This window comes from Bacteroides sp. AM16-13, assembly GCF_003602705.1.
Classification (GTDB): domain Bacteria; phylum Bacteroidota; class Bacteroidia; order Bacteroidales; family Bacteroidaceae; genus Bacteroides; species Bacteroides xylanisolvens.
In genome coordinates, this window is record NZ_QTLK01000012.1 from 109788 (window position 1) to 167458 (window position 57671).

Sequence of the window (57671 nt, forward strand, 5' to 3'; positions counted from 1 at the left end):
GACAACGTTCCAACAACCACATTCCACAGATATTCTTCAACAGACGGATGGTTCCTTCCACCCCACCTTCATTGGTAAAGTTCAACGCTTCCGTTTCAGCATTAATCACCGGAGCATCTGTTTCAACTCCCATCAACGACCAAGTCCCACTGCTCAAATAAGCAAAGTTGCGATCCAATGCCGGAACGGCAGCAACAGCAGAACCGGTATCATGGCCGGCTACTGCAATCACAGGAATTGCCCCCAGTCCGGTTATCTTTTGCACTTCTTCCGTCAATACTCCCACCTTTTCACCCGGAAATACAAAACGTCCGAAATTCTTTTCACTCAAACCTACTGCTTTCAGCAACTCCGGTTCCAAACGACGTGTTTGAGCATTTACCAGCTGCGCTGTCGAAGCAATTGTATATTCCGTCACCATCTCTCCGGTCAGCATATAACTTAATGCATCCGGCATAAACAGAATTTTATCTGCCGCCTCCAATGCGCTGTCGTGATTGCGACGTAAAGTATCTAATTGAAAAAGTGAATTAAAATTCATAATCTGAATACCCGTTTTGCCATAGACTTCACTACGCGAAATACGGGAGAAAAGAGCTTCCGGTGCTCCTACCGTATGAGGATCACGGTACGCGTATGGCTGACGAAGCAGGTTACCGTCTTTTCCGACGCATACAAAATCCACTCCCCAGGTATCAATACCAATAGAAGCAATGGATTCGCCACGATGAGCCACCAACTTCAGCCCGTCAATAATATGACGATATAATGCATAAATATCCCAATAGAAATGTCCACCCACTTCAATCAGGTGGTTAGGAAAACGATTAATCTCTTCCAGATTTAATCCGCCTTCGATGAAAGTTCCTAAGATTGTACGGCCGCTCGTTGCGCCCAGGTCGACTGCAAAAAAGTTTTGTTTCATGGTATTCTGTCTATATATTTAAGGTATCCATTTACCTACATGGCAAAGATAGGCGATTCCCTCCTCCCTTTCCTTATGTATTTTGATTGAAAGGGTATACATTTTGACACAAAACAAAAAAGCAGGCTCTCACCGTTTAGCATATTTTTCACTTTTATGCAAAAAAACTTTGGTTTTATGCATATTTTCTCCGAAATAATGCATACTTTTGCGCCATTCTTAGAATAATTATACAATGAAGAAGAAAGCAAATCGGTTAGACGCCATCAAAATGATTATCTCAAGCAAGGAGGTCGGTTCGCAGGAAGAACTGTTGCAAGAGCTGAACCGCGAAGGCTTCGAACTGACACAGGCCACCCTCTCCCGCGACTTGAAACAATTGAAAGTAGCCAAGGCTGCCAGTATGAACGGGAAGTACGTATATGTACTGCCGAACAACATTATGTATAAACGTTCTACCGACCAGAGTGCCGGTGAAATGTTACGTAACAACGGATTTATCTCTTTACAGTTTTCCGGTAACATTGCCGTTATCCGCACCCGTCCCGGTTATGCGAGCAGCATGGCGTATGACATCGACAACAATGAATTCAGTGAAATTCTGGGAACCATTGCCGGTGACGATACAATCATGTTGGTGTTGCGTGAAGGAGTTGCCATCAGCAAAATACGTCAGCTTTTGTCACTCATCATTCCCAATATCGAATAATTATACCTATTATTATATAATAAAGAAATGGACACTCAACAAATAGATGTTATGGTAGCCGACGCCTCACATGAGGTTTACGTTGACACTATTTTGGAAACTATCAGAAATGCTGCCGCCGTACGAGGAACAGGAATTGCGGAACGCACACACGAATACGTAGCGACAAAGATGAAAGAAGGTAAGGCGATTATTGCTCTTTGTGGCGATACTTTTGCCGGATTCACCTACATCGAATCATGGGGAAACAAGCAATATGTGGCTACTTCCGGTCTGATCGTTCATCCCGATTTCCGTGGGTTAGGACTGGCAAAACGCATCAAACAGGCTTCTTTCCAACTGGCACGTCTCCGATGGCCGAAAGCAAAAATATTCAGTCTGACCTCCGGAGCAGCTGTCATGAAGATGAACACCGAACTGGGTTATGTGCCTGTCACCTTCAACGAACTGACAGACGACGAAGCTTTCTGGAAAGGATGCGAAGGATGTATCAACCATGATATCCTGGTAGCGAAAAACCGCAAGTTCTGCATCTGTACAGCCATGCTATACGATCCGACAGAGCCGCGGAACATCAAAAAAGAACAAGAAAGAAATAACATTTAAAAGATACAGCACTATGGAAGAAAAGAAGAAAAAAGTAGTGGTGGCATTCAGCGGCGGACTGGACACATCGTTCACCGTCATGTACCTCGCCAAAGAAAAAGGTTACGAAGTATATGCAGCTTGTGCCAATACGGGTGGTTTCAGCGAAGAACAACTGAAAACAAACGAAGAAAACGCTTATAAACTGGGAGCAGTGAAATACGTGACGCTGGACGTTACCCAGGAATACTACGAAAAGAGCCTGAAATACATGGTTTTCGGAAATGTGCTGCGTAACGGTACTTATCCTATTTCTGTTAGTTCCGAACGTATTTTCCAGGCATTGGCCATCGCACGTTATGCCAATGAAATCGGTGCGGATGCCATCGCACACGGTTCTACCGGAGCAGGTAACGACCAGATCCGTTTCGACATGACTTTCCTCGTACTGGCTCCCAATGTGGAAATCATCACATTGACCCGTGACATGGCATTGAGCCGTCAGGAAGAAATTGATTATCTGAACAAACATGGTTTCAGCGCGGACTTCACCAAACTGAAATACTCTTATAATGTAGGTTTGTGGGGTACTTCTATCTGTGGTGGCGAAATCCTCGACTCTGCGCAAGGACTCCCGGAAACAGCCTACCTCAAACATGTTGAAAAAGAAGGCAGCGAACAGCTCCGCCTGACTTTCGAAAAAGGGGAATTGAAAGCTGTCAACGACGAGAAGTTTGACGACCCGATCAAAGCCATCCAGAAAGTGGAAGAGATTGGTGCAGCATACGGTATCGGCCGTGATATGCACGTGGGTGATACAATTATCGGTATTAAAGGCCGTGTAGGATTCGAAGCAGCAGCCCCGATGTTGATTATCGGCGCCCATCGCTTCCTTGAGAAATATACATTGAGCAAATGGCAGCAATACTGGAAAGACCAGGTTGCCAACTGGTACGGTATGTTCCTCCACGAAAGCCAATACCTCGAACCGGTGATGCGTGACATCGAAGCGATGTTGCAGGAAAGCCAGCGTAACGTAAACGGTACGGCTATCCTCGAGCTTCGCCCTCTCTCCTTCTCTACCGTAGGTGTAGAATCAGAAGATGATCTGGTGAAGACTAAATTCGGAGAATACGGTGAAATGCAGAAAGGCTGGACAGCCGAAGACGCCAAAGGCTTTATCAAAGTAACCTCTACTCCGCTACGTGTTTACTATAATAACCACAAAGACGAAGAGATATGATTAAAGCAGGAATCATTGGTGGCGCAGGATATACAGCAGGCGAATTAATCCGTCTGCTGCTCAACCATCCGGAAACTGAGATCGTATTTATCAACAGCAGCAGTAATGCCGGAAACAGAATTACCGACGTACACGAAGGCTTGTATGGAGAAACAGATCTAAGATTCACCGACCAGTTACCTTTGGACGAAATCGACGTTCTCTTTTTCTGCACTGCCCACGGCGATACAAAGAAATTCATGGAAAGTCACAACATACCGGAAGACCTGAAGATTATCGACCTCTCGATGGACTACCGCATTATGAGCGACGACCACGACTTTATCTATGGCCTGCCGGAACTGAACCGCCGTGCCACTTGTACGGCAAAGCACGTAGCCAATCCCGGCTGTTTTGCAACCTGCATCCAGCTCGGTTTACTTCCGCTTGCCAAGAATCTGATGCTGACGGATGATGTAATGGTAAATGCCATTACAGGAAGTACGGGAGCCGGAGTGAAACCGGGTGCTACCAGTCATTTCAGTTGGAGAAACAACAATATGAGTGTGTACAAAGCATTCGAGCACCAGCATGTTCCGGAAATCAAGCAATCACTGAAACAGCTGCAAAACAGTTTCGATGCGGAGATCGACTTCATTCCATACCGTGGAGATTTCGCCCGTGGTATCTTTGCAACGATGGTAGTCAAAACCAAAGTAGCACTGGAAGAAATCGTTCGTATGTACGAGGAATATTATGCAAAAGACTCCTTTGTACACATCGTAGACAAGAATATTGACTTGAAACAAGTCGTTAATACTAATAAGTGCCTGATACATCTGGAGAAACACGGTGACAAACTATTGATTATCTCTTGTATCGACAATTTGCTGAAAGGCGCCAGCGGACAAGCGGTTCATAACATGAACCTGATGTTCAATCTGGAAGAAACCGTAGGACTACGTTTGAAGCCTTCAGCGTTTTAATGAAGAATGAAGAACGAAGAATGAAGAATTGCCACAATAGAACAAATTCATTATTGAATACAAAAAGCTATTCATTTGCACTTCGAATTGTACAAATGACTAAATATCTTCGAGAAATGAAACAAGAGTTCATCCTCAGCAAACAAATTCTTCGTTCCGGCACTTCTATTGGAGCTTCAATTCGAGAATCCGAATTTGCCCAAAGCAATGCTGACTTCATTAATAAACTAAGTATATCATTAAAGGAAGCTAATGAAACCGACTATTGGTTGAATCTTTTAAAAGATTCAGATTATATCGATTCTAATGCTTTTAATAGTATGGAGATTGATTGTGGAGAACTCATAGCTCTGCTTGTTTCTTCAATCAAAACTGCCAAAAATAATCAAATGAACCATGAAGTAACCTAATTCTTCATTCTTCATTCTTAATTCTTCATTTAATTATTATGAAATTATTCGACGTATATCCTTTATATAACATCAACATTGTCAAGGGCGACGGTTGCAAGGTATGGGATGAGAACGGAACGAAATATCTGGATCTCTACGGAGGTCATGCCGTTATCTCTATCGGACATGCACACCCTCACTATACAGCAATGATCAGTAACCAGGTGGCTAAACTTGGTTTCTACTCAAACTCCGTCATCAACAAGCTCCAACAAGAGGTAGCCGAACGACTGGGCAAGATTTCCGGTTACGAAGACTACAGCCTGTTCCTGATTAACAGTGGGGCCGAAGCGAACGAGAATGCTCTAAAACTGGCTTCCTTCCACAATGGACGTACCAAAATCGTATCTTTCAGCAAAGCGTTTCACGGACGGACGTCTCTGGCGGTAGAAGCGACTCAAAATCCTTCCATCATCGCTCCTATCAACAATAACGGTCATGTCACCTATCTCCCGCTCAACGACATTGAAGCGATGAAACAGGAATTGTCTAAAGGAGACACATGTGCTGTTATCATTGAAGGAATACAAGGGGTAGGCGGTATCAAGATACCGACCACCGAATTTATGCAGGAACTCCGCAAAGCTTGCAGCGAAACAGGAACGATCCTGATTCTCGATGAAATTCAGAGCGGATACGGACGTAGCGGTAAATTCTTCGCCCACCAATATAATGACATCAAGCCGGACATCATCACTGTAGCCAAAGGTATCGGCAACGGTTTCCCGATGGCAGGTGTCCTGATCAGCCCGATGTTTAAACCGGTATATGGTCAATTGGGAACTACCTTCGGTGGAAACCATCTGGCATGTTCGGCAGCACTCGCTGTGATGGACGTCATTGAGCAAGAAAATCTGATAGAAAACGCAAAGGTAGTAGGCAACTACTTACTAGAAGAGTTGAAGAAATTCCCGCAAATAAAAGAGGTACGCGGACGCGGACTCATGATCGGACTCGAATTCGAAGAACCCATCAAAGAACTACGCAGCCGCCTCATCTATGACGAGCATGTATTTACCGGAGCAAGCGGTACGAATGTACTTCGCCTGTTACCTCCTCTCTGTCTTACTATGGAGGAAGCAGAAGACTTCCTTGCCCGGTTCAAGAAAGTACTCTAATCGCTCATTTGATTAATAAACAGCCAACGATAAAAGCAGCCTTTATTAGAAATTTATTTCTTATTCCGGCTGCTTTTTGTTTTTTCGTAATTAACTGTTACCTTTGCCTTTAACAACTCATTAAAAATAAGCGTATATGAAAATAGCCATTATCGGTGCAGGAAATATGGGCGGTTCAATAGCCCGTGGCCTGGCAAAAGGAAGTCTGATAGACGATTCGGACATCATTGTGTCCAATCCGAGTGCCGGAAAACTAGAGAAACTGAAAAAGGAATTTCCGGGTATCTCTATCACCAACAGCAATGTGGAAGCTGCCACAGGCGCAGATATTGTCATCCTTGCTGTCAAACCGTGGTTTATGGAACCGGTGATGCGCGAATTGAAACTGAAAAGCAAACAGATACTCATCTCCGTAGCTGCCGGCATCAGTTTTGAAGAACTGGCTCATTATGTCGTAGCACCGGAAATGGCCATGTTCCGCCTGATTCCGAACACCGCTATCAGCGAACTGGAAAGTATGACGCTTGTTGCCGCCCGCAATACGAACGATGAACAAGACAAATTCATCCTCCGGTTGTTCAGCGAGATGGGAACCGTGATGCTTATTCCCGAAGATAAAATAGCGGCAGCCACCGCATTGACCTCCTGCGGCATCGCTTACGTATTGAAATACGTTCAGGCAGCCATGCAAGCCGGAATCGAAATGGGACTTCGTCCCAAAGATGCCATGCAGATGATAGCACAATCCTTAAAAGGAGCAGCCGCACTGATTCAGAACAATGACACCCACCCCAGCGTAGAAATCGACAAGGTCACCACTCCGGGCGGAATCACAATCAAGGGGATCAATGAACTGGAACACAACGGATTCACCTCCGCTATCATCAAAGCCATGAAAGCCTCCAAATAATACCATAGAATTATTAATCATAAAAATACGAACCACTTGTATGAATGAACAAATTAAACAGATCGCAGAACGCCTCCGCGGATTACGTGATGTACTGGAACTGACCGCAGAGGATATCGCCCGCGACAGCGACATCTCTGCCGAAGAATACCGACTTGCAGAAACCGGAGACTACGATATCTCTGTCAGCATGTTACAAAAAATAGCCCGCACGTATAATATAGCTCTCGACGCCCTGATGTTTGGCGAAGAGCCTAAAATGAGCAGCTACTTCGTGACCCGTGCCGGCAAAGGAGTCAGCATCGAACGTACCAAAGCTTATAAATACCAATCACTGGCTTCAGGATTCATGAACCGTACCGCCGATCCGTTCATCGTCACTGTTGAACCGAAAGCAAACGACGAACCAATCCATTATAACCAACATAACGGACAAGAATTCAACCTTGTCATCGAAGGACGTATGCTTATCAACATCGAAGGCAAAGAAATCATCCTCAACCAAGGCGATAGTATCTATTTTAACTCTAAACTTCCACATGGCATGAAAGCGCTCGATGGCAAAACAGTACGTTTTCTGGCAGTAATTATGTAATAATAAAAAAATGAAGAATGAAAAATGAAGAATGAAGAATTATGTTGCACTGTATAAATAATACGCATGGAAAAATTCTTCATTTTTCATTCTTCATTCTTCATTCACATAATCCATAACATCATGGTAGAAAGATTTTTATCACAGACCTCTTTCAGTTCACAAGAGGATTTTATCAAAAACTTGAAAATAAACGTCCCGGAGAACTTCAACTTCGGCTATGACGTAGTAGACGCCTGGGCTGCCGAACAACCTGACAAGAACGCTTTACTTTGGACAAATGACAAAGGCGAAAGTCGCCAATTCTCATTTGCCGACATGAAACGATCTACGGACATGACCGCTTCTTACTTCCAGAGCCTGGGTATCGGCCGTGGCGACATGGTGATGCTGATTCTGAAACGCCGTTATGAGTTCTGGTATAGCACCATCGCTCTTCACAAACTAGGAGCAACTGTCATTCCGGCTACTCACTTGCTGACCAAGAAGGATATTATCTATCGCTGCAACGCTGCCGACATCAAAATGATCGTAGCTGCCGGCGAAGGAATCATCCTGCAACATATCAAAGATGCTCTTCCCGAATGTCCCACGGTTGAAAAGTTAGTCAGTGTCGGTCCGGAAATCCCGGAAGGCTTCGAAGATTTCCATCAGGGTATCGAAAATGCTGCTCCGTTTGTACGTCCGCGCCATGCGAACACTAACGACGACATCTCTCTGATGTATTTTACTTCCGGCACTACCGGTGAACCTAAGATGGTGGCACATGACTTTACTTATCCGTTAGGTCATATCGTTACCGGTAGTTTTTGGCACAACCTGGACGAGAACAGTCTTCACCTCACCATTGCCGATACCGGCTGGGGAAAAGCGGTATGGGGCAAACTCTACGGACAGTGGATTGCCGGAGCCAATATCTTCGTCTACGACCACGAGAAGTTTACCCCGGCAGCTATTCTGGAAAAAATCCAGGAATATCATGTCACCTCTCTCTGTGCACCTCCTACCATCTTCCGGTTCTTGATTCACGAAGACCTGACAAAGTTCGACTTGTCTTCACTAAAATACTGCACCATTGCCGGAGAAGCATTGAACCCCGCTGTATTTGAAACTTTCAAGAAACTGACGGGTATCAAACTGATGGAAGGTTTCGGACAAACAGAAACAACCCTTACCATCGCCACCATGCCTTGGATGGAACCGAAACCGGGAAGCATGGGGCTTCCGAATCCTCAATATGATGTAGACTTGATCGACCATGAAGGCCGCTCTGTTGAAGCGGGTGAGCAAGGACAAATTGTAATCCGCACCAGCAAAGGTAAACCTCTTGGACTTTTCAAAGAATACTACCGGGATGCGGAACGCACTCACGAAGCTTGGCACGATGGTATTTATTACACCGGCGATGTTGCCTGGAAAGACGAGGACGGCTACCTTTGGTTTGTCGGTCGTGCAGACGACGTAATCAAGAGCTCCGGTTACCGCATCGGCCCATTCGAAGTGGAAAGTGCGTTGATGACTCATCCGGCTGTTGTGGAATGTGCTATTACCGGAGTACCCGACGAGATTCGCGGTCAGGTGGTAAAAGCTACGATTGTTCTATCCAAAGACTATAAAGCACGTGCCGGAGAAGAACTGATTAAGGAATTACAGAATCACGTGAAGAAAGTGACTGCTCCTTATAAATATCCGCGTGTCATCGAGTTCGTAGAAGAGCTTCCGAAGACAATCAGCGGTAAAATCCGCCGGGTGGAGATTCGCGAAAACGATAAGAAGTAAATCATAAACAACTCTAATCAATAGAAGAACGATATTACAGATGATGTAATATCGTTCTTCTCATATCTACCCAACAATAAAATTCAACAGAAACAATATGACAGTTCCTGTTTATTTGAAACTCTCTTTTTTCCAATAATTATGTCCTTCAATAATATGACTGTTATTAGCTTTATAAAAATCCTTCACAGGAGTCATCTGAAAACAATCATTAATAATAGCATTATCGACATCTTCAAATGTAACAATCGTTTGTTCGATAACAGGATACTTAGATCTAATATTATTCAAAACAATCTGCTTACATTTACTGAATTGCCACGGTGAACCAGTCTGCGATGAGAAATCCACATTATCAAAACGAATATCTTCAGCAATATCAACTATAAATCCAACCTCTGCCTTCATATTAATATTTGAAAAGGACAAGCCTTGTACGGGCATTTCTTCAATCCCTTTAATATAACCAATTTGCTTGATATCAGAACCTGTAATATTGCTTAAATGAATGTTCCGGAAAACAGGAGTCCGCTCACTGACAGGCTCTATTTTTGACTCTTTATCATAGAACAAATCAAAAATGAAGGCATTCCGCTGAATATTCTTCATGACGATATTATCTACCCGAAGCTCTTCAACGACCCCTCCTCTCCCGCGCGAGGACTTTAGACGAATACCAGAATCCGTACCATCGAAAACACAATTAGAAATTGTCACTCTCCTTACACCGCCTGACATTTCACTACCAATAACTACCCCTCCATGACCGGAAAGCATAACACAATTAGTTATCGTTATATTTTCACATGCCTTTCCATATTTCCGTCCATCAGCATCACGCCCCGATTTAATTGTGATACAATCATCTCCCACACTAATAAAACAATCAGAAATACGTACATTCCGGCAAGAAGAAGGGTTTATTCCATCCGTATTGGGACCTTTTGGATCTTTTGAGGGGTTATATATCGTCACTCCATGCACTGTTACATTATCACAAAAAGCCGGATTTATGGTCCAAAAAGGAGAATTGACAATTCTCACATTCTCTATCAACACATTGTTACATTCATAAAACTGAATAAAAGGAGGACGAAACATACGACGCTCTAAAGAAGGTTTATAATAATCCGAGATTTCCAGTTCTTCATTAGCCTCTTCCCACATTCGTTGTAGTTTATTCAAAGCAGGCAATTTTCCTCCGTTTTTTTTAATCAGTTCCCGTGTTTCTTTCTCCCAGCTCCACCATTTAAATCCATTACCGTCCAGTGTTCCACGCCCGGTTATAGTCAAATTCTCCGCATCATGCGCATAAATCAGGGGAGACAAAGTATTCATCACTGTACCTTCCCAACGAATCTTCACAAAAGGAAGATAATCTTCAAAACGATCTGAAAAACGAAGAACAGCTCCGGACTCCACATACAAAGTTATATTACTTTTCATGTAGATAGTGGCTGTCAAATAAACACCTGCCGGGAAATAAATAGTTCCTCCACCTTCAGAAGATGCTTTTTCAATCGTTTGGTTTATTAACTCCGTACAAGATTCAATACCTCGGGGATCAGCTCCAAGCTCCTTCATATTAAAGGTACGAGCCCATGCGGTTACGGCTATAACAAGTCCCACTACACAAATAAATAGACGTTTCATTTATAGTTCTCATTTAAAATTTTACTAGTTCTAATTGTCAAAACAAAAGTACGAGGTATCTTCTCTCTTTATAGGGTAATAATTGTGCTTGATAGAGGATAGACAGGTGGATTAAATATGCAAAAGCGTGCATTTTATGTTCAATCACTATTTTAAATTTCCTTTTTAATCCAGTTTTATTTATTTTTGCTCTACACATAATTTATAATATCATGAAGACACTCTATGTTTTCCTTTTATGCTTATACACCAGTCTGACTATAGCAGCTCAACCTCTTTGCCAGATTAAACACTTCTCTGTCAATAATGGTCTTTCGCAAGGAGTAGTAGTGAATATAATGCAAGACAAAAAAGGATTTCTTTGGTTCGCCACCTGGAATGGACTAAACAAATTCGACGGATACACATTTAAAAATTACAAAGCATTTCCGGGAGACGGCTGTACTTTAACGACTAACCGTTTCTCTTATATTACAGAAAGCAAAGACGGAGATATATGGTGCAAATCTTATGATAACCGTGCATATCTATTTGATATTCAGACAGAGAAGTTTATTGACATACTCCTTCCTATTGAATCATCCCTGCAACAAACCAACATAGTCAGCAATATCTATACCTTAAATAAAGGAATTACGTGGATCACCTGTGAACAAGGTTATGCTTTCAGAATCAATGAGCAAACCTGCAAAGAAGGAAAAGATATCATATTATACAGCAGCTTTAACCAAAATTTAAAAGGAAACAAGATATTCGACATTTACGAAGATTCCGACGGGGACGAATGGATCATGACAGATAAGGGAGTAACCATCATCGGAAAAAAACGAATCAACAGCGATTATCCGTTTAAAATGGTAAAAGAATATAATAAGAAAATATATCTTATCTCAACTTCCGGAAAAATCGCAATATATGATCCCAAGAACGGAAATATAAAATTCCAGGAACTACCATGTTCTGTCACAGATATCTATTCCATATCTTCCATTTCCCCTTCTAATGACAGGATCGGCTTAGGAACTGACAACGGATTTATAACATACGATACAGAAAAGAAAAAATTCCAGCATTTTAATATACAGACAGCCACCCAGCCATCCAATGAAGCTCATTTTTTTTATCAGGACAAAACCGGAGAAGTCTGGATCTTTGCCAATACCTCCGGTGTGATAAAGCTAAATCTGCAAACAGGAGATAAACAGCACTTCACAGCTCCTATACAAAACCTGATCCAATATGAACGCGACAACCGATACATGATCTTTGAAGACCATGAAGGTACACTATGGATGAGTCCTCAAAAAGGGCATTTGTGCTATTATGATCGCGACAGTAATCAACTGAAACTATACTTTGCAGATGAAAACAATCCCGCTTCCCTATTTGCCCCCTCTATTCGTTATTATTATACCGACCGGCAACAGAATGTATGGATTACCAATGACCGGGGCGTAGACAAAATATCTTTCTATCCCAATAAATACAAAATACGCCCCATAGACAATGGATTGGAAATACGTGCTTTTCTTGCCGACAAACAGAAACGTCTCTGGGTTGCTTCCAAAAAGGGAAACGTCAGAATTTACCGTCCGGATGGGACATTAGAAGGCTACCTTTCTCCACAGGGTATAATCACCCCTCAAGAGGTTACTTTCGGAAAAAGTGTGTACTGTTTTATGGAAGATAAACAAGGAAATATATGGATGGGAACCAAAAAAGACGGCCTCATCCTTCTAAAGAAGAAAAACGAACACTCTTATCTTTTACAACAATTCGTCCATCAGCCACAAGATACATACAGTTTAAGTAACAATAGTGTCTATAGTATTATTCAGGATAGCCATGACAATATATGGATCGCATGTTATGGAGGTGGTCTCAACCTATTATCACACGTACCTGATGGTTCTACCAACTTTATTCATAGCGGCAACCGGCTGAAAAACTATCCTGTTTCTACTTCACTCAAAATAAGACATATCGCAGAAGCCCCCAACGGAGTGTTATTGATTGGCACAACCAATGGTTTACTTACATTCTCCAATAAGTTCGATCAGCCAGAAGAAATTAAGTTCTATCATAGCAACCGTATCCCTAACGTAGATTCCAGCCTTAGCAGTAATGATGTCATGCAAATATTTACTGACAGTCGAAAAAACACTTATGTAATAACATTCACCGGAGGAATCAGCCAGGTTATCTCTAAAAATCTGCTCACGGAAGATATACAATTCAAAAGTTATACAATCAAAGACGGATTAGCTTCCGATTTGGTACTTTCAATGCTCGAAGATACTCAAAAACAATTATGGGTAATCTCCGAAAACTCCATATCCAAATTCAATCCACAACAAGGAACATTTGAGAATTATGGAAGTAATTACTTTCAGAGAGAACTGAACCTCACTGAAGCAGTTCCCACACTAACCAGTCAAAAGAAAATCGTTCTCGGAACCAATCAAGGGATACTTGAAATCAACACAGAACAAATGAAAAAAAGTTCTTATGTACCTCCTATTGTATTTACCGGACTCAAAATACAAGGAAGTCAACTTCATGTAGCGCTTGATGACATAAAAGAACTGGAACTAAATCCTTCGGAACGTAATGTCACCTTTCAATTTGCAGCCATTGATTATGTAAATCCCGATGCCATCGAATACGCCTATCGTCTGCAAGGCCTGGAAGAAGAATGGAACGAAGCCGGTAATAACCGCTCTGCAACATACATAAATTTACCTGCCGGAGAATATCAACTGCAAATCCGTTCCAGCAATAGCGACGGAGTATGGACCGATAATATACGCACTCTCCCCATTCATGTTTTACCCACTTTTTGGGAAACATACTGGGCATGGTTATTCTATATTGTCATGTTCGTGTTATTCACTACTATCATTGTATACATTCTGTTCTATATCTACCGTTTGCGGCATCAGGTTGACTTGGAACAACATTTATCCAATATCAAATTACGCTTCTTCACTGATATTTCACATGAATTACGCACTCCTTTAACTTTAATATCCAGCCCTGTATCAGAAATTCTAGCGCATGAAGCAATCTCTCCGACAGTTCGGGAACATCTAAATTTGGTACATAAAAACACAGAACGTATGCTTCGTCTGGTTAATCAACTACTGGATTTCCGCAAAATCCAAAATAAGAAGATGAAAGTGTTGGTAGAAAAGACAGAACTCGTTTCCCAATTACAGAAGATAATGGAAAGCTTCCACCTTATAGCAAAAGAAAAGAGAATTGATTTCCAACTTCAAACTAATACAGACAAAATATACGCATGGGTAGACCGTGACAAATTTGAAAAGATATTCTTCAATCTACTTTCAAATGCCTTCAAATATACACCGAACGGGAAGAAAGTAACGGTAAATATGATAACAGGTTCGGAGCAAGTCACCATCTCCGTATCCGATGAAGGCATTGGCATTGCTCCCGAAAAGCAACAATCCCTATTTTATCGATTTGAAACACTGGCACAATACAATATCTTGCAGCCCTCATCCGGCATTGGGCTTTCACTGGTACGCGAATTAATAGAATTACATCACGGAAATATCCAAGTGAAAAGCGAGCCGGGAAGTGGAAGTGAATTCATTGTCACACTTCCTAAGGAAGAAAAAGCATTTGCAGACGATCAACAAGCCGAATTTATTTTATCCGACAGTGACAATAATTCACCGACGATACAAGCTACTGAAGAAGATTCGGATAATACATCCTTCAAGGCAGCATACGCAGAGAATGAAAATAAAACCGACACAGAGGATGAAAAAACTTCCATTCTTATTGTCGAAGACAACAATGAATTACGTCATTTCCTATGGAATATCCTGTCAGAGACTTACACTGTTCTCGAAGCAGCAAATGGAAAAGAAGGATTAAAATATGCACAGCAGTACATTCCGGATCTGATAATCAGTGATGTCATGATGCCGGTCATGGATGGATTAGACATGGTGAAAGCAATCAAAGCCGATCATAACACCTGCCATATTCCTATTATATTACTATCAGCAAAATCTTCTTTAGATGATCGGATAGCAGGACTGGAACAAGGTATCGATGACTACATTACCAAACCATTCAGCTCTACGTACTTAAAAACCAGAATTTTGTCGCTGCTCCGTCAACGTAAACAGTTACAAGAGCTATATTTATCGAAACTGTCAGAGCATACTCAAGAAGAGGATCATATAAATGGGTGGGAGCCTTCACAACCTCAAGTGACTCCATACGATGAACAATTCATGCAACAAGTAATGGCGTTTATGGAGGAACAAATGGACAATACAGATATCACCATCGACGACTTCGCCAACAAACTAATGTTAAGCCGTACGGTATTCTACCGAAAATTAAAATCCATTGTTGGGCTGACTCCGGTAGATTTCGTATGTGAAATGCGCATCAAACGAGCCGCCCAGCTAATTGAAAAAAGTGAATACAGTTTCTCCCAAATTGCTTATATGACCGGTTTCAATGACCCGAAGTACTTTAGCAGGCGCTTCAAAAAAATCATGGGAGTCACTCCTACAGAATATAAAGAAAGAAAGGGAGATGCCTCATAAGCACCTCCCCTTTCCTTACCAGTTTTCTATATTCAATTACAATACACCTTTTTTACCTTGCGTTCCATATTGATTCACGGCAGATACCTTCAAAGCATAATTCACTTTCGACACCGGAAAAGAGGTATCAGTAGTCGTCCCGAGAATCTGTTCTCCATCATATACAATATATCCGATCGCATTCTTCACAGGATTCCATTTAAGAGTGCCTTGCTGATAAACCAGACTGCGCGGACTTCCTAATTTCTCCATCATAATACGCGGATTCCAGCCATCATTACCCGGAATCATATTTTCGTACGTATATTTGTCCGCCTCCTCTTTCGTTATAGTTGCCTGACAGGTACCCGATACTTCCTTACCGGTTTGGCGGTCTTTATATTGATATTCCGTTTTGCGTTTACTTAAATCCAACACATTACCCTGTGCATCACGACTATTGTATTCGGCAAAAATTCCGGGAACCGTTCCCATATTCGTCCATCCTTCATCAGCGACAGGGATAAGCATAATGGTATTGATATACACCGTCTTCGAATTATTATGCCATGGACGCCCCAACTTCAAACGTCCGTCAGCCGCTTCACTGTTTCCATCTATAATGCAATTACGAAAAGCATAACCATATTTGGCATCTTTATGGGAAGGAGCCACTATTACTGCTCCACTCCGTACATTATAAAGCGTACAGTTTTCCAGCAACACATCACCACCACCATAAAAATAGTCTACCGCGCCTTCTATCCAGCAATCTTTCACATAGTGCCGACTGACATCATTATTGGCAGTCATCCAAGTATCTTGAAAAGAACGGAACTTACAATTATAAAAGGAAGCACAATCTGCCTGACTATTCATAGCCAAAGCCTGCGGACCATTATCTGATAAAACTCCCCAGTCATTCACATACGAAATGTTTTCCGTATAAAAGTGGTCTCCTTTTACCACCACTACCGATCCCTCGTATTTATAAACTGGAGAGGAAGGATTATGAACCGAGTGTTCCCAATAAGCTGTTTTTCCACCTATTTCTTTACCGGTCAGTTTACTACCAACATTCAAGTTTAAATGAATAATGGTCTTATCCTTATCCTGGCCTATTAAATGTACGTATGGCTTATTCTTAGGGATAATCACCTGCTCATTATACAAGCCATTCTTTATCAGAATCAACCAAGGTTTCGTCTGTCCGTCAGGTACAGCATTGATTGCTTCCTGAACCGTTTTATAATCTCCACTACCATCAACAGCTACAATAGCCTGATAAGGCGATGAGTCCGCCTGTGCATAAATCATTGCACAGGCACTCATCAATAAAATTGATAATACAATATTCTTCATGATATTCTTTATACCTAACAATTATAGGATCAATTAATACCAACGTGGATCACCAGCATTACCCGTTCCGGCGAACCCGGCTCCCGGTTTAATATGGAAATCACCGTTTAATGGATCAACGAACAAGTCATCCGAGCTTTGTTTTATTCTCGTTATTTCTTCAAACCTGTTATTGCCTTCCTGCAGGTCGGAGGTGATATAACAATTATCAGAGAAGTTCAAAATGTCATAAGCACCATTTCCACTATTCATTTTCTTTCCTTTGTTCGGACCGGAGAAAATCAAATTCCGCATTGTCGCAGATTTCGGAGAAGGCGGAGTACTTGCCGCATTATCGAAACGGAAAACTTTAGGCAATTCCTTCTTAGCATCCATAGAATTATAGAAAGTACAATTTTCCAATATCACATCACCGATTCCCCCTTTCACGTCCATCAACTGGTCACCAATATTAATCAATGTACTATTCGTTATAGAAACCCTTTCCAACTGATCGATATTTTTTCCGAAATTAATCATTCCATATCCGTCCGTACCAACTTCGGATATGACACAGTTATCGATCGTAATATCCGTCATGAACACACCACTTCCATCGCTAATACGTACAAGCGTACGTTTTATGTTCTGTATAGCACAGCCTGTGAATGAAATAGACTGGGCATAAGAACTATTTTTCCAATCCGTCATATAACTGGCCTCGCCATTTCCATTCAGGCAAACAAACTCGAATGACAGAGACTGTATCGGAGAAGCCAATGATATTTTATTAGTCACAATAAGCTGTGGACGATTATTTTCATTAGCTTCCGTACTGGTAAACAAAATATTATCCAATCCCGGAATCTTTAGTTCACTTACCTTATACACCGCCCCCGGAGTAAGTTGGACAGTTACATTGCTACATTCTTTCTCTTTCACAAAATTAGATAACAATGTACTTAAATCAATGACTCCGGTTTCCGTAGCCTCCACAAAAAGGATTTCGCTACCACCCAATCCCAGTGTCTTGAATACATACGAACCACGTAATGCATCATTATTATAAATCCGAACACGATAGGTCGCTCCATTCTCCAATTCGGAGAGTGTTTTTGAACAAGCCGCTATATCTTCCGAAGTCAAATCAATCTGTTTTTCCTCACCATATTTCGTATCCACCATTTGAGCCAACGTCAGATGAGTTACCCTGTTCGTTTCTTCCCATGTCAAGGTTGCGGAATTAGCTGTAACTTCCACTCCGGTAAATAATTGCTCATCCGGAGTTTTAAATGCTACACTGACATAAGTGCTTGCCTTTCCCTGCGCATCTTCTCCTTTCATACGAACAGAATATTGCGTAGAACCGTTGAACTCCTGAAACAAAGTACGATATTCCACCCTCATAGGCGTATTACTCTCTGAAAATACAGTCAATGTATCTTTCAGAATCGTATCTGTCCTTACATAATTTTCCGCATTAAACTCCAAGCTGTCCGTATAAAACTCAAAAATATAGACTTTTGCATTCACAATCTGCGAATATCTTAATGTAACCGAAGTCGCATCGGTAGCCGACTTATCGAACGTCAACGGACGGAACAAAGCATCATAGTTCTTATTAACTGTCCAGTCATTGGCATCGTCCTCACAGGAAGACATACCCACTATCAAAGCCAATAGTACATACAGGCATGCTCCGGATAATCTATTAACTAGTCTTTTCATCTTTTCCTACCATTAATTATTTATAACCATACGAATTAGAAACATACCCTTGCGTCTTATTGACATCCTCATAATAAATAGCGAATACATGGCGATAATTACACACTCCATTACCAACAGAATATTTACGGAACTCCGCTTCGGCTTCACCGCCCCAGTTCAGCCTGCCAAACAAATTCGAATAGTCGTAAGACGCATTCAGCCCTGTACCGCAAACCAATATTCTAGCCATTGTTTTCACATAATTAGTATTCAGGGTTGCATTTATATCACCATCCTTATTCAATGTCACCTGCATACTGATCCAGTTGCACTCATACTGTCCTTTTGATGTAGAAGCAGTACCGGTTCCCATATCCTCATTGAAGTTAACAGACGACATATCAATGTATTCCGGATTATCAGAGTCTTCATATTTATAATAGATTTTTCTCGGTATTTCATCCACTTGATAAGTCTTCCCGAAAATAGTCACCGGCTTGTAGTCATACAACATACAAAGACCTATTTTCATCTCTTCTATTTTCTCCGCCAACAATCCCCAACGTGTCAAATCCTGACGACGAATAGATTCACAACCAAACTCCCATGCCCGTTCATTGACAATAGCCGTGAAGAAATCCGCGTCATACTGCGTGATTTCGGGAGCACCAGTACCAAATGCTCTTTCACGAACCTTTTCCAAAGCCTGTCGGGGAGACATACCGGCAATCGGACTAACTGCATCCGGCCCTGTCAATACATTTTGAGCCTCCGCAAACATCAGGTAAATATCTGAATACCGCATCAAAATCCAGTTGATACCAGTAGCAATACGTGAATTAGCTTTCGGGAAACGGACTTTCATATAATTATCAGTCATCCAATACCAACGCCATTTACCACAAGCCACTCCTAATGGATTACAGCGAATAACTTCCTTATTTTTTCCATTCTCATTGATATATTCCTGGAAAACACAAGTAACATCCCGACGGGTGTCTGCCGGATCAAATGAATAAAAATAGTAAGCAGTAGTAGCCGCATATCCTGCCCCTCCCATACCTTGGGTGGTATTAAAAACCCCTCTGTTCAGGTTGTATCCCATCGTGGCCCCCACATCTCCATTCTGTCCTTCACCAAAAGCAACTTCAAACAGGTTTTCATTATACTTGTTGTATTCCAGATGATTGACAGTAGACCAAATATTCTCATAACTGGGATCAAGCTCATGAGGATTATCAGTCGCTCCCAAAATCTCCGCACACTGTTTGGCAGCCAGTTCATAATAATCTTTCCAATTCTTAGGGCGACCGACGAAATATCCGTTCATTTCCGGAATGGTCGGATGATGTTCCACATCCAAGTCCGGAAACTGATTTCCATCCCGTACAGACCATCCTCCGGCAAATAGCGCTACTTTTGCCAGCAGTCCTTTGGCAAAACCTTTATTCATGCGTTCTACCGTATATGATTCTTCTCCCATCCAAGGCAGATATTCAATTGCCTCTTTCAAATCCTCTATGATATAATTATAAACAATATCACGATCCACTTTTCCTATATAGACATTTCCCAATCCGCTTTCAGACGCATGCTCTTTATATGGCACATCTCCCCAATAACGAATCAATTCAAAATAGCCTAACGCTTTTAGTGCTAATGCCTCTCCTAAATATCTACGCATGGCAGCCTTGTCCGAAGTAGATTGCATCAACGGTGACCGACGTATACCATCTACGATAGTAGTGGCGGATTCTGCCAGATAATAAAGTTTGTCCCATCTGGTATTCCGGTTATAATTATCGTCATAAAAATTGCCAGCACCTTCATCACGAAGTGTCGAATTATAGTTTTCCGTAGAAAACGCACCCGAGCCAACCTCCACGTCAGAAGCTCCCTGCCAGTTGACACACAGTTTCTGACCATATATATAGGTGTCCGTCATTGTCGCATATACACCCATCAGGGCTGCTTCCGTCAGAGCAGTCGATTTAAACAGATTCTCATCACTTGGAATAGAAGGACTTTCGGTATCCAAAAAATTATCCATACACGAAGTGCATAACACAGAGGAGGATAAAACCGCTAAAAATAGTTTCTGTATTTTCATTTTTCAAGTATTAAAAAGTAACATTAAGACCGAATACATAAGAATGTGCTTTCGGATATGCAGAATAATCCACACCCGGAGTCAAAGGGGTAGAACGTTGTGTGCTCACTTCAGGATCCTGTCCGGAATAAGCTGTCCAGCAAAACAGGTTATTGGCCGTAGCATACACGCGCAGGTTCTTGACTCCTAGCTTACGAGTCACAGTAACCGGAAGCGTATACCCTAACGTCAGGTTACTACAACGCAAAAAAGAACCATCTTCAATCGCCCAGTCCGTCACAAGCGTACGCCCCATCATAGGCATCCAGATAGAGGCTTTGGAATTGATTTCAACAAAGCGTTCCGGATTGGCGTCATTACCATACATTACATTGGCACCCGTTTCCGGATCAATAATCGACCAACGGTTTTCCAAACTCATAAAATCTCTGATATTATTATATTTACGATTCGTATGAGTGGATGCCATAATCTTATTGGCATTATATACTTTATTGCCATATGACCAGTTGAACATTGCCGCCAAGTCAAACCCTCTCCATGCAGCATTCAGCCCGAATCCGCCAATATGCTTTGGCTGTACACTACCGATCACTTTACGGTCATTATCCGCATCGATCACACCGTCATTATTCTGATCCTTCAGTTTGATAAAGCCCGGACCAAAGTTAGGCAGGTCATTAGAGAACAAAGCCCTGTCGTCTACTACCCCTTCATTCAGTATCCATTTTTTCGTATTCTCATCAAACGTAAAGTCGTCTACAGAATAAAAGCCCTCTACTTCGAATCCATAAATCTGTCCTACCGCCTGACCTACAATAGCACGAAAATCATCAGAGCCGATATCCGGTCGCCAGTTGGATTGCGCACTCAATACGGTTGCCGTTCCATCCAGTTTATTCACTATATTTTTATTGAATGATATATTGAAGTTAGCGCCCAGATAGAAATCTTTACTATTGATAATCGTTCCGCTAAGCGTAAGTTCAACTCCCCTGTTCGTACTGCGGCCTACATTCTGATACTGATATTCATATCCCGAATTTGAAGGAAGATCCATGCGTAAGATTAAATCTTTCGTTATATCATTATAGAAGTCAACCGTCACATTCAAACGGCTATTAAAGAGGCTGGCATCTATTCCCACATTAGAGGATAACTTCGTTTCCCAAGTCAGATTCTCGTTCCGCAAGGTGTTCTGCAATTTCAGGGCACTCTGTACTGTTTCATTTAGATAATATTGCCTATTGGCAGAAGATTCCATTTTATAATCCTGTCTCCAGTATGAATTGACACGCGCATTACCAACTGACCCGTAACTCACACGAAGTTTCAGATTATCCAGCCAGTCTTCCGTCTGCTTCATAAATTTTTCCTGGGAAATGCGCCATGCCAATGCCATACCCGGGAAAAATCCCCAACGGTTTTCAGGAGCGAACACATTCGTTCCGTCGGCACGGGCTGTAAAAGTGAACATGTACCGGTCTTTGAAAGCATAGTTTAAACGACCGAAGTAAGATGCCGTACGAGAAGGTTCACCAAGAGTGGTATACGTTGGTTGGGATTCTCCATAGTTCCACATAGCCAACACTTCGCTCGCCGTAAAATCCATAGGATAATATTTGGATGAGGCAATCATCTGATTTCTGTAATTACTCACCATTTCATGTCCGGCCATCAGATCAAGACGGTGATTCTTTTTCAGAGAGAACCGGTAACTCAATATGTTCTGCAAGTTCCATCGTGCACCTTTCTCATCCGTACGTTTGGCTACGGGCTGACCGGCATTGGAGCTCGACTCTCCGGTTTTCTTTAACCAGACATTATCGGTATAATTATAAGTGTATGCGTAACTACCTTTCAGCTGATAAGTCAATCCTTTAACAATTTCCCAGTTAAAGCCGGCATTATAAGTCATAGAAAACTGGTTTTGCTTCTTATACTCATTCACCGTATTATATACAGGATCATTCAATGATGATAACAATGCATCATCCGAGTAATCAATTTCACCCCCCAAAGCATCTCCCGCATCTATACTTGCAAGGCTGTTGATTGGCGAGAAAAGAACGGCATCTCTCAATTTACCTCCATTGGTACCCGCACCGTCAATCACCATTCTAGTCAAACGGCTGGAAAACTCAAACTTCAATTTGTTACTCAACTTTTTATCCATCTTCACACTCAAGTTATCCCTCACATAATTGGAGTTGAGCATAATGTACTTCTCATCATCCCGCGTATAACTCAAATTATAACGCAATGTGGCATCCGTTCCTCCTGTTATACCAACGTTATAGCTTTGTTTGAATCCGGTGTTTCCATATACTTTATCCTGCCAGTTCGTGCCTTCTACCGAACGATAAATATTGCGGTCGTCCCAACGTCCATACATCGAATTAATGCTACTGGTCAGAGAGGTGCCCGGATCAAGTTCTTTCTGATAACAGTAGTATTCGTAAGGTGAAAGTACCCCCGTCAGATTATACACATTACTGACACCCCAGTGAGCATTGAATGAGATTTCTGTTTTTCCCGCCTTACCGCTTTTTGTAGTAACAAGAATAACGCCGTTCGCACCTTTAGCTCCATAGATGGCGGTAGAAGAAGCATCTTTCAAAACATCAATGCTTTGAATATCACCGGGAGGAATATCATTGATATTACTCACCTGAAAACCGTCAACAATATATAACGGTGAATTGTCCTGGGTAATAGAACCACCACCACGTACTGTAATCTGGATTGTTGCATCGGGCGATCCATCAGTAGCCACGACATTCACACCTGCCAGTTTTCCTGTAATAGCCGCAGCCGCAGAAGTTATCGGAATATCCTTCAAAACCTTCTCACTCACTGAAGAAATCGCACCGGTCAAATCTCCGCGGCGTGAGGTTCCGTACCCTACCACTACCACTTCGTCCAAAGTCTGATTGTCTTCTTCCAACACAACTTTCAGATGTTTGCCCGGTTTCACAGTCGCAACAACTGATTTCATTCCTACAAAACTAATTTCCAACTTTGTTGCATCTTCGGGAACAGACAAAGTGAAATTTCCATCCAAGTCGGTAATTGTACCGACGGAGGACTTTTTCAACACCTTCACACTAGCACCAATAATAGCATCGCCGTTGGTATCCACCACTGTTCCTTTCACAGATACCTTCTGTGCATATACTGTTGTCGCCGTTATAAAGCACAAGAGCAAGCAACATATATACGCGAAGCATCTTCGCAAAAATAAATGTCTTTGTACATCCATAGTATTATCTTGATTAATTTGTTTCATTTTTGATGTTACAAAAGTCACACTTTTACAGCTGTTTTCCACTCATTATTTATGCAAAAGCGTGGACTTTTTATATAGAATGCCTTATTTTACTGTAATAATTATCACTTCTCCTTCGCGTGTATCCACATCATACAAATAAGTATCACGTAATGCCACTCCTTTTAAAGGCGCTTTCTCACTAATCATCGGACGTGAGATTTGCTGTACTTTAAATAATGCGTTCGGATTCGCTTCTTCTTCCTTCTTCTGTTTCAACGATGCTCCTTCAGCAGCCAATTTCCAGTAAGAGCGCAGACGCAGATTGCCTCCAATTTCCGAACGTAACACAGCTTTTACCAGCTTACCGTCCTTCCAGGTCAATTCATCAATCAAAAAACCTCCTCGGGCACGCAACCCTTTCACTGTCCCGCTCTTCCATTCCGAAGGCAACGAAGGCAACAGATGAATCGCACCGTCATGACTTTGCACCAACATTTCGGCAATACCAGCCGTGCAACCAAAGTTCCCATCTATTTGGAAAGGTGGATGCGCGTCGAACAAATTAGGATACGTTCCGCCTCCCTGTCCTTTCTGTATTTCAGGACTGACATAAGTCAACTGATTCTTTATCAACTGATAAGCATGATCCCCGTCAAGCATACGAGACCAAAAACAAACTTTCCATCCCATTGACCAACCGGTAGAAGGATCCCCCCGTTGTATCAATGTATTTTTTGCAGCTTCAAAGAGTACCGGAGAGCGATAAGGAGAAATCTGATAACCGGGATATAGCCCCCAAAGATGAGAGATGTGCCGGTGACGATCATTAGGATGATCCCAGTCTTCAAACCATTCCTGCAATTGTCCGTACTGCCCTACCTGCATCGGAGGCAACTGCCGGCGCATATTCTTCAATGTATCACAAAAATCGGTATCTGCGTTCAGCACTTTGGCAGCTTCGCATGTATTTGAAAATAAATCAAAAACCAACTGATTATCCATCGTAATTCCTGCAAAAAGATTACTTTTTTTCTTTATCCAGCGCGGAGAATTTTCGGGTGAATTGGAAGGAGTAACAACCAAATAACCTGTATTCGGGTCGCGTACCAAAAAGTCGACAAAGAACTCCGAAGCGCTTTTCATCATCGGATATGCTTCCTCCAAATATTTCTTATCACCGGAAAACAAATAACGGTCCCATAAATGCTGGCAAAGCCATGCGTTAGCCACAGGCCACGTTCCACAATAAGGACGGTCCACCGCACCCGTCATACGCCACAAATCCGTATTATGATGCAATACCCAGCCACGACAACCATACATCCGGCTCGCAGCTTCACGCCCATTCTCGCTTAATTCACGTACCATCTGGATGAATGGTTTATGAAGTTCGGCCAAGTTGGTGATTTCCGCCGGCCAGTAATTCATTTCAGCATTAATATTCGTTGTATAATTGCAGCTCCAGGGAGGTCCCGGGTTATGATTCCATTTGCCCTGCAAGTTGGCGGGCTGGCATCCGGGCTGTGAAGATGCAATTAATAAGTAACGTCCATACTGGAAATACAACGCTATCAATGCCGGATCATAGGATGAAGAAAACTCCTTGATACGTACATCCATCGGTTTATTAACCTGGGAAGTTTCACCCAAATCCAAAGTCACACGGTTGAATTGCTCCTGATAAGCAGCTATATGGGCAGCTTTCGCCTTATCATACTCCTTCTCCGCATTTTTCAGATAGGTTTTATTCCGCTGATACGGATCACCCGATATATCTTTATAATTGACGAAGTTTGTTGCCATCGAGATGTACAATGTAAGTTCGCTGGCGCCCTGAACACTAAGCAGCGTATCATTAGCCATTGTCACTTCTCCGCCTTTGTTTTTCACATCCAAGTCAGCGCAATAGTGCACCTTTCCCGGAAAATAACGACTTCCATGCGTAATACCTTCCAAACGCAACCCCTTCTTTCCATAGATACTACGCTTCGGATCTCTCATCGGTGTATTAAAAAACAGTTCGCAATTGATTGCTCCCGGTTTAGATGATTTGATATGCCTGATAACCAGCTGATCGGTAAATGATGCAAATGTTTCTTCAGTAAATTCCACTCCGTCTACTTTGTAGCGGGTCACAGTCATTGCATTGCTTATATCCAGGTCACGGTAGTAATTACTTACCTTTTTGTGGTCTTGATAACGGATATTCAGACGACCTACCGTCTGATAAGGCATTTCATTCCCCACTTGTGAAAGAATCTTCGTTGCCGCCATGTTCTGCGCTTCTTCGTATTTTCCTTCAAAAATCAACCGCCGCATTTCCGGCAAAGCCGCTTTCGCTTCTTCATTATAGTTTTGGTAGGGAGAGCCTGCCGACACTGTTTCTTCGTTCAACTGTATTTGTTCCAGTTGGGGATCACCGAACACCATTGCTGCAATCCGTCCATTACCAATCGGAAGCGCTTCTTCCCAATAAGAAGCGGGTTTATCATACCATATTTTATACCTGTTTTGCCCTTCCACACTCCCCAACAGAGAAGAAAAAGCCAATATACAACTGAATACTTTGCTTATCGTTTTCATATTTTAAAGTTTTTAATTGTCATCATTCCTGCGAAGGTTCACTCAAAGACCCGTACTCGCTGACAGCCTTCACCTGATACGTCTTTCCTGTCTCAATATTACAAGACGTTTCTTTGGTTATTTGTACTGTTTCATCATTTGCAATCACCAAATAACAAATCGCATATTTCGAAGCATCCCAACTTAATACTCCGTTTTCTCTTTTCAGATTTTCCGGTGCGGAAACTTGTTCCATATATTTCTTCGGGTCCCAATTATCGCCCTCGCGAACAACGTTTTCGTATGTATACCGCGCCGCCTCACCTGCCGAAAGAACAGCCTGACAAATGCCTGTCACCGGATTCTCTTGTTCATCCTGGTAAGTATATTGCGTTTTACGCTGGCTTAAATCGACTGTATTCCCTTCTTTATCTTTACTGTTATATTCAGCAAACATTTGAGGAATAGCTCCCATATCCGTCCATCCTTCCGGAGCTATTTTTATATTAAAGATGGTATTGAGATATACAGCTATCGGAGAATTATGCCAGGGACGTCCCAACTTGACTCTTTCTGTATCAGCCAATTCATTTCCATCCACTACGCAATTATTCATCACATATCCCCAGCGTGTTCCTACTTTATGAGAAGGAGCAACAATAATTGCGCCATCCCTCATATTATAAAAGGTGCAATGTTCGAGGAAGCAATTCCCGTTTCCATAGAAGTAATCAACGGCTCCTTCAATCCAGCAATTCTGTGCATACAGTCTGCCGTTATCCGATTTAGGTCCGGTCTGCCAGGTATCTTGGTACGAGAGGAATTTGCAATTATTGAATGAGTTGCGGTCATTCTGGGTATACATTGCCAATGCCATAGGACCTTTCTGCAATTCTTTGCCATATCCGTTTACAAAAGATATATTCTCTGCGTAAAAATCCGTAGCTTTCACTGATACCATAGCGGCTTCCGTTTTTCCTAAGTTCTTATAAGAGTACTTCCACACATCCGGATCAGTCGCACTGGCTTCGGTTGAGCTGTTAATCCGTAACTTGACAATTGTCTTATCCACATCCTGTCCGATGAGATGAATATACGGTTTGTCTTCAGGAATGATAATTTGTTCTTCATACGTTCCGTTCATCACGAAAATGAGCCAGGGTTCCGTTCTTTTCGAGGGGACATTATCTACTGCTTTCTGTATACTGGTATAATTTCCCTTTCCGTCAGGACTGACCACCGCATCAAATATGCGTGCTTCCGGTTGAGGACGTTCTCTGATTGTAAACTGAATACTGACACCTTCGAATACATTTCCCTGAAAGTCTATGACTGCACCTTTGGGGAGGCTGAACTGACAGGCCTGATTATAGTCCAAAGCAGTATAAGCGTAAGACGCTGTTTTACCTTTGAAAGTCAACTCCACTTCCTCGCCATTAAAATTCGCTTTCCCTTCTCCCGCTTTCACATACTCGTTAAAAGTAAGCAGAATCGTATTGTTTTCTTCTGCCGTTTCACCATTTGCAGGAGTAACAGACACCAAAGAAGGGGCTTCATGGTCGGGAACAAAAAAGTTATTGCTACTTTCCTTGCAACTTGTTGCCAGCAAAGCTGATAACAACAATAGTCCTTGGGACATCTTCGAGAATAAATGTGCTTTCATAAATTATTTGTTATATTCTTAATGATAGATTCTTATTCCATTATTATTTGGTCGTCCTGCCTTGAGCAGTTACTATTTCACGTTACAAAAGTATACGGAACAACATGAATACTTTCTCACTATTTGTTTGTTTGCGTGGACTTTTTTAATATCATTCAAAAGTTGCGGACTTTTTGTGCAATCTGGTGCACTATCTATGCAACCAGTTGTCTATCAAATTCTATCCGCTTACATTTGTATCAGTATCACTATCATCACACTTTATAAAAAATCAGGTAAGATATGAAAAACAACAAGGTAAAATTCATTTTCGTGGCACTACTGTTTGCCACACAAGTAGAAGCGTTCTCCTCCTGTTCCACATCTTCAGTCAATGAAGATAATAAAGAACAGGAGACTCCACCGGATTCTCCCTCCGTATCTCCACCAGTGGAAGAAACAGCATATGCCTTTCCCGGAGCTGAAGGAGGAGGAATGAACACTACAGGAGGAAGAGGCGGAAAGGTATATATTGTCAGATCCCTGGAAGACTCCAAAGCACCGGGTACCCTCCGGTATGCCATCGAACAAAAGGAGCCTCGTATAATTGTCTTCTGTATATCCGGCACCATTTATCTAAAATCGACACTGGACATTCGGAACGGTGATGTCACGATAGCCGGACAGACAGCTCCCGGAGACGGTATCTGCCTGGCTCACTTTCCAGTAAATGTATCGGCCGATAATGTAATTCTACGATACCTGCGTTTCCGGATGGGAGATACGGATTTGCTGGGCTCTTCGGCTTCCGACGGTGCAGATGCTCTGGGAGGACGCCAGAAAAACAATATCATGATTGACCATTGTTCCATCAGTTGGAGCACTGACGAATGTGCTTCATTCTATGATAATACTAACTTTACTATGCAATGGTGTATTATTTCAGAAAGTCTCCGCTTATCGGGACATACCAAAGGCCCTCATGGATATGGCGGTATTTGGGGAGGAGTCAACGCTTCTTATCATCATAATCTGATGGCACACCATGACAGTCGCACACCACGTTTCGGTTCCGGAGTAAAATATCAAGGTCAGGAACGTACTGATATGCGTAATAATGTTATTTATAACTGGAGCGGTAACGGATGTTATGGCGGAGCAGCAATGGGTATTAACATTGTGGACAACTACTACAAACCCGGACCCGCTACGGATGCCAAAGTGGCCAACCGTGTGATGGCTATCGACATCAGCTCTTCTGATGGAGATTTTGCACCGATCAAAGGGGTATTGGGACAGTATCATATCAGCCGGAATTACTTCGAGGCAGGAAACCAACTGACAGAAGCAGCAGCCGCAAAAGTGAACAAAGACAACTGGACTGGTATCCGTAACAACACCGGTCACTCTCTTGATGAACTGAAACGGGATACTCCGGTAGAAGTAGATGCGGTAACTCCCCACACGGCACAAAAAGCTTACGAACTGGTGTTGAAATATGCGGGTTGCAGTCTCAAACGAGATGATATAGATACTCGTATCGTTGAAGAGACACGCACAGGAACGGCACAATTCATCGGAAAGAACGAACACAACGGATTAGGAGATGAACCCTGTCCGAACGGTCCTTGTGAACATTGCGACAAAGGTATCATCCATTGGAAAAGTCAGAATTATCCTAAGGGCGGACTTATCGATAGTCAGAAAGACCTAAAGCCTTCCGGAGCTGGTAGCGACTGGAGTGCATGGCCAACATTAAAATCATTGCCACAAGTTACCGATTCTGACAATGACGGCATGCCTGACGAATGGGAAACCGCCAACGGATTGAACCCAAACAAATATGATGCAAACGGAAGAAATCTAAGTACTGCCTATGATAATATAGAGGTTTATATCAATAGCCTTGTAGAAACAATAACAAATACGCAAAATAAGAAATGAATGATGTGAGGGAAAACAACTCTTATTAACGCAAAAAACTGGTCAATTAATACAAATCCTGATTCAATGAATCATTTGTATACTATATATGAAACAATATTGCACCTCTATGTTGCTTTTCTCTCTTATCTTTGTCGCAGTAAAAACAAAAACACACTATAAAGATCATGATTACAAGTAGAAAGATTTCTCAAGTCAAAGTTTTTGCTGGTAGTCCTTGGGAGGTAGCCAGCGTAAAAAGTCTATTGAATGCAGCCTATATTCAGGTTTCAATGAAAGACAATGGTTTAAACAGTATTTTGATTTCTGTTCCTTGCAAATACTATACTGCGGCCATGCGTGTAATTAATAACAGAAAAGTTTCATAGGTTTTAGGTTTACATATAAATTGGAGGGTTCTTATTGTCAGCAGGAGTTTTAGCTGGATAATACAGTGACTAGCAACTCATTGCACCCTGACAATAAGCCATGACAATAGGCTGACAATAAAAAGATCGTACTTTTATTGTCAGCCTATTATTTAATAGATTAAATTCACAGCAGAATTATAGAATTCGTTTCAATCTCCTGCATATCTTTCTGATCCAGCAGTTGCTACAAATAGCGTTGTCCGACATGGAATTCTTCTCGAAGGAGCGCAGTCTTTCGTATTGTTCCTCCACCATTTTCCATAAACCGTCCAGTCGCGAACTTTGTCCTCTAATTGCCATTAATTCCTGATCCCGCATATTCAAGAGTGAAGCATACAATCTGCTGGTTTTGTTTTTTTCCATGCAAAGTTGCTCTAACTCATCGATATATTCAGACGTAATTCCCAGCTTAGTCCGCTTTATGAATTGCTGAATACTATCATCATCTATGGAAACTGTATCGTTCTCATAAGACACTGTGATTTTTTTCATTTCCACCCAGAGCCAGATATACTCTTTTTCGAGTCGGTATTTCTCGGCTGCCGCTTCTATGCTAATCCATTGTGACATAGTGTTTGTTTTTAATTTGTTATACAACAAGGAATAAATAGTGCTCTGTTGATGTTGATTCAACAAACATTCGCGCTTTTTGTATTCCGGGCGGACAGGAGATTGGGGTTGGGGATTTATAAGGATCATGAAACCAACCGGGTACAATAAAAGCGTGAATGCTGTTGAATCATTATCCACCTCTGAGGCCTAGCAAAACCTTTCCAAAAGATAATGATAACAACAGACATCCACGCTAATCGTTTATATATAACACATCTTTCATCGATATGTTGACATACGACCGTTCACGTGGAATATCTGTTGAATCACCCCTCTTTGGAAAAGAAACTTGCTAGATTTCAGAGGAGGGGGATAATGCAATAATATTCCTATTTCAAAATAAATAACGCTTCTTACCTGTTTTACCACGCTGGTGAACAGAAAGCGTATGACAAAGATATGCTTTTTTTTCGAAACAAAGTGGAAATACGGAAATAAATACAGGAAGTTTTGTATTGAAAGAGAGGAAGTTCAATATTAGCAAAGAGCGTATAAGAAATATAAACTCGCTACGAAGCGAATGTCGCCCCCGTTAAATGAATACTGCGCATCTGGTATCTTTCACTAAAGAAGCAGGTATTGTTCAGCTAAAGCTACGGTATCTTTACCTTCCCACGGCCGTGGTGACTTCTTTCCACAGCCGTGACGAATTCCTACCACGGCCGTGGGAAGATCTCGTCACAGCCGTGGCGAACTACCAATACCGGTAAGTTAACGTAAGAATAACGGTGTCTTTAGGCAACAATACACAGTGGCGAGCATATCTTTACTTACTTGTTAATATTTCAAGTCCGCCTTCTTGAATAGAGTATAACAAGAAAGCACATTCTTTATCGCGATAAAGCGCAAATAGTTTGTTTTACAAGTACCTTATCCGTACCTTTGAAACCAATAACAAACACTTACTCTCATTAAATATCAAGAGAAGAAAAATGAAGATTACACAAATCAGGGAAAACGGAGATACGGAGGCACTAAGCGTGACAGACATCGACCTGCTGATAGAAAAAATGAAAAAAGAAACCAAGCTCCGCCCGGTAACCGGATTACGTCAGGCCCTGCATTTTGTTCTACCCGACGAGCCTTGTTCCCTCGCCAACAAACTACCACGAGTGATTCCCGCAGCAGCCTTCGGACGAGTGAACGGAGTGAAGCGAATGAAAACCTACAATGGCATTGTAGAACTGACCATCGGTCCGCTAGCCGGAAAGACAGAGGTGGAAATCGTGAAGCAAAAGGCAGCCGAACTTCCCCAAACAATGCTGGCTTTTATGGGAGCAAGTGGTAAAAGCGTCAAGATATGGACTTGCTTCACCCGTCCGGACGGTACTTTACCGCAAACAACGGAAGAAGCCGAAGTGTTTCAGGCACATGCTTACCGGCTTGCCATTAAATGTTATCAGCCTCAACTTCCCTTCAACATTCTATTGAAAGAACCGAAACTGGAACAATTCTCACGTCTTAGTTATGATCCGGACTTGATTTACCGCCCCACTCCTGTACCTTTCTATCTTTCACAACCCATCGGTATGCCCGGCGAGATGACTTATCATGAGAAATCGAGCACTGAAGCATCTCCACTGAATCGAGCACTGCCGGGGTATGACACGGAAGATACAGTAGCATTGCTTTATGAAGCGGCATTGCGGAAGACATTCGAAGAAATGGAAACAGACTGGCATCGGAACGATCATGATTTGCAAACGTTAGTAGTCCCGCTTGCCGAAAATTGTTACTACTCCGGCATCCCGGAAGAGGAGGTAACCCGACGGACCATCATGCGTTATTACAAAAGAAAAAATCCGATGCTGATACGCGAAATGATAAGAAACGTATACAAAGAATGTAAGGGAGTGCCCAAAAGCAACGGTCTGACTAAAGAGCAACGTCTTAGCCTGCAAATGGACGAATTTATGAACCGCCGCTATGAGTTCCGTTATAATACGCAGATCGGGGAAGTGGAATACCGGGAGCGTTTCTCGTTTCAGTTTTATTTTCATTCCATCGACAAACGGGCACAAAACAGTATCATGCTTGATGCCCAATCCGAAGGTATTGGCGTATGGGACAGGGACATAGACCGATACTTACATTCCAACCGTGTGCCGATCTACAATCCGTTGGAAGAATTCCTGTTTCATTTGCCTCATTGGGACGGCAAAGACCGTATTCATGCTTTGGCAAACAGGGTTCCTTGCAAAAATCCGCATTGGGAATTGCTTTTCCACCGTTGGTTCCTGAATATGGTTTCACATTGGAGAGGGATAGATAAAATGCACGCAAACAATACGTCACCCATATTAGTGGGCCGACAGGGAACTCATAAATCAACTTTCTGCCGTGAAATGATTCCGCCTGCGCTTCGCGCTTACTATACAGACAGCATTGATTTCAGCCATAAACGGGATGCAGAACTGTATCTGAATCGGTTTGCGCTCATCAATATCGATGAGTTTGACCAGATAACGCTGCCACAACAAGGATTTCTGAAACATATTCTTCAAAAGCCTGTGGTCAATCTACGGAAACCGCACGGTCGCTCGGTACTTGAATTGCAGCGGTATGCTTCATTTATCGGCACAAGCAATCAGAAGGATTTGCTGACTGATCCTTCGGGAAGCCGCCGTTTCATTTGTATTGAAGTGACGGGAAACATCGACACTACACAGCCGATAGATTATGAACAGCTTTATGCACAAGCCATGCACGAGATTCATCATGGCGAACGCTACTGGTTTGACAGTGAGGATGAGCAGATTATGACGGAAAACAACCGTGAGTTTGAGCAGACACCGGCTATGTTGCAATTGTTTTACCAGTATTTCAAGACTGCACAAACGAAAGAGGAAGGGGAATTTCTTACTCCGGTTGAAATATTGAATTATCTGAAGAAGAAAAGCGGTATGTCATTGTCTGATAACAAAGTATACCACTTCGGGAGATTGCTGCAAAAATGCGGTATTCCTTCGAAGCATACTTATAAAGGTACTGTTTATCAGGTAATAAAGCTATCATAAGAGATAAAAGCAAGGCTGACAATAAAAGTCTGGATATTTTATTGTCAGCCTATTATCAATGGTTATTGTCAGGTGATAGAACGTTGATATTCATTCACTTGAATGTATTCCTGACAGTATGACAATAAAACAGGTACAAATCATTATGAGATTCAAATTTCCAGGATACTTGTCTTCCACCTTTCTGTTGAGCTATTAAGTTTTTCTAAATAGTTGTATTTGCATCCAACTCTCCATGTAACCAATAGAGCAACCAACGAATAGCCAACGGAACAACCGGACCGCCTATTTACTCTTTCTTCTTGGGAGTAACGAAGCCGATAGGATTACGCGGCTTATCTGCTAAAGCCTTTTGCGCCTGCAATTCGGCTAACGTCTGATTTATTAATTCTAACTGCGTCCGAGTGTCGTCATTGATGTCGTTATAGTCTGCAAATACTTCCTCTATGTACTCCTTTAGTTCCTTGACTTCGTTTTGAAGTTCATATACTGGATCGGTCGGCGGGTTTAACAGTAACTGACGAACCGCAACGAAAGCACGCATTATACCCCTGTTTATTCCAATAGCAGTATCAGAGTTTAGAACACTACTAAGCATTGCTACGCCTAGTTCCGTAAAAGCAAAAGGCATATATTTAAAATTGCTGCCTCTTCCTTTGTTCAAGGTCACAATTTGTGATCTTGAAAGTTCGTCCCTCGTGAGTTCAAACATAAAGTCCTCACCTTCGAACCTTTTTAAATTACGTCTAACAGCTTGTTTTAGCACCCTGTTTTCTATTCCGTACATTTCCGCCAAATCAAAGTCTAACATCACCTTTTACCCGCGTATGTCGTAAATCTTACTTTGTATTACTTCGAGTTGTATTCAACTTGTCGAAATCAGACTGAAACACACGGTCCTGAAAGATACGGTATTTCTCAAATTCGGTTTCTGCATAATCTTTCGCTTGTTCGGCAGACATCTTTCCTGAATCATTTAATATGGGGCGGTCATCGCTATCCAAGAATTTATCTATACGTTTTGCCCAATCTTCCATTGTCATAGGAATATGCCGCTTTGCCCGGTCTTCTGCCAAATCCAGAAAAGCATTGACCAACCGTCCCATTGACTCCAGTTCTTCTTCTTTCAAATAATTCTTTGCTATCGACACATCTGTTTTTACAATCTTTCCGTTAGGAGCTTTCTCCCAGGTAGTTAGTCCCATGTGTTCCTTCTCTGCATCGGCACGCTCTACAATAAGTTCTGCCGCCGTGTGTCCATGAACTGCATAGTGCATTTTGTTCTGGACTTTTTTGAAAAACAAACGTGTGGTCGGGGCATTGAGGTTATAGTCTATGCTGGTAGCATAAATATCTGTTAGCTTTTGGTAGAAACGTCGCTCACTCAATCGTATTTCCCGGATTTCAGCAAGCAAATGTTCAAAGTAATCTTCATTGATGAATGATCCGTTCTCCATTCGCTTTTTATCAATGACATATCCACGAATGGCAAACTGCCGAAGTATAAATGTACACCATTGCCGAAATTGAGTGGCGCGCACGGAGTTGACGCGATAGCCGACTGAAATGATGGCATCAAGACTATAAATAAAAACTTCACGAGAAATATTCCGATTACCTTCTTTTTGAACTATCCGGTTTTTCCGGATAGTTGTATTCTTATCTACTTCTCCTTGCGAATATATATTTTTCAAATGTTCATTAATTGTGCGTATATCAACATCGAACAATATCGACATCGTCTTCTGCGTCAGCCACAAAGTTTCGTCCTGATAAAGCACTTCAATGCCTTCTTCTTTATTCTCTATCTGAAAAATAAGAAATTCAGCCGTACTATTGCGTATTTGCAGTTTCTTGCTTCCGTTATTACTTTCTTCCATATTCATCTTGAACATTCATTTCTTTTATCAGAAACAAATGTACTTAGAACATATCGAACTGCCAAAGATAATATCTCCTATTTTATCTCCACCTTCGTCTGTAATCTTATGTCATTGGAAGCAGCGCCAATCATTATCTGAAAAGTTCCCTAAAAAGATCATAATTACAGTAGAAAGCTTTCTCCGTAATATCTTCGCTTTATGGATTCAACAGATTTTATTCGTATTTTTCCGGTTTACATATTGGTTTACATGAACCGCATAAATTATATGTATAAAGGTACTGGCAAAAACATTTAGATGGAAAAGATATAAACAGGGTAAATAGTAACTTCTTCATAAAACAAACATAAATAAAAGAAACCTGCTTACCCAAAGAATATTATCTCTTCAGTAAGCAGGCTTTCACTCATATTCAAAAATGCAAAGAGCAAAATCTCTCACAAATTTGTGTGTTCCATTAATTGATAGCTATCGGAGCATCCAACGTCTTAATAGTAATTCCATTTGTAGTACCGTTTATACGCCCTGTGGCATCTTTGATAACTCCACCTTCCTGAGTCTCCGATCCGTCTAGTTTATAATAAAGTGCCAAGCCTTCTGAAGCAGGGTCAACACCCAGCATATTCTGCTTAAGTTGATTTTCCGTACGGGCTACACTCCAAACACGGACTTCACTCATTTTACCATGGAATGGACGTTCACCCCATTTGAAACCATAGATTCTACCAATATAAAAACCCATATCCGAATTCGGATCAAAACCGTCAATCCCCCAATCTGAACCAGCCCATTTCTCACCATTTACATAAATGCCTGTTTTTCCTGTCGGTTGATCATAAGTCAACGCTACATGATACCAACGATTTGTTAACAACGGTTTCGTTACACGGTAGTTCTGTCTTCCGGCCACTTCCAAATAATCTTTAGGAGTAATTCCTCCTCCCGCATCACCGATACGGAGGATCATCACACCTTCAGTTCCCATAATCGTATTATTATCGAGGAAATAATCCACATTAATCAATGCTTCGTAAGTGAATGACGAGAAGAAAGTACCGACAGGGAACTTCACAGAAATATAGTGATTACTGAAGTTACCAGCTTTGGTAATTTTCAACGGTTTGGAGAAAAAGAAATATGCAATGTTTGTTCCGGAAAGAGTCGACACCGAAGACGAATGCACCCGCATAGGCAAAACATACGAGTTCCCGGCTTTCAAGGCTTCTAACCCGGAAAGTTCGACTTCTACATTATCCGCATACAATTTTCCACTCGAAATAGAAGATGTCGTACTGCTTAGCTTTACCTGCGAAACATCAAGCATCTCATAATTTGTGCCATACTTTGCATTGTATTCGTCTACTACACTTGGTTCGGCTACACTATATGATACGTCTACCTGAGAGGAAGTTGCTGACGAGAGTCTTGAAACCAGATCAAATGTCATTACATCCATTTCATCTTCCACCGAGAAATTATATTCCTTGCTTTCGAAATAAACCTTAGGCTCCAGCAGGTCATTCATGCTGTCGTTGCAAGCGCCCAACAATAACGCCATACTACCTACCATCAAATAATAGAATATATGTTTATTCATCATCTTTTTACTGTTTTAGAATTTTATAAGTCCACTTATTCCTGCGGTTTATTTTCCGCTTCGTTTTGTTTCGCTTTCCATTCATTGAAAACCCGCTGATTGATTTGAATAGCCTGACGCATCCATTTATAATTTGGCGTATTGTCATAATCATTATCGAAGCGATAAGCTCCTACTCCACCTTTATAACCTTCTCGCGGCATAGCAGCTGCCTGCTTCAGCAATTGACCTCCATTAGTGGCATACTTTTCAAAGTTCTCTGTGCAGATTATTTTCTTAGGATCAACGCCATAACCATCAAAACCGGGATTGGAACTACCATAACTTTGTATAATCCAATAATCGACATACTCATCCAATTCATGGGTAAGCCCATAAATATTTCCATCAATACAGATCATTTTATGTCCTTTACCTTCCGGATCGCTTTTCGGGCCAATGTAATTGTTCATTTCTTTAACCAAATGAATCAAATGCTTATTCTGACTCAATGTGCCATCCATATCAAACACACCACTACCGATTTCCCAGTCTACATCATAACCGTCCCATTCGTTTGCGTACAAAGAATCGCACAGAGCTTTGGCAAACTTCGCCAGACATGCATAATGGTTTTCACTTTCAAACTGACCTTCAAATCCCCAATATTTCCAACGGGCTTGTTTCTTCGCCGTTTCCAATTGAGCCGCCGACCAGCCTTCTTCCTCCGCTTGTTTTTCCACTTCGAGGTATACCGAATTTGGTGTCGCACCCTTACCAAGATAAGAAAGCAGACTTACCTGCAACAGTTTCGTTCCTTTCACCTTTTGCACAAACTCTTTATCTGCCTTCTGCTCCGGAGTGATTTCATAACGTCCTGGAGCGCCACTCCACATTGAAACAAAATCCATACTATCGGGCATAGCAGAGAGATATCCTCTTCGATAAGCTCCAGCAGGCGCCCAATTGGAATACCATCCGAAAGCTACGGGACGATTGTAATTCCAAGCAGTCGCCTTATAGGCGCGCAGATTGGCATAATATGCCTCACTCTCCGCATTGTTCATTGTGGCATACCCGCCTATATGGTCTATCTCAATATTCTCCACATCCATGCAAGAAGTTACCATCATGCCTGTCAATGGAATAATATATAACAATTTTCTTAATGATTTCATATTCTTCATCTGTATTAAAATGATACATGTAGGTTATCTCTTACAATCCCACCACAAACGGGTAGAAGACTTATCTTCGCCACCTGCACCGTTATTGAACAACTTCAAGGCTGCTTCATAAATAGCCTTTCCCTCGTTAGTCTGAGAAAAACTGGTGGGATAAATCATACGGCGAATACCGCCCTCAAGAGTTGCGCCTTGCACTGCTCCTTTCAAAGTCTTAATGACATTCAACTTCGGATAACCGGTTCTTCTCCATTCCGTCCACGCTTCCTGTCCGTTAGGAAACAAAGCAATCCACTTCTGAATCATAATTTTTTCCAACTTCTGCTCTGTTGTTCCTTCAAACTTGGCAGTAGTCTCACACGGAGCAGAAAGTGTTTGCCCATACTGATAATGGGAAAAAACATATGCCCGAGGTGACAAATTGGAATTCATATAATCGTCTACAGGATCGGTCACACCATTCTCCTGAAAAGACATATCAATGCCCTGTTTATACCATGAATCCGCACTGCCGAAACCTTCCCACACTAAAGCTGCTTCCGCACGCAAAAAATAAACTTCCGATGCACGCAGCCAATATGTAGGAGTTCCACTTTGAATATTGGGCTTTGAGCAAGATTTGTAGATGTCATTCTGCGCATTGGCATGCCCTGCCGGCACCGCTTGATACGTTTTTCCGTCGAAAGCCTCAACACCATAAGAGGCATTACCATCCATCGGCAAAAAATAAACGCTCAAACGCGGGTCTTCATATCCCATCAGATAAGAAAAGATGGAAGAACCCATACGAGCTTCATTATAGTTGCCTGCCAACCATTCAATGTTGTTGCGGAAAGTCATACCCGCTCCTTGACTCATTTGAGCCGCATCATCCTTAGCCATCATCACGCCGATAGAATGATTAACTGCTTGAGTAGCATACTTTTTCGCCAGTTCCGCATCAGCGAAGCGGACACGCATAGCCAAACGAAGCATCAACGAATTGCCGTATTTCACCCATTTGGTAGCATCTCCGGCATATACCGCATCATAAGCGCCCATTACATTCACCCCATTTTCCGCCTTTTCTGTTAATTCTTCAATGGCTGCGGTCAATTCTTCAAACATCGCCGTATACACCTCTTTCTCCGAATCGAACGGAATGTTCATTGTAGCGTCCGCCGCATGAGAATAAGGCATCGGACCGAAACTTTCAAGTGTCTTGTGCCAAGCGGAAATCTTCAGAATTTGAGCCAAAGCAAAGACTTCGGGCGTACCATTTTTCTCGGACGCTATTTTCAATTTCTTCCAAGGATCAAGAGCATTGGTATAAGACTGTGTATAGGTCGCTTTTATCCAATTGTCCAACAAATAATAAGTAGTATTGTTACTACCTGCGTTCCAACCGTTACTGTTGTTCTCGCCAAAAAATCCACTCCAATTATCGGCCGACAGATGATAAGCTATTTGATATTCATTGATAACATCTGTATCATCAGCCTGTGTGCCTACGGGAATCACTGTCCGTTGCATAGCTGTAATCAGCCCTCCGACTTCAAAACCATCCATCGCACCTTCTCCGTCGCTCATCTCAAATTGGTTGGTATTGATTTCTTCAAAATTGCATGAGGCAAATAGCGTCATTGCGCATATCACCGCTAATAGTTTAAAATGATTCATTTTTCTCATAATAAAGAAGGTGTATTATAATTTAAATTTAATACCGAAGCCAAAGCTACGAACACTCGGTTGCATAAAATAATCATTACCTTGTCCGTAAGTACTAGTGGAAGGAGTCAGTTCCGGATCGAACGGAGCTTCGCAATACAACATCCAAGGATTGTTGGCTATAAACGAAACTGTAACATCTTTCAACACGTTACCAAACCACTTATTAGGCATAGTATAGCTAAAGGTAAGTTCTTGCAAACGAATATTGGTGGCACTGTATACATAGTAACCGGAAGTTTCATAATTTCCCGTACCTGTCATCTGATAATAAGACTTCGCATCTACCAGACCTTGTCCCTTCAACAATACGCCTCCCGCTTCACGAGCCTCAGCCGAACGTTTGGACACACCGTAACGATCAAGCAATGCCTCTGTAGAAGAGGTCACCACACCACCAAAACGCCCGTTGATTTGGAATCCGAGTCCAAAGCCTTTGTATGTCAACATATTACTCCATCCCATATTAAAGTCAGGAGAAGTTTTTCCCAAATAAACAGGTTCCCCCTTTTCCATTCCAAAGGTTCCGTCGCTCTTTACCTCAACATATCCCAGGTGGTCTTTCTTCAAGAAGGTGTTGGCATAAATATCGTGGATACTTCCGCCTTCTTTCAAGATGACACGACCACCATCCTTCAAAACCTCCGGAATATTAATCGGTTCATCCATCAAATCCGTATGATAGTTTTCAACCATCTCCTTAATCTCGTTTATATTACGAGAGAATGTCAATGTTGAAGAGATTCCTAATCCGAACTTAAACTGATCGGAATAGCTTAATGAAGCCTCCCAACCACGATTTTCCACATTACCGGCCTGCAAATAAATCTGCTTGTATCCGGTATATTCCGGAAGATCACCCAAGAAGGTCTGATTGTATGTATTAGAATGATAGTAGGTTACCTCCGCACTTAATTTATTCCACAACTTCAGACTTAATCCAAATTCGTATGACTTTGTACGTTCTGCCTTGAAATCAGTAAACGGATAGATACCGGTAGGATCTAATGCACCACCCACAATAGGGGTAGTTACCGTACCCGGAGTCAGTCCCGAACGGGATACAGGCGCACCGACTTCCGTATACGAACCACGAACTTTCAGGTAAGAGATAAATTCGGGCAATTTGACCATCTCGGAAATAATCCCGGACAGACCGATTGAGGGATAGAAAAAAGATTCTTCATCGGTATTCACCAAACGTGAATTCCAGTCATTACGTCCGGTCAGCGTCAAATAAAGCATACTCTTCCAACCAAGTTCCAAATTGGCAAAAACAGCATGATTACGCACACGACTATCACCACCCTTTTCTGAGATACGACCATTAGCCGGATCGATATTAGAAGCCGCAAATTTATTGGGCACTCCCAATAATGTCCCTTTGTATCCTCTCTCCAATGCCCAATAGTTAGAATAGTTCCAACCCGCATTGGCAGAAATACTGAAATCAGCTATATGTTTATTTACGTTCAACATAAAGTCGGCATATTCCTGACGGTCTTCATAGTTATTGTATCCATACAGTCCTTTCTTTCCTTCCGCAAATTTATCGTCGGATGAAGCGTAAATCTTGCGTTCAAACAATACATGTGTGTCATCCATTCTGAAACGGGCTGTCGCATTCAACCAATCGGTAATATTATAAGTCAACCCTACGTTGAACATATAACGACTCTTTTCATTCGTAGCTACATTGCGATAAGCAGTCCAGTAAGGGTTCTGTGAAGCATATACCGGATCTGCCACCGGCCAATACTGAACCGGAAGTTGGCGACTTTCATCGAAATGTTCGAATGACTTAATTCCATCAAAGTCTTCACCACGAGGGAACAAATAGGCGGCCATCACCGGATTCCAATATTGTCCTTGCGATACCATATTCTTGTCTTTCTGTTTCACATACGACGCACCTAAATCGAGTTGTAATTTATCATTAAGGAAAGTTGCCGTATTACGGATTGTGAAATTCAAACGATCATATTCATTATTAGGCACAATACCTTTGGAATTGGTAGAAGAAACAGAAGCAAAAGTCTGATTCGATTTCGTACCGGTGGTCAACGTAACCGAATTAATAAAGTTTGTTCCGGTATTAAAGAAATCCTTCTTGGGATCATAACTTGTAGGAGTCAACAGTTTCTCACCCCAGCTTTCATACATATCTTTTTTGTTACCATACGTATTTTGAAACTCAGGAGTCATATAAGCTTTGCTGAACTCTGAAGAAGAAGAGAACTGCACTGAAAGTTTTCCTTCTTTTCCTTTTTTAGTGGTAATCAAAATTACACCGTTAGCGGCACTACTACCATACAACGCAGCAGCCGAAGGACCACTCAAAACAGAAAGACTTTCAATATCTTCGGGATTGAAGTCGGCGATTCCTTCTGTTCCGGCCTTACCTTCACCCATAATACCACTGTCGGTATTTCCCATATTGGTATTGAACAAAGGAATACCGTCCACCACATACAAAGCATTATTATCACCTTCAATAGATTTTGCACCACGCATTACAACACGTGTCGCACCACCAACTCCACTAGCACTTTTGTTTATACTCACTCCGGCTATCTTACCGTTCAGCGAGTTTACGAAGTTAGCATCTTTTACCGTAGTCAGAGCATCTCCCTTGACTTGTTGTACATTGTAAGACAACGCCTTTTCTGCACGTTTGATACCCAATGCCGTCACAACAACTTCATCGAGCACTTCTGTATCCTGCTTCATTACAACCGGATAGAAATCTTTCTTGGAAACAGGAATTATCTGTGCAGCATATCCGATATAAGATACTTTGAGAATAGATTTCTCTGCCGCCTTGATCGTAAAGTTACCATCGAAATCGGTAATCGTACCTGTAGAACTACCATCCACAGATATATTTACTCCAATCAACGGTTCACCGCTTTCATCAGTAACCTTTCCTTTGATATTTTTAAGGGTTTGTGCAACTACAGGCTTCTTTTCAGCTATTATGATGTAGTTACCTTGAATCTGGAATGAAAAGCCCGTCCCTTTTAAGATGGTATCAAGTGCGGTTTCGAGGGATGCGTTCCGCAAGTTTAACTGGGCTATTACTTTTCCTTTTAATTCGGAATCACTATAATTTATAGACTTTTTAGACTGTTTTTCCACAGTTTTTAAGGCATCAATGACAGTGATGTTCTTTTGCTGGATAGTTATTTTACTATCATTTTGAGCCAAAGCGAAAGTCTGTATAAGAATAAGACTTAAAAAAGTGAGAAAGACCCGCTTATGAGCTATTTTTTCTGCTATTTTTTCGTAGATTTGTAGCATCTTTAGTATTAGTTAATTGGTTATTATTCTAGGATCATTCAGAATAGCGTCAATATTACGCTAATATTAAAAGAGATTGATTTCATATCCGGGAGGAACGGCCATTCCTTCCGGGTATTTTTTTGCATTACGTATTAAATTTAAAAGGTTCTACAATATATTTATTCTTTACTAGTTACATAGCACTTATTTCCCTTGATAACATAGTTTACATTTCCTACAACTTGCGATATAATCTTCATAACTTCCTCCAGATTCGCCTGTTTGGAGAAGCGGAAACTATATGTATTCTTTTTCAAGCTATGAAGGCTATATACAAAAGCATAAGGAAATTTGCGTTCAAGACTTGTAAAAATATCCTCCAGATACATATTACTAAAAACCAATTCCCCACGTTGCCATGCCGTCACATCATCTATCTCAGGCATCCGCAGATTGTGCGCTTTCGTATGTTTGTCATATACCAACTGTTCATTAGGCTTTAAAATAATATTGGACAGCAAGTTATTGAATTCAACTTTCACACTACCTTCCAGCAAAGTAGCCATCAGTTCGCTATTTTCCGGATAAGCATTTACATTAAATTCAGTACCTAAAGCAGTAACTTGATAATCATTGGCCTTTACAATGAAAGGATGCTTCTTATCCGGTTTCACTTTAAAGTTGGCCTCACCAATCAAATATACGCTTCTAGTCTCTCCTGTAAATTTTTCCGGATATAGTAGTATACTCTTCGAATTCAGCATGACATATGTACCATCCGGTAATGTAAGTTCACGAATTTCCGCTGTCGGTATATAGCATTCAACTAAATCTTTTTCCGGCCGTTCCTTTTCCAACATCAAATAAATAGAAACGGATGAGACTGCTAACAAGAAAATAGCTGCAGCTCTCCATATAAGCAACTGGTAATTTCTACGTGAAGTGATAGACTGCATTCCCAGATTCTGCCGCATTCGTTGTATTGATTGTTGCATGCCATCAGGCACTTTCTGCTCTCCGGCTTGTTTCCATAGCTCACGAAGAGCCTCATTCTTTTCATCAACATGATCCTCGTCAGCCAACCACTGTTGTACTTTCTTCTGTGTTCCGGCTGAATAACTATTATGACCGAACAATTCTACGAGTTGTTGAATATAATTTTTCATGAATCTTTTTCTTTCTTTTTTGGGCTTTATACACTAAATACAACTACTACATACATACTACTTAAAAATATTAGAGAAAAAAATAAAAAAGAGGAGTACTTTCTTTAATTCGATCAATGCTAAATAAACCTGATGCTCTATTGTTCGGATAGAAACATCGAGTTTATCAGCTATTTCTTTATGACTTAATCCCCTGAAACGACTAAGTTCGAATATCAACCTCCGACGCTTCGGCATTTTCTCCAGGGTGAGTTGAATAATCATCAACATCTCCTTATAATATACGTTATTCAAGATCTCTTCCTTTTCTGTTAATTCATAAAGAAGAGTCTTCTCTATAACTTCCGACTGATATTCCTGTTCTACCTGTTGATGTTTAAAGATATTCAGAACTATATTTCTAGTCATTATAAAAATATAATTGTCTAGTTCTTTATCATTATCCAGCCACAACTCAGGCTGCAACCAGAGCTTACAGAAAACATCTTGAGCCACATCTTCTGCATCCGCTTCCGATTTTAGCAGCATTTGAGCAAAGTTCTTTACCTTTGGAAAATTTACAGTGAAAAACCTCTGAAACTTTAATTCAATCTGCCTGTCATTATTCTCCATCTCTCTAGTATTTTTCAGTGTTAGCGGTTAAATCAAATATTACATATATTTAGGTCTAAGGAATGATTCAATATAATATTATACATTAAATCATAATCTAAAAGCAAAATAAAAGATTAATAACACAATAAAAAAATATTATAACTCTTTTTTGGTTTATTTCTTCCAAGCAGCTATCATATAGAGCTTTCCAGAAAATAAATAAAATGTATATTATACACCCATAAAAATAAAAGGCTTCATGAATCAATGATTCATGAAGCCTTATAAAGAATACTCGTACTCGAAGCGGGACTTGAACCCGCACAGCCGCAATGGCCAAAGGATTTTAAGTCCTTCGTGTCTACCATTCCACCATTCGAGCATCCTTTCAAAGAAAGAGCGGAAAACGAGACTCGAACTCGCGACCCTAACCTTGGCAAGGTTATGCTCTACCAACTGAGCTATTTCCGCGTTTTTTCAACGGGTGCAAAGATAAGTAGTTTACTTGTTTCTGCCAAATCTTTTCGGAGGAAAGTTTAAAAAACTATCCTCCGAAAGTTTATTTTATCTTCCAAGCAGTGCTTTCTCCGCTTTCTCCATTCCGCAAAAGTTGAATCCATCGATCACTTGCTGCATCAATGCGGAGATTTCTGCATTACAGAGGTTACCAATACTACCTTCATGAGTATGGTGTACTTCTTTAGTATGCGAGAATTTACCTGCTTCAATATCCAAACCTACCTTTTTATATGCATCACGGAAAGGCATACCTTCACGTGCCAAACGATTTACCTCTTCCACACTAAAAATAAGAAGGTATTTGTCATCATCAAGAATATGTTCATTTACCTTTATTTCATTCATGATATAGGTTGTCATCTGCAAACAGTCTTTCAATTCCTGAAAACCAGGAAGGAAAACTTCTTTGATAATCTGCAAATCACGGAAATAGCCGGAAGGCAGATTGTTCGCAATCATCATAATCTGTTGGGGAAGCGATTGCAATTTATTGCATTTAGCACGTGTCAGTTCAAACACATCAGGATTCTTCTTATGAGGCATAATGCTGGATCCTGTGGTGCAGTCATCGGGCAACTTGACGAAACCGAAGTTTTGACTGTTAAACATACAGGCGTCAAAAGCTAATTTGGAGATTGTTCCGGCAATCGTAGCCAATGCAAAAGCAACATTGCGTTCCATCTTTCCACGCCCCATTTGAGCATATACAACATTGTAATTCATTGAATCAAAACCTAATAAGTCAGTCGTCATGGTACGGTTCAGAGGAAAAGACGAACCATATCCGGCTGCTGAACCTAACGGATTACGATTGCACATTTTAAATGCTGCCTGCAAAAACAGCATATCGTCCATAAGACTCTCGGCATAGGCACCAAACCACAAGCCAAAAGAAGAAGGCATTGCAATCTGCAAGTGTGTATATCCCGGCATCAAAACGTTTTTATATCGTTCGCTCTGACGGATCAAGACATGAAATAGTTGTTCCACCGCTTCGGCAACCTCTTTTATTTGCGTACGGGTAAAAAGTTTCAAGTCCAAGAGAACCTGATCATTTCTGGAACGGCCACTATGTATTTTCTTTCCGATATCACCCAAACGACGGGTCAACATCAATTCTACCTGCGAATGTACATCTTCTACCCCGTCTTCTATCACAAATTCACCTTTTTCGGCCGAGGCATAAATACTCTTCAATTCCACCAGCAACTGGTCCAGTTCTTCTTTCGTCAACAACCCAATGCTTTCAAGCATCGTAATATGAGCCATAGAACCAAGCACATCATGCTTGGCTAAATAAAGATCCATCTCACGATCACGACCTACCGTGAAACGTTCGATATCCTTATTTACCTGTACGGACTTCTCCCAAAGTTTCTGTGCCATAAAAAAAAGTTTAATATTCAATAACTGCCAGCATATCAACCATCTTCTCCAAACCTTCCTGGAGAGGTTTCTGCACCATTGCTTTCATAAATGGATTAAGATCCATTCCGATAGTAACCTTCACTTTACACTCTTCTTCTGCAGTTTCAACCAGTTGAATCCACATATTAAAAGGAAGAGGAGAGTTAGTTGTCGCCAACTTTATGCATTTACAAGGATCGCGCTCTACAATTTGCAAAGTCAATTGTCCAATAGGGGAAACACTAAAACTCAACGTGTCCGAATCAAAACTCAAATCCTGCACCTTATCTTTTGGCAAACGGTCTTTGACTGCTTCCAGATTACTTAAATCCGAAAGTTTATTATATACGCGCTCCTGGCTGTAAGGTATTACCTTGACACTACTCTCAAAATTACTCATAAACTTCTATTAGTATAAAACAAAAAAAGAACAATCCGGCCAAATATTGTCCGAACAGTTCTTTTTACCAAATATGTTTGATCAAAAAATGAATCTTATTTTCCAGCATCCCAATGAGCAGGGTCTTTACGCCATTCGTTCAATGTCTGTATGTCTTCTTTTTCAATATAACCTGTACGAAGAGCAACATCAAGCACTGCTTCATAATTGGTCAACGTTACCAAAGTCACCTTCGCATTTTTGAATGCCTCTTCTGCTACCGGGAATCCATACGTATAAGCTGCAACCATACCGATCACTTCGCAACCATCGCGACGAATTGCTTCAACAGCCTTCAAACTACTACCACCTGTAGAAATCAAATCCTCGACGACTACGACTTTCATACCCGGACGAAGTTCACCTTCAATCAGGTTCTCCAATCCATGATCTTTGGGGGTAGAACGAACATACACGAACGGCAGATTCAATGCATCAGCCACTAAAGCTCCCTGCGGGATAGCACCTGTAGCCACACCAGCAATCGCATCCACCTGTCCGAATCGTTCCAATATCAGACGTGTAATTTCAATCTTCACAAAATTACGAAGAGAAGGATAGGACAGAGTTTTACGGTTGTCACAGTAAAAGGGGGATTTCCATCCAGAAGCCCATGTAAAAGGGTTAGCGGGTTGAAGTTTAATAGCTTTAATCTTCAACAGTTTCTCCGCAAATAGTCTCTCTAAGTTTTTCATAACTAAACTAACTATTAATTATTTGCCGCAAAAGTACAGAAATTGAACGAGAATAAAAAGAAGAATCCGTTTATTTTTTCAGTCAATTTGTTCCTCTTCATCGGGAATGTCGATACAACGCTTAATATCTTTCAGTTCAAAACCACGACTCATAGCGAATCGCATCAGCTTTCCATTCAATTCATAATCGTCTGCTGCATGGATACTTTTCCGTTTGGAAGCCAGCAGGTCACGCAGAATAGAAAGGTATTCTTCTTCATCAATTTCGTTCAGATAACGCCATGCCACATCAGATGGGATCTTCTTCATATAAAGCCCTTGGGCTATTTTCATTTTCCCCCACTTGGCAAAGCGGAACTTGTCATTCACAAAAGCTCTGCAGAAACGTTCATCATCGATAAACTTCTCTGATTCCAGTCGGTCAAGAATACGCGCAATGGTATCATAGGCAATTCCCCAACGTTGTAACTTCTCATTTATTTCTGCCCGGCAATGCTCGGCAGTGGAGCAGTAAGAGGCTACGCGATTCAAAGCCTCTTCATCAGTTAATTGTGCACTCATCGGTTAGCTGTAACTATTCTATCTTTTCCAAATATGTCTTTTATAACACGAACATCACGATATTGGTTCATTTCAAGTATGTGTGCTGTTTCCCGGCCATAGGCCTGGTTGATTTCAAAATAAAGTTTCCCACCCGGCAAGAGTAATTCACTTCCCAGACGGGCGATACGATTATAAAACCGTAAAGGGTCCTCGTCAGGAACAAACAGGGCCAGCCCCGGTTCCCAATCAAGGACATTAGCGTCCATTTCGTTCTTTTCCGTTTCGGTCACATAAGGCGGATTGCTGACAATAACATCGAAAGACGGTATCTTTTCCCAGTCATCGGCCAGAACATCTCTTTGTAGAAATCTCACCCGAGCTTCCAAGGCGTCATTGTTTTTACGAGCAATAGCCAATGCTTCTTCCGAAATATCCCAAGCTTCTACTTCTGCATCCGGAAGTTTTTTATCCAAAGAGATTGCAATGCATCCGCTTCCCGTACCTATATCTAATAGACGACGAGCATTCGAATTCTCCTCTACTATTAGTTCTACAAGCTCCGCAGTCTCCGGCCGGGGAATCAGCACGCCGGAAGCAACCTTAAAATTCCTTCCACAAAACTCCGCAACACCACGAATGTACTGTATAGGTTCATTTTTCTGTAAACGGAATATAATGTTTTCTAATTCACGCTGTTTGCATTCGGATAAAATTATATCTTTGCCCATGTAAATATCGAGCGCATCTAAACCTAACATGTCGCAACAAATCAGCATCGAAAGGGCTTTTACCTCCTCCGGTGGATAGATTTCCTGCAAAGATTGGCGAATGTAAGCGGTGATACGATTCATATTTTCACAATTTCGGAGTGCAAAAGTAAGAATAATATGGCGAAGAGCACCAAAATGGAAGAAGAAAAATACATGAGACGTTGCATTGAGCTTGCAAAGAATGGGTTATGCAACGTATCTCCAAACCCGATGGTAGGGGCCGTTATCGTATGTGACGGGCGAATTATCGGCGAAGGTTACCACATTCGCTGTGGAGAGGCGCATGCGGAGGTTAATGCGATCCGTTCTGTCAAAGATGAGTCATTGTTGAAACGTTCTACGATTTATGTCAGTCTGGAGCCTTGTTCCCACTATGGGAAAACGCCTCCTTGTGCCGATCTTATTATAGAGAAGCAGATACCACGCATTGTTATCGGTTGCCAAGACCCTTTTTCAGAAGTGGCCGGACGGGGAATTCAGAAATTACGGGATGCCGGACGAGAAGTGACAGTCGGTGTATTAGAGGAAGAATGTAAATCGCTGATTCGCCGTTTTATCACTTTTAATACGCTTCACCGTCCTTTCATTACACTGAAATGGGCAGAATCAGCCGACCACTTTATTGATATAGAACGTACAGACGGAAAACCGGTAGTCCTCTCCTCTCCTCTTACTTCCATGCTAGTGCATAAAAAAAGAGCGGAGGCGGATGCGATTATGGTAGGCAGGCGAACTGCTTTATTGGATAATCCGTCACTTACGGTACGCAACTGGTATGGGCACAACCCGATACGCGTTGTGTTAGATCGCACGCTATCCCTACCTAATGATTCACAAATATTCGATGGCAACGTGCCTACATTAATCTTTACCGAAAAGCAACAGCCAGAAAAAAAGAACATCACATATATCACCATCAACTTTAACCATAACCCATTGAAACAGATCATGGAAGCATTGTATCAACGAAAAATACAATCATTATTGGTGGAAGGAGGCAGACAATTGCTGCAATCATTCATTGATAATGAGCTATGGGATGAAGCCTATATCGAAAAGTGCCCCGGCCGATTACACTCCGGTGTTAAAGCACCTCAAATGGACGATAATTTTAGTTATTCGATAGAAGAACACTTCGAAAGACAAATTTGGCATTATGTTCGTCGATTATAGCTAAGATAGTTCTATTCAGGGGGTTTTACGTCGATAAAAACAGTGTTATTATCTATAATTTTATATAAAACTTACCTGTAATGTTCATTATCGGAAAAAATGTTTCTATTTTTGCAACTTGTAAATAAACACAATCTTTCAAATGAAAATAAAGTTTTTATCATTCATTGCGAGTTTTTTCATGGTGTCATTTGTTATAACGTCATGTCTTGATGACGATAATAACATCGAATATAGCCCGGATGCAACCATACATGCGTTTGCACTTGACACTGCAGGCCTTGGGAGTTATAAATTCACTATTGACCAATTATCACGTGAAATCTATAACGAAGACTCTCTTCCTGTTCATGCCGATACCATCATTGACAAGATTTTAATCAAAACATTAACAACGGCATCAGGTGTCGTTACGATGAAGGACAAAAGCGGAAACGATTCCGTTTTAAACATCAATGATTCGATCGATCTTCGGAAAGAACTTATTATAAAAGTATGGTCAACAGAAGCATTAGCGGGTATATCTCCTAATCAAACTAAGGAATACAAGATCAAAGTAAATGTGCATGACTATGATCCGGATTCGTTGAGATGGAAGTATATGGATAAAATTAATAACCAAATTCAAATTACAGGAGAACAAAAATCTATTATTTTTGGAAGTGAAGTTCTCACATACTCTGTAGTTAATAGCGAGTTATATGTATATAAGAATTCTTTAACTAACTTCGGCAATGGGGCTCCACAAGCAACGGTAGGATTACCGGAAGGTAAACTTCCGACTTCTATCATAACCTTCAAATTCAACGACAGAAACAACGCCATGTTATATGCCACCTCCGATAATTATAAAGTGTATGAATCTGAAGATGGAATAAATTGGGAAATCTCTGAAAAGTTCGGGGATAAAGTGGAGTTACTTGTAGCCACACTAACAAATAAAGATATCAGCAGAATTTGTTATATAAAGAAAGGAGCAGATGACCAACGCTATTTCTATTATCAAACAAATGATAAACAACAAGAGACTATTGAAACTTATGAAGGAGGAAAAGTACCAGAAACGTTTCCGACTAAAAACATATCCTACACAATACATACGACTGCAACAAATATTAATTCAGTCCTTCTAGTAGGAGATACAGAAACTGCGACTTTGGCTGATGACAGTAAATTAGAAACGACCATTGTATGGGCATATGACGGAAACAAATGGGTTGAGTTCTCAACTACTTCCTCTGTTGCATACTGCCCTAAATACACTCAACCATCTATTATATATTATAATGACTTAGTATACATATTTGGTCAAGACTTCAGTTCTATTTATGTTTCCAATCAAGGATTATTCTGGAAAAAGGCGAATCCTAAGTTCTCTTTCCCCCATAGAGATTGGAGCAAAGGAGGAACTCCAGATCCCGATGTAGATCCTGAATTCAGAGGCAAAACCAACTATTCAATGGTACTAGATCCTGACACTCAAAATCTATGGATTATCTTTAGTAAAGGAAGTGCAAGTTTTGAAGAAGAGGTAGAGAAAGAAGAAAGTACAAAGGCAACCACAACTGAACCACGCACATATGAGCATGATTCAGAGGTATGGCGTGGTCGTCTTAATCAGCTATGGTTTGATTTGGCAAATGCCAAGAAATAAAAACGTATACGTTTAAAATAAAAAGATGTCCTATATAGAACAAATAGACAAAACTCGGATACCACAACACGTAGCCATCATTATGGATGGAAACGGACGATGGGCAAAACAACGAGGGGAAGAACGTACTTACGGTCACCGTGCTGGCGCAGAAACGGTACAGAATATTACTGAAGATGCTGCCAGACTGGGGATTAAGTACCTGACACTTTATACCTTCTCAACCGAGAACTGGAATCGGCCGCAAGACGAGATAGCGGCTTTGATGAATCTATTGCTAGAATCTATTGAAGAAGAGACACTGATGAAGAACAATATTCGCTTCAACGTAATCGGTGATTTCAAGAAGTTACCGGTTGAAGTTCAGAAAAGTTTGACGTCATGTATAGAACGCACATCCAAGAATAGTGGAATGTATATGGTACTAGCTCTTAGTTACTCATCCCGTTGGGAAATAACAGAAGCGGTACGGCAAATAGCAACGCAGGTAAAAACGGGAGAAATATCTCCCGAGCAAATAACCGATGAGTGTATCTCATCTCATCTGGATACTAATTTTATGCCCGATCCGGATTTACTGATCCGAACGGGAGGAGAAATCCGGCTAAGCAATTACCTTCTATGGCAATGTGCTTATTCGGAGCTTTATTTTTGTGATACCTTCTGGCCGGACTTCGACAAAGAAGAACTCTACAAAGCCATTTGGGAATACCAACAAAGGGAACGCCGATTCGGCAAAACCAGTGAACAGATCAGCTAATATAACTCGAAACATCAAATTATAACATAAATGCATTATCGTATTTCCTTTATATTCATAACGTTTGTCTGCCTGTGCTGCTTTGCGACAACAGGCGTTGCGCAAAATGCTAATACTGATGAAGACTCAAAACCTGTCATCTTATACTCCGGAACACCCAAAAAGTATGAGATAGCAGATATTAAAGTTGAAGGCGTAAAGAATTATGAAGACTATGTATTGATTGGACTATCCGGACTATCGGTAGGACAAACAATTACTGTGCCGGGTGACGAAATCACTGGAGCAATCAAACGTTATTGGCGTCATGGTTTGTTCTCAAATGTACAAATCACAGCCGAGAAAATAGAAGGCAACAAAATCTGGTTAAAAATCAGTCTGACACAACGCCCACGTATCGCAGATGTACGCTACCACGGTGTGAAAAAGTCAGAACGTACCGACCTTGAGGCCAAGCTAGGAATGGTAAAAGGTATGCAGATTACTCCGAATACCGTAGACCGTGCCAAAACATTGATCAAACGTTATTTTGATGACAAGGGATTCAAAAATGCCGAAGTAATCATCGCACAGAAAGACGATCCTTCCAGCGAGAATCAGGTGATTGTGGATATTGATATAGACAAAAAGGAGAAAATCAAAGTACACAAAATCACCATTGCAGGAAACACTGCAATCAAGGCTTCCAAGCTGAAAAAAGTAATGAAGAAAACCAATGAGAAAGGTAAACTTCTAAACTTGTTCCGCACCAAGAAATTCGTGCCGGAAAACTTTGAAGCAGATAAACAACTTATCATCGACAAGTATAATGAGCTGGGATATCGTGATGCAATGATCGTTAAAGACAGCGTTTCACAATATGATGAAAAGACAGTAGATGTATATTTGGATATAGACGAAGGTCAGAAATACTATCTTCGTAACGTGACATGGGTAGGTAATACTCTTTATCCGTCGGAACAGTTGAACTTCCTGCTTCGTATGAAGAAAGGCGATGTATACAACCAGAAGTTGTTGAATGAGCGTGTTTCTACAGACGACGATGCTATCGGTAACTTATATTACAATAACGGTTACCTCTTCTACAACCTTGATCCGGTAGAAGTAAATATCGTAGGCGACTCTATCGACCTCGAAATGAGAATCTATGAAGGCCGTCAGGCTACTATCAATAAGATTAAGATCAGTGGTAACGACCGTTTGTATGAAAACGTCGTTCGCCGTGAACTTCGTATCCGCCCGGGACAGCTGTTCAGCAAAGAAGACTTGATGCGTTCTTTGCGTGAAATCCAGCAAATGGGCCACTTTGACCCGGAAAAACTGCAACCGGATATTCAACCGGATCCGATGAACGGAACTGTTGACATAGGCTTGCCTTTGACTTCCAAAGCCAACGACCAGGTAGAGTTCTCTGCCGGTTGGGGACAAACGGGTATCATTGGTAAGTTGAGTTTGAAGTTTACCAACTTCTCCGTAGCCAACCTGTTACACCCGGGTGAAAACTACCGTGGTATCCTGCCGCAAGGTGACGGACAGACATTGACCATCAGCGGACAGACGAATGCTAAATACTACCAATCATACAGTATTTCATTCTTCGATCCATGGTTTGGCGGTAAACGTCCGAACTCATTCTCTGTATCGGCTTTCTTCTCTGTACAGACAGACATCAGTAGCCGTTACTACAATTCCAGCTATTTCAACAACTACTACAACAGCATGTATAGTGGTTACGGTGGTTATGGTATGTACAATTACGGTAACTATAACAACTACGAAAACTATTATGACCCGGACAAGTCTATCAAGATGTGGGGACTTTCCGTAGGTTGGGGTAAACGTCTGAAATGGCCGGATGACTATTTCACTCTTTCTGCAGAATTAGCTTACCAACGCTACAACTTAAGCGACTGGCAATACTTCCCGGTAACCAACGGTAAATGTAATGACCTTAGCATTTCATTGACTTTGGCACGTAACTCTATTGACAACCCGATCTTCCCCCGTTCAGGTTCAGATTTTTCATTGTCAGTTCAGCTTACACCGCCTTACTCATTGATGGACGGTAAAGACTATAAGGGATATTATAGTAACCCTGAAACAGGTAGCATTACCCAGGACAACATGAATAAACTTCATAAATGGATAGAATACCACAAATGGAAATTCAAAGGCAAAACGTATACTCCGTTGATGGACCCGATTGCACATCCGAAATGTCTGGTGTTAATGACACGTACTGAATTCGGTTTGTTAGGTCACTACAACCAATACAAGAAATCTCCGTTCGGAACATTCGACGTGGGTGGTGACGGTATGACCGGTTATTCAACTTATGCAACTGAAAGTATCGCTTTGCGCGGTTACGAAAACAGCTCATTAACTCCATACGGATCTGAAGGTTATGCTTACGCACGCCTCGGCATTGAATTAAGATATCCGTTGATGCTGGAAACAAGTACTAACATTTATGTGTTAGGTTTCCTAGAAGCTGGTAACGCATGGCACGATATCAAGAAATTCAATCCATTCGAGTTGAAACGTTCTGCCGGTGTCGGTGTTCGTATCTTCCTGCCGATGATTGGTATGATGGGTATTGACTGGGGTTACGGTTTCGATAAAGTATTTGGTTCTAAACAATACGGAGGAAGTCAATTCCACTTTATCTTAGGACAAGAATTCTAATGTATCATCAAAAACTAAACGTTATGAGAAAGTCTGTTCTATTAATCATGATGCTGTTTGCTGTCAGCATGGCGGCAAATGCACAGAAGTTTGCACTGATCGATACGGAATATATCATGAAGAATATTCCGGCAGCTCAAAGCGCTAATGAGCAAATGCAAGAAGCTACGAAGAAATACCAGAGCGAAGTAGAAGCCCTGGCAAAAGAAGCACAGAAGATGTTCCAGGATTACCAGGCAAAATCTTCCACTCTTTCTGCCGCACAAAAGACAAAGACAGAAGATGCAATCGTAGCTAAAGAAAAAGCGGCAGCCGAGTTGAAGCGTAACTACTTCGGTCCGGAAGGCGAATTAGCCAAGATGAGAGATAAGTTGATTACTCCGATTCAGGACGATATTTATGAAGCCGTGAAAGCTATATCACAGCAACATGGATATGATTTGATTATCGACAGAGCCTCTGCTACAGGTATAATATTTGCAAATCCACGCATAGATATTAGTGATGAAATCCTAAGAAAATTAGGATATTCAAATTAATTTCATACATTTGCAGCTGGAAATAACTAAAAATCATTCAAATAAATTATAGAACTATGCTAAAAAAAATTGCACTTGTAATGTTGCTTGCACTCCCAATGGGTGTATTTGCACAGAACCTGAAATTCGGCCACATTAATGCACAGGAAATCATCACTGTGATGCCCGAATTCACCAAAGCTCAAAATGACATTCAGACTTTAGAAAAACAACTTACTGCTGAACTTCAGAGAACGCAGGAAGAATTCAACAAGAAATATCAGGAATTCCAACAAGCTATCGCTAAGGATTCTCTTCCTCCCAACATCGCTGAAAGAAGACAAAAAGAATTGCAAGATATGATGCAAAGACAAGAGCAATTCCAACAAGATGCTCAACAGCAAATGGCGAAAGCACAAAATGATGCCATGGCTCCTATCTATCAGAAGTTGGACAATGCTATCAAAGCCGTAGGCGCTGCTGAAGGGGTAATCTACATCTTCGACCTGGCAAGAACTTCGATTCCATACGTAAACGAATCACAGAGCATCAACTTGACTAGCAAGGTAAAAGCAAATCTTGGTATCAAATAGGAACTGAGCAAGAATAAAGAAATACCAAAAGGGAAAGAGAAAGAAGTTGATCCTTCTTTCTCTTTCCCTTTTTTTGGCGTACATTTGCGTATATAAATCAAGTGTGTCATGAAGCAACATCTATCCAATACGCCCGGACCGATCGGAGTATTTGACTCCGGTTACGGAGGTCTGACCATCTTAGACAAAATAAGAGAAGTATTACCGGAATATGATTATATCTATTTGGGAGATAATGCACGTGCTCCTTACGGAACACGTTCTTTTGAGGTCGTATACGAATTTACCCGGCAAGCAGTCAACAAACTATTTGATATGGGCTGCCACCTGGTTATATTAGCTTGCAATACAGCTTCCGCAAAAGCTTTGCGCAGTATTCAGATGAATGATTTACCAGGC

Annotated in this window: 42 protein-coding genes and 2 tRNA genes (2 of these 44 cut by a window edge); 20 read left to right on the forward strand and 24 right to left on the reverse strand. The window is 41.4% G+C overall.

The window, feature by feature from the left end:
- Positions 1-925, reverse strand: the 5' portion of a protein-coding gene (rhaB, locus tag DW173_RS11605) for a rhamnulokinase (RefSeq protein ID WP_087316974.1). The gene continues 533 nt to the left of window position 1, outside the view; 925 of the gene's 1458 nt are visible here — the first part of the coding sequence; the start codon lies at positions 923-925; its stop codon lies off the left edge, out of view.
- Positions 926-1160: 235 nt separating this feature from the next.
- Here rhaB and DW173_RS11615 point away from each other — a divergent pair, with 235 nt between their 5' ends.
- The 9 genes from DW173_RS11615 to DW173_RS11655 all read left to right on the forward strand — a co-directional run bounded on the left by DW173_RS11615 (position 1161) and on the right by DW173_RS11655 (position 9281).
- Positions 1161-1634: an arginine repressor gene (locus DW173_RS11615; protein ID WP_004310466.1), complete on the forward strand. Its 474-nt coding sequence runs from the start codon at positions 1161-1163 to the stop codon at positions 1632-1634.
- Between the two features lie 27 nt (positions 1635-1661).
- Positions 1662-2240 carry a GNAT family N-acetyltransferase gene (locus DW173_RS11620; RefSeq protein WP_004299851.1) on the forward strand — a complete coding sequence of 193 codons (579 nt, stop codon included), beginning with the start codon at positions 1662-1664 and terminating at the stop codon, positions 2238-2240.
- A gap of 13 nt (positions 2241-2253) precedes the next feature.
- Complete coding sequence (locus tag DW173_RS11625; protein WP_004310468.1) at positions 2254-3462, forward strand: argininosuccinate synthase; 1209 nt, start codon at positions 2254-2256, stop codon at positions 3460-3462.
- Positions 3459-4427 (forward strand): N-acetyl-gamma-glutamyl-phosphate reductase, encoded by a 969-nt coding sequence (gene argC / locus DW173_RS11630; protein WP_004313800.1) that lies wholly within the window; start codon positions 3459-3461, stop codon positions 4425-4427. Before DW173_RS11625 ends, argC begins: the two co-directional genes overlap by 4 nt.
- Positions 4427-4837 carry a four helix bundle protein gene (locus tag DW173_RS11635; RefSeq protein WP_004310471.1) on the forward strand — a complete coding sequence of 137 codons (411 nt, stop codon included), beginning with the start codon at positions 4427-4429 and terminating at the stop codon, positions 4835-4837. Before argC ends, DW173_RS11635 begins: the two co-directional genes overlap by 1 nt.
- Positions 4838-4875: 38 nt before the next feature.
- The gene (locus tag DW173_RS11640) at positions 4876-5997 is read left to right on the forward strand and encodes an aspartate aminotransferase family protein (protein WP_120144481.1); all 1122 of its coding nucleotides are present in this window, start codon (positions 4876-4878) and stop codon (positions 5995-5997) included.
- Positions 5998-6133: 136 nt separating this feature from the next.
- Positions 6134-6907: a pyrroline-5-carboxylate reductase gene (gene proC, locus DW173_RS11645; protein ID WP_004310476.1), complete on the forward strand. Its 774-nt coding sequence runs from the start codon at positions 6134-6136 to the stop codon at positions 6905-6907.
- A gap of 40 nt (positions 6908-6947) precedes the next feature.
- On the forward strand, positions 6948-7502 hold the full coding sequence (locus DW173_RS11650; RefSeq protein WP_004313803.1) for a helix-turn-helix domain-containing protein: 555 nt from the start codon (positions 6948-6950) through the stop codon (positions 7500-7502).
- A 123-nt stretch (positions 7503-7625) separates the two neighbouring features.
- Complete coding sequence (locus DW173_RS11655) at positions 7626-9281, forward strand: AMP-binding protein (protein WP_008645207.1); 1656 nt, start codon at positions 7626-7628, stop codon at positions 9279-9281.
- Between the two features lie 111 nt (positions 9282-9392).
- On the opposite strand, the gene DW173_RS11660 is transcribed toward DW173_RS11655, so the two are convergent.
- On the reverse strand, positions 9393-10934 hold the full coding sequence (locus DW173_RS11660; RefSeq protein WP_087322789.1) for a glycoside hydrolase family 28 protein: 1542 nt from the start codon (positions 10932-10934) through the stop codon (positions 9393-9395).
- A gap of 212 nt (positions 10935-11146) precedes the next feature.
- On the opposite strand from DW173_RS11660, the gene DW173_RS11665 reads away from it, so the two are divergent.
- Positions 11147-15526, forward strand: coding sequence for a two-component regulator propeller domain-containing protein (locus DW173_RS11665; protein ID WP_120144482.1), 4380 nt, complete (start codon positions 11147-11149; stop codon positions 15524-15526).
- 36 nt (positions 15527-15562) lie between these two features.
- Here DW173_RS11665 and DW173_RS11670 read toward each other — a convergent pair whose 3' ends face one another.
- The 6 genes from DW173_RS11670 to DW173_RS11695 all read right to left on the reverse strand — a co-directional run bounded on the left by DW173_RS11670 (position 15563) and on the right by DW173_RS11695 (position 28162).
- Entirely contained in the window at positions 15563-16867 is a 1305-nt protein-coding gene (locus tag DW173_RS11670) for a pectinesterase family protein (protein WP_120144483.1), read from the reverse strand.
- A gap of 33 nt (positions 16868-16900) precedes the next feature.
- Positions 16901-18574, reverse strand: coding sequence for a DUF5123 domain-containing protein (locus DW173_RS11675; protein ID WP_087322794.1), 1674 nt, complete (start codon positions 18572-18574; stop codon positions 16901-16903).
- Between the two features lie 16 nt (positions 18575-18590).
- Positions 18591-20666 (reverse strand): RagB/SusD family nutrient uptake outer membrane protein, encoded by a 2076-nt coding sequence (locus tag DW173_RS11680; protein WP_004305005.1) that lies wholly within the window; start codon positions 20664-20666, stop codon positions 18591-18593.
- 10 nt (positions 20667-20676) lie between these two features.
- On the reverse strand, positions 20677-23928 hold the full coding sequence (locus DW173_RS11685) for a SusC/RagA family TonB-linked outer membrane protein (protein ID WP_004305006.1): 3252 nt from the start codon (positions 23926-23928) through the stop codon (positions 20677-20679).
- 111 nt (positions 23929-24039) lie between these two features.
- Entirely contained in the window at positions 24040-26520 is a 2481-nt protein-coding gene (locus tag DW173_RS11690; RefSeq protein ID WP_049701772.1) for a glycosyl hydrolase family 95 catalytic domain-containing protein, read from the reverse strand.
- A gap of 22 nt (positions 26521-26542) precedes the next feature.
- The gene (locus DW173_RS11695; protein ID WP_049701771.1) at positions 26543-28162 is read right to left on the reverse strand and encodes a pectinesterase family protein; all 1620 of its coding nucleotides are present in this window, start codon (positions 28160-28162) and stop codon (positions 26543-26545) included.
- Between the two features lie 282 nt (positions 28163-28444).
- Here DW173_RS11695 and DW173_RS11700 point away from each other — a divergent pair, with 282 nt between their 5' ends.
- Positions 28445-30085 (forward strand): pectate lyase, encoded by a 1641-nt coding sequence (locus DW173_RS11700; protein ID WP_120144484.1) that lies wholly within the window; start codon positions 28445-28447, stop codon positions 30083-30085.
- Positions 30086-30252: 167 nt separating this feature from the next.
- Entirely contained in the window at positions 30253-30453 is a 201-nt protein-coding gene (locus tag DW173_RS11705; protein ID WP_087322803.1) for a DUF2007-related protein, read from the forward strand.
- Positions 30454-30630: 177 nt separating this feature from the next.
- Here the strand turns inward: DW173_RS11705 and DW173_RS11710 are convergent, their stop codons facing one another.
- Entirely contained in the window at positions 30631-31065 is a 435-nt protein-coding gene (locus DW173_RS11710; protein WP_004305010.1) for a hypothetical protein, read from the reverse strand.
- A 974-nt stretch (positions 31066-32039) separates the two neighbouring features.
- On the opposite strand from DW173_RS11710, the gene DW173_RS11715 reads away from it, so the two are divergent.
- Positions 32040-34124, forward strand: coding sequence for a BT4734/BF3469 family protein (locus tag DW173_RS11715; RefSeq protein WP_087322822.1), 2085 nt, complete (start codon positions 32040-32042; stop codon positions 34122-34124).
- A gap of 289 nt (positions 34125-34413) precedes the next feature.
- On the opposite strand, the gene DW173_RS11720 is transcribed toward DW173_RS11715, so the two are convergent.
- The 15 genes from DW173_RS11720 to prmC all read right to left on the reverse strand — a co-directional run bounded on the left by DW173_RS11720 (position 34414) and on the right by prmC (position 49970).
- On the reverse strand, positions 34414-34935 hold the full coding sequence (locus DW173_RS11720) for an ORF6N domain-containing protein (RefSeq protein ID WP_008024499.1): 522 nt from the start codon (positions 34933-34935) through the stop codon (positions 34414-34416).
- Positions 34936-34963: 28 nt separating this feature from the next.
- The gene (locus DW173_RS11725; protein WP_008024497.1) at positions 34964-36019 is read right to left on the reverse strand and encodes a virulence RhuM family protein; all 1056 of its coding nucleotides are present in this window, start codon (positions 36017-36019) and stop codon (positions 34964-34966) included.
- 445 nt (positions 36020-36464) lie between these two features.
- Positions 36465-37607, reverse strand: coding sequence for a DUF1735 and LamG domain-containing protein (locus tag DW173_RS11730; RefSeq protein WP_004310490.1), 1143 nt, complete (start codon positions 37605-37607; stop codon positions 36465-36467).
- Between the two features lie 32 nt (positions 37608-37639).
- Complete coding sequence (locus tag DW173_RS11735; RefSeq protein ID WP_004310491.1) at positions 37640-38761, reverse strand: glycoside hydrolase family 18; 1122 nt, start codon at positions 38759-38761, stop codon at positions 37640-37642.
- Positions 38762-38794: 33 nt separating this feature from the next.
- Positions 38795-40435 carry a SusD/RagB family nutrient-binding outer membrane lipoprotein gene (locus tag DW173_RS11740; RefSeq protein WP_120144485.1) on the reverse strand — a complete coding sequence of 547 codons (1641 nt, stop codon included), beginning with the start codon at positions 40433-40435 and terminating at the stop codon, positions 38795-38797.
- Between the two features lie 15 nt (positions 40436-40450).
- Positions 40451-43774, reverse strand: coding sequence for a TonB-dependent receptor (locus DW173_RS11745; protein WP_120144486.1), 3324 nt, complete (start codon positions 43772-43774; stop codon positions 40451-40453).
- 161 nt (positions 43775-43935) lie between these two features.
- Positions 43936-44922 (reverse strand): FecR family protein, encoded by a 987-nt coding sequence (locus DW173_RS11750; RefSeq protein WP_008024490.1) that lies wholly within the window; start codon positions 44920-44922, stop codon positions 43936-43938.
- A gap of 57 nt (positions 44923-44979) precedes the next feature.
- Positions 44980-45534, reverse strand: a complete 555-nt coding sequence (locus DW173_RS11755; RefSeq protein WP_004310495.1) for an RNA polymerase sigma-70 factor — start codon at positions 45532-45534, stop codon at positions 44980-44982.
- A gap of 280 nt (positions 45535-45814) precedes the next feature.
- Positions 45815-45898, reverse strand: a tRNA-Leu gene (locus DW173_RS11760).
- A gap of 16 nt (positions 45899-45914) precedes the next feature.
- A tRNA-Gly gene (locus DW173_RS11765) sits at positions 45915-45987 on the reverse strand.
- Between the two features lie 93 nt (positions 45988-46080).
- Positions 46081-47421: an argininosuccinate lyase gene (gene argH / locus DW173_RS11770; RefSeq protein WP_008024486.1), complete on the reverse strand. Its 1341-nt coding sequence runs from the start codon at positions 47419-47421 to the stop codon at positions 46081-46083.
- A 10-nt stretch (positions 47422-47431) separates the two neighbouring features.
- The gene (locus DW173_RS11775) at positions 47432-47842 is read right to left on the reverse strand and encodes an SRPBCC family protein (RefSeq protein WP_008024483.1); all 411 of its coding nucleotides are present in this window, start codon (positions 47840-47842) and stop codon (positions 47432-47434) included.
- A 95-nt stretch (positions 47843-47937) separates the two neighbouring features.
- Positions 47938-48576, reverse strand: coding sequence for an orotate phosphoribosyltransferase (gene pyrE / locus DW173_RS11780; protein ID WP_004313008.1), 639 nt, complete (start codon positions 48574-48576; stop codon positions 47938-47940).
- 78 nt (positions 48577-48654) lie between these two features.
- A complete protein-coding gene (locus DW173_RS11785) occupies positions 48655-49137 on the reverse strand; it encodes a regulatory protein RecX (protein WP_004299786.1) in 483 nt (160 codons plus the stop codon).
- Positions 49134-49970, reverse strand: a complete 837-nt coding sequence (gene prmC / locus DW173_RS11790) for a peptide chain release factor N(5)-glutamine methyltransferase (protein ID WP_008024480.1) — start codon at positions 49968-49970, stop codon at positions 49134-49136. Before prmC ends, DW173_RS11785 begins: the two co-directional genes overlap by 4 nt.
- Positions 49971-50006: 36 nt before the next feature.
- On the opposite strand from prmC, the gene ribD reads away from it, so the two are divergent.
- The 7 genes from ribD to murI form a co-directional block, all read left to right on the forward strand.
- Entirely contained in the window at positions 50007-51062 is a 1056-nt protein-coding gene (gene ribD, locus DW173_RS11795) for a bifunctional diaminohydroxyphosphoribosylaminopyrimidine deaminase/5-amino-6-(5-phosphoribosylamino)uracil reductase RibD (RefSeq protein ID WP_008645184.1), read from the forward strand.
- A 142-nt stretch (positions 51063-51204) separates the two neighbouring features.
- On the forward strand, positions 51205-52716 hold the full coding sequence (locus DW173_RS11800; RefSeq protein WP_120144487.1) for a DUF6242 domain-containing protein: 1512 nt from the start codon (positions 51205-51207) through the stop codon (positions 52714-52716).
- A 25-nt stretch (positions 52717-52741) separates the two neighbouring features.
- Positions 52742-53476, forward strand: a complete 735-nt coding sequence (locus DW173_RS11805; RefSeq protein ID WP_004313004.1) for an isoprenyl transferase — start codon at positions 52742-52744, stop codon at positions 53474-53476.
- Positions 53477-53506: 30 nt separating this feature from the next.
- Entirely contained in the window at positions 53507-56161 is a 2655-nt protein-coding gene (gene bamA, locus DW173_RS11810; RefSeq protein ID WP_004313003.1) for an outer membrane protein assembly factor BamA, read from the forward strand.
- A 23-nt stretch (positions 56162-56184) separates the two neighbouring features.
- A complete protein-coding gene (locus DW173_RS11815) occupies positions 56185-56700 on the forward strand; it encodes an OmpH family outer membrane protein (protein WP_008776422.1) in 516 nt (171 codons plus the stop codon).
- Between the two features lie 56 nt (positions 56701-56756).
- Positions 56757-57272: an OmpH family outer membrane protein gene (locus tag DW173_RS11820; RefSeq protein WP_004310501.1), complete on the forward strand. Its 516-nt coding sequence runs from the start codon at positions 56757-56759 to the stop codon at positions 57270-57272.
- A 108-nt stretch (positions 57273-57380) separates the two neighbouring features.
- Positions 57381-57671, forward strand: the 5' portion of a protein-coding gene (gene murI / locus DW173_RS11825; RefSeq protein ID WP_120144488.1) for a glutamate racemase. It continues 552 nt past the right edge of the window; the window shows 291 of its 843 coding nt (coding positions 1-291); it begins with the start codon at positions 57381-57383; the stop codon falls past the right edge of the window.

What these genes read in the sequence shown, in the direction of transcription:
- DW173_RS11710 (WP_004305010.1), bottom strand. Translation starts at nt 31,065, where the DNA reads ATGTCACAATGGATTAGCATAGAAGCGGCAGCCGAGAAATACCGACTC.
- DW173_RS11725 (WP_008024497.1), bottom strand. Translation starts at nt 36,019, where the DNA reads ATGTTCAAGATGAATATGGAAGAAAGTAATAACGGAAGCAAGAAACTG.
- DW173_RS11680 (WP_004305005.1), bottom strand. Translation starts at nt 20,666, where the DNA reads ATGAAAATACAGAAACTATTTTTAGCGGTTTTATCCTCCTCTGTGTTA.
- DW173_RS11755 (WP_004310495.1), bottom strand. Translation starts at nt 45,534, where the DNA reads ATGGAGAATAATGACAGGCAGATTGAATTAAAGTTTCAGAGGTTTTTC.
- DW173_RS11820 (WP_004310501.1), top strand. Translation starts at nt 56,757, where the DNA reads ATGCTAAAAAAAATTGCACTTGTAATGTTGCTTGCACTCCCAATGGGT.
- DW173_RS11715 (WP_087322822.1), top strand. Translation starts at nt 32,040, where the DNA reads ATGAAGATTACACAAATCAGGGAAAACGGAGATACGGAGGCACTAAGC.
- DW173_RS11670 (WP_120144483.1), bottom strand. Translation starts at nt 16,867, where the DNA reads ATGAAGAATATTGTATTATCAATTTTATTGATGAGTGCCTGTGCAATG.
- DW173_RS11620 (WP_004299851.1), top strand. Translation starts at nt 1,662, where the DNA reads ATGGACACTCAACAAATAGATGTTATGGTAGCCGACGCCTCACATGAG.
- DW173_RS11720 (WP_008024499.1), bottom strand. Translation starts at nt 34,935, where the DNA reads ATGTTAGACTTTGATTTGGCGGAAATGTACGGAATAGAAAACAGGGTG.
- pyrE (WP_004313008.1), bottom strand. Translation starts at nt 48,576, where the DNA reads ATGAAAAACTTAGAGAGACTATTTGCGGAGAAACTGTTGAAGATTAAA.
- DW173_RS11690 (WP_049701772.1), bottom strand. Translation starts at nt 26,520, where the DNA reads ATGAAAACGATAAGCAAAGTATTCAGTTGTATATTGGCTTTTTCTTCT.
- DW173_RS11660 (WP_087322789.1), bottom strand. Translation starts at nt 10,934, where the DNA reads ATGAAACGTCTATTTATTTGTGTAGTGGGACTTGTTATAGCCGTAACC.
- DW173_RS11800 (WP_120144487.1), top strand. Translation starts at nt 51,205, where the DNA reads ATGAAAATAAAGTTTTTATCATTCATTGCGAGTTTTTTCATGGTGTCA.
- DW173_RS11640 (WP_120144481.1), top strand. Translation starts at nt 4,876, where the DNA reads ATGAAATTATTCGACGTATATCCTTTATATAACATCAACATTGTCAAG.
- DW173_RS11735 (WP_004310491.1), bottom strand. Translation starts at nt 38,761, where the DNA reads ATGAAATCATTAAGAAAATTGTTATATATTATTCCATTGACAGGCATG.
- proC (WP_004310476.1), top strand. Translation starts at nt 6,134, where the DNA reads ATGAAAATAGCCATTATCGGTGCAGGAAATATGGGCGGTTCAATAGCC.
- DW173_RS11750 (WP_008024490.1), bottom strand. Translation starts at nt 44,922, where the DNA reads ATGAAAAATTATATTCAACAACTCGTAGAATTGTTCGGTCATAATAGT.
- DW173_RS11730 (WP_004310490.1), bottom strand. Translation starts at nt 37,607, where the DNA reads ATGATGAATAAACATATATTCTATTATTTGATGGTAGGTAGTATGGCG.
- DW173_RS11805 (WP_004313004.1), top strand. Translation starts at nt 52,742, where the DNA reads ATGTCCTATATAGAACAAATAGACAAAACTCGGATACCACAACACGTA.
- DW173_RS11740 (WP_120144485.1), bottom strand. Translation starts at nt 40,435, where the DNA reads ATGAGAAAAATGAATCATTTTAAACTATTAGCGGTGATATGCGCAATG.
- DW173_RS11815 (WP_008776422.1), top strand. Translation starts at nt 56,185, where the DNA reads ATGAGAAAGTCTGTTCTATTAATCATGATGCTGTTTGCTGTCAGCATG.
- DW173_RS11675 (WP_087322794.1), bottom strand. Translation starts at nt 18,574, where the DNA reads ATGAAAAGACTAGTTAATAGATTATCCGGAGCATGCCTGTATGTACTA.
- argH (WP_008024486.1), bottom strand. Translation starts at nt 47,421, where the DNA reads ATGGCACAGAAACTTTGGGAGAAGTCCGTACAGGTAAATAAGGATATC.
- DW173_RS11655 (WP_008645207.1), top strand. Translation starts at nt 7,626, where the DNA reads ATGGTAGAAAGATTTTTATCACAGACCTCTTTCAGTTCACAAGAGGAT.
- DW173_RS11705 (WP_087322803.1), top strand. Translation starts at nt 30,253, where the DNA reads ATGATTACAAGTAGAAAGATTTCTCAAGTCAAAGTTTTTGCTGGTAGT.
- DW173_RS11700 (WP_120144484.1), top strand. Translation starts at nt 28,445, where the DNA reads ATGAAAAACAACAAGGTAAAATTCATTTTCGTGGCACTACTGTTTGCC.
- DW173_RS11665 (WP_120144482.1), top strand. Translation starts at nt 11,147, where the DNA reads ATGAAGACACTCTATGTTTTCCTTTTATGCTTATACACCAGTCTGACT.
- DW173_RS11695 (WP_049701771.1), bottom strand. Translation starts at nt 28,162, where the DNA reads ATGAAAGCACATTTATTCTCGAAGATGTCCCAAGGACTATTGTTGTTA.
- DW173_RS11635 (WP_004310471.1), top strand. Translation starts at nt 4,427, where the DNA reads ATGAAGAATGAAGAACGAAGAATGAAGAATTGCCACAATAGAACAAAT.
- DW173_RS11625 (WP_004310468.1), top strand. Translation starts at nt 2,254, where the DNA reads ATGGAAGAAAAGAAGAAAAAAGTAGTGGTGGCATTCAGCGGCGGACTG.
- DW173_RS11615 (WP_004310466.1), top strand. Translation starts at nt 1,161, where the DNA reads ATGAAGAAGAAAGCAAATCGGTTAGACGCCATCAAAATGATTATCTCA.
- DW173_RS11775 (WP_008024483.1), bottom strand. Translation starts at nt 47,842, where the DNA reads ATGAGTAATTTTGAGAGTAGTGTCAAGGTAATACCTTACAGCCAGGAG.
- DW173_RS11785 (WP_004299786.1), bottom strand. Translation starts at nt 49,137, where the DNA reads ATGAGTGCACAATTAACTGATGAAGAGGCTTTGAATCGCGTAGCCTCT.
- DW173_RS11650 (WP_004313803.1), top strand. Translation starts at nt 6,948, where the DNA reads ATGAATGAACAAATTAAACAGATCGCAGAACGCCTCCGCGGATTACGT.
- bamA (WP_004313003.1), top strand. Translation starts at nt 53,507, where the DNA reads ATGCATTATCGTATTTCCTTTATATTCATAACGTTTGTCTGCCTGTGC.
- DW173_RS11685 (WP_004305006.1), bottom strand. Translation starts at nt 23,928, where the DNA reads ATGGATGTACAAAGACATTTATTTTTGCGAAGATGCTTCGCGTATATA.
- argC (WP_004313800.1), top strand. Translation starts at nt 3,459, where the DNA reads ATGATTAAAGCAGGAATCATTGGTGGCGCAGGATATACAGCAGGCGAA.
- ribD (WP_008645184.1), top strand. Translation starts at nt 50,007, where the DNA reads ATGGCGAAGAGCACCAAAATGGAAGAAGAAAAATACATGAGACGTTGC.
- DW173_RS11745 (WP_120144486.1), bottom strand. Translation starts at nt 43,774, where the DNA reads ATGCTACAAATCTACGAAAAAATAGCAGAAAAAATAGCTCATAAGCGG.
- prmC (WP_008024480.1), bottom strand. Translation starts at nt 49,970, where the DNA reads ATGAATCGTATCACCGCTTACATTCGCCAATCTTTGCAGGAAATCTAT.